Annotated in this window: 46 protein-coding genes, 1 tRNA gene and 1 rRNA gene; 30 read left to right on the plus strand and 18 right to left on the minus strand. The window is 70.8% G+C overall.

The genetic code is table 11. From position 1 onward, the window contains the following. The first annotated feature begins 153 nt into the window (after positions 1 to 153). Positions 154 to 270: ribosomal RNA gene (gene rrf / locus ACZ7LU_RS00005) — 5S ribosomal RNA — on the plus strand. 116 nt (positions 271 to 386) lie between these two features. Continuing rightward, positions 387 to 1,058 (plus strand): DegT/DnrJ/EryC1/StrS family aminotransferase, encoded by a 672-nt coding sequence (locus tag ACZ7LU_RS00010; protein ID WP_468562846.1) that lies wholly within the window; start codon positions 387 to 389, stop codon positions 1,056 to 1,058. Between the two features lie 18 nt (positions 1,059 to 1,076). On the opposite strand, the gene ACZ7LU_RS00015 is transcribed toward ACZ7LU_RS00010, so the two are convergent. Next, complete coding sequence (locus ACZ7LU_RS00015) at positions 1,077 to 1,949, minus strand: extracellular catalytic domain type 1 short-chain-length polyhydroxyalkanoate depolymerase (protein ID WP_471915160.1); 873 nt, start codon at positions 1,947 to 1,949, stop codon at positions 1,077 to 1,079. 158 nt (positions 1,950 to 2,107) lie between these two features. Between ACZ7LU_RS00015 and ACZ7LU_RS00020 the strand changes: the two genes are divergently transcribed. Next, positions 2,108 to 2,180, plus strand: a tRNA-Thr gene (locus ACZ7LU_RS00020). Between the two features lie 84 nt (positions 2,181 to 2,264). Here the strand turns inward: ACZ7LU_RS00020 and ACZ7LU_RS00025 are convergent. Further along, positions 2,265 to 4,886, minus strand: coding sequence for a SpoIIE family protein phosphatase (locus tag ACZ7LU_RS00025; RefSeq protein WP_468305693.1), 2,622 nt, complete (start codon positions 4,884 to 4,886; stop codon positions 2,265 to 2,267). Between the two features lie 446 nt (positions 4,887 to 5,332). On the opposite strand from ACZ7LU_RS00025, the gene ACZ7LU_RS00030 reads away from it, so the two are divergent. From ACZ7LU_RS00030 to ACZ7LU_RS00075, 10 genes are all read left to right on the plus strand, one after another. Continuing rightward, the gene (locus ACZ7LU_RS00030; protein WP_398304915.1) at positions 5,333 to 10,741 is read left to right on the plus strand and encodes a HAMP domain-containing protein; all 5,409 of its coding nucleotides are present in this window, start codon (positions 5,333 to 5,335) and stop codon (positions 10,739 to 10,741) included. A 244-nt stretch (positions 10,742 to 10,985) separates the two neighbouring features. After that, positions 10,986 to 11,669 carry a response regulator gene (locus tag ACZ7LU_RS00035; protein ID WP_069886868.1) on the plus strand — a complete coding sequence of 228 codons (684 nt, stop codon included), beginning with the start codon at positions 10,986 to 10,988 and terminating at the stop codon, positions 11,667 to 11,669. A gap of 146 nt (positions 11,670 to 11,815) precedes the next feature. Beyond that, complete coding sequence (locus tag ACZ7LU_RS00040) at positions 11,816 to 14,638, plus strand: DNA translocase FtsK (protein ID WP_471915161.1); 2,823 nt, start codon at positions 11,816 to 11,818, stop codon at positions 14,636 to 14,638. 212 nt (positions 14,639 to 14,850) lie between these two features. Next, positions 14,851 to 15,783: a helix-turn-helix domain-containing protein gene (locus ACZ7LU_RS00045; protein WP_468085047.1), complete on the plus strand. Its 933-nt coding sequence runs from the start codon at positions 14,851 to 14,853 to the stop codon at positions 15,781 to 15,783. Between the two features lie 149 nt (positions 15,784 to 15,932). Next, positions 15,933 to 17,405, plus strand: a complete 1,473-nt coding sequence (gene rimO, locus ACZ7LU_RS00050) for a 30S ribosomal protein S12 methylthiotransferase RimO (RefSeq protein ID WP_468085048.1) — start codon at positions 15,933 to 15,935, stop codon at positions 17,403 to 17,405. Beyond that, positions 17,402 to 18,100 carry a CDP-diacylglycerol--glycerol-3-phosphate 3-phosphatidyltransferase gene (gene pgsA, locus ACZ7LU_RS00055; RefSeq protein WP_471915162.1) on the plus strand — a complete coding sequence of 233 codons (699 nt, stop codon included), beginning with the start codon at positions 17,402 to 17,404 and terminating at the stop codon, positions 18,098 to 18,100. Before rimO ends, pgsA begins: the two co-directional genes overlap by 4 nt. Positions 18,101 to 18,183: 83 nt before the next feature. Beyond that, positions 18,184 to 18,762, plus strand: a complete 579-nt coding sequence (locus ACZ7LU_RS00060) for a CinA family protein (RefSeq protein WP_471916442.1) — start codon at positions 18,184 to 18,186, stop codon at positions 18,760 to 18,762. A gap of 109 nt (positions 18,763 to 18,871) precedes the next feature. Beyond that, on the plus strand, positions 18,872 to 19,249 hold the full coding sequence (locus ACZ7LU_RS00065) for a helix-turn-helix domain-containing protein (RefSeq protein ID WP_361166030.1): 378 nt from the start codon (positions 18,872 to 18,874) through the stop codon (positions 19,247 to 19,249). Between the two features lie 215 nt (positions 19,250 to 19,464). Continuing rightward, on the plus strand, positions 19,465 to 19,935 hold the full coding sequence (locus tag ACZ7LU_RS00070; protein ID WP_468305703.1) for a Dps family protein: 471 nt from the start codon (positions 19,465 to 19,467) through the stop codon (positions 19,933 to 19,935). 319 nt (positions 19,936 to 20,254) lie between these two features. After that, entirely contained in the window at positions 20,255 to 20,581 is a 327-nt protein-coding gene (locus tag ACZ7LU_RS00075) for a hypothetical protein (protein ID WP_471915163.1), read from the plus strand. On the opposite strand, the gene ACZ7LU_RS00080 is transcribed toward ACZ7LU_RS00075, so the two are convergent. The 3 genes from ACZ7LU_RS00080 to ACZ7LU_RS00090 all read right to left on the minus strand — a co-directional run bounded on the left by ACZ7LU_RS00080 (position 20,529) and on the right by ACZ7LU_RS00090 (position 27,071). Further along, positions 20,529 to 21,341, minus strand: coding sequence for an SDR family NAD(P)-dependent oxidoreductase (locus tag ACZ7LU_RS00080; protein ID WP_471915164.1), 813 nt, complete (start codon positions 21,339 to 21,341; stop codon positions 20,529 to 20,531). The genes ACZ7LU_RS00075 and ACZ7LU_RS00080 overlap by 53 nt on opposite strands. Before the next feature lie 75 nt (positions 21,342 to 21,416). Next, entirely contained in the window at positions 21,417 to 22,217 is an 801-nt protein-coding gene (locus ACZ7LU_RS00085; RefSeq protein WP_471915165.1) for a DNA-formamidopyrimidine glycosylase family protein, read from the minus strand. A gap of 168 nt (positions 22,218 to 22,385) precedes the next feature. After that, positions 22,386 to 27,071, minus strand: a complete 4,686-nt coding sequence (locus tag ACZ7LU_RS00090; protein WP_471915166.1) for an ATP-dependent helicase — start codon at positions 27,069 to 27,071, stop codon at positions 22,386 to 22,388. A gap of 79 nt (positions 27,072 to 27,150) precedes the next feature. Between ACZ7LU_RS00090 and ACZ7LU_RS00095 the strand changes: the two genes are divergently transcribed. From ACZ7LU_RS00095 to ACZ7LU_RS00105, 3 genes are all read left to right on the plus strand, one after another. Next, complete coding sequence (locus tag ACZ7LU_RS00095) at positions 27,151 to 28,152, plus strand: AraC family transcriptional regulator (protein WP_471915167.1); 1,002 nt, start codon at positions 27,151 to 27,153, stop codon at positions 28,150 to 28,152. Between the two features lie 74 nt (positions 28,153 to 28,226). Next, positions 28,227 to 28,958 (plus strand): AzlC family ABC transporter permease, encoded by a 732-nt coding sequence (locus ACZ7LU_RS00100; RefSeq protein ID WP_471915168.1) that lies wholly within the window; start codon positions 28,227 to 28,229, stop codon positions 28,956 to 28,958. After that, positions 28,955 to 29,263 carry an AzlD domain-containing protein gene (locus ACZ7LU_RS00105; protein ID WP_471915169.1) on the plus strand — a complete coding sequence of 103 codons (309 nt, stop codon included), beginning with the start codon at positions 28,955 to 28,957 and terminating at the stop codon, positions 29,261 to 29,263. The genes ACZ7LU_RS00100 and ACZ7LU_RS00105 overlap by 4 nt, the downstream gene beginning before the upstream one ends. A gap of 18 nt (positions 29,264 to 29,281) precedes the next feature. Here the strand turns inward: ACZ7LU_RS00105 and ACZ7LU_RS00110 are convergent, their stop codons facing one another. Beyond that, entirely contained in the window at positions 29,282 to 30,640 is a 1,359-nt protein-coding gene (locus tag ACZ7LU_RS00110) for an MFS transporter (protein WP_471915170.1), read from the minus strand. Positions 30,641 to 30,761: 121 nt separating this feature from the next. Further along, positions 30,762 to 31,724 carry a hypothetical protein gene (locus ACZ7LU_RS00115; protein WP_471915171.1) on the minus strand — a complete coding sequence of 321 codons (963 nt, stop codon included), beginning with the start codon at positions 31,722 to 31,724 and terminating at the stop codon, positions 30,762 to 30,764. Between the two features lie 79 nt (positions 31,725 to 31,803). Between ACZ7LU_RS00115 and ACZ7LU_RS00120 the strand changes: the two genes are divergently transcribed. The 6 genes from ACZ7LU_RS00120 (at position 31,804) to ACZ7LU_RS00145 (ending at position 39,032) form a co-directional block, all read left to right on the plus strand. Then, positions 31,804 to 31,998 (plus strand): DUF3046 domain-containing protein, encoded by a 195-nt coding sequence (locus tag ACZ7LU_RS00120; RefSeq protein ID WP_471915172.1) that lies wholly within the window; start codon positions 31,804 to 31,806, stop codon positions 31,996 to 31,998. Positions 31,999 to 32,102: 104 nt separating this feature from the next. Further along, positions 32,103 to 33,380 carry an AI-2E family transporter gene (locus tag ACZ7LU_RS00125; RefSeq protein WP_471915173.1) on the plus strand — a complete coding sequence of 426 codons (1,278 nt, stop codon included), beginning with the start codon at positions 32,103 to 32,105 and terminating at the stop codon, positions 33,378 to 33,380. Between the two features lie 328 nt (positions 33,381 to 33,708). Beyond that, positions 33,709 to 34,830, plus strand: a complete 1,122-nt coding sequence (gene recA / locus ACZ7LU_RS00130) for a recombinase RecA (RefSeq protein ID WP_471915174.1) — start codon at positions 33,709 to 33,711, stop codon at positions 34,828 to 34,830. A 3-nt stretch (positions 34,831 to 34,833) separates the two neighbouring features. Continuing rightward, positions 34,834 to 35,565, plus strand: coding sequence for a recombination regulator RecX (recX, locus tag ACZ7LU_RS00135; protein ID WP_471915175.1), 732 nt, complete (start codon positions 34,834 to 34,836; stop codon positions 35,563 to 35,565). Positions 35,566 to 35,709: 144 nt separating this feature from the next. Next, positions 35,710 to 36,447, plus strand: coding sequence for an ArsR/SmtB family transcription factor (locus ACZ7LU_RS00140; RefSeq protein ID WP_471915176.1), 738 nt, complete (start codon positions 35,710 to 35,712; stop codon positions 36,445 to 36,447). Beyond that, complete coding sequence (locus ACZ7LU_RS00145; protein WP_471916443.1) at positions 36,447 to 39,032, plus strand: FtsX-like permease family protein; 2,586 nt, start codon at positions 36,447 to 36,449, stop codon at positions 39,030 to 39,032. Before ACZ7LU_RS00140 ends, ACZ7LU_RS00145 begins: the two co-directional genes overlap by 1 nt. 69 nt (positions 39,033 to 39,101) lie before the next feature. Here ACZ7LU_RS00145 and ACZ7LU_RS00150 read toward each other — a convergent pair whose 3' ends face one another. From ACZ7LU_RS00150 to ACZ7LU_RS00185, 8 genes are all read right to left on the minus strand, one after another. Continuing rightward, the gene (locus ACZ7LU_RS00150) at positions 39,102 to 39,548 is read right to left on the minus strand and encodes a rhodanese-like domain-containing protein (RefSeq protein WP_471915177.1); all 447 of its coding nucleotides are present in this window, start codon (positions 39,546 to 39,548) and stop codon (positions 39,102 to 39,104) included. Then, complete coding sequence (locus ACZ7LU_RS00155; RefSeq protein WP_471915178.1) at positions 39,545 to 40,084, minus strand: cupin domain-containing protein; 540 nt, start codon at positions 40,082 to 40,084, stop codon at positions 39,545 to 39,547. Before ACZ7LU_RS00155 ends, ACZ7LU_RS00150 begins: the two co-directional genes overlap by 4 nt. 80 nt (positions 40,085 to 40,164) lie before the next feature. After that, entirely contained in the window at positions 40,165 to 40,332 is a 168-nt protein-coding gene (locus ACZ7LU_RS00160; protein WP_468085062.1) for a putative leader peptide, read from the minus strand. A gap of 80 nt (positions 40,333 to 40,412) precedes the next feature. Further along, complete coding sequence (locus ACZ7LU_RS00165; protein ID WP_471915179.1) at positions 40,413 to 42,086, minus strand: FAD-dependent monooxygenase; 1,674 nt, start codon at positions 42,084 to 42,086, stop codon at positions 40,413 to 40,415. A 211-nt stretch (positions 42,087 to 42,297) separates the two neighbouring features. Next, a complete protein-coding gene (locus ACZ7LU_RS00170; protein WP_471915180.1) occupies positions 42,298 to 43,284 on the minus strand; it encodes an amino acid ABC transporter permease in 987 nt (328 codons plus the stop codon). After that, positions 43,281 to 43,928, minus strand: coding sequence for an amino acid ABC transporter permease (locus ACZ7LU_RS00175; RefSeq protein ID WP_398304976.1), 648 nt, complete (start codon positions 43,926 to 43,928; stop codon positions 43,281 to 43,283). Before ACZ7LU_RS00175 ends, ACZ7LU_RS00170 begins: the two co-directional genes overlap by 4 nt. A gap of 95 nt (positions 43,929 to 44,023) precedes the next feature. Beyond that, complete coding sequence (locus ACZ7LU_RS00180; protein ID WP_398304979.1) at positions 44,024 to 44,944, minus strand: glutamate ABC transporter substrate-binding protein; 921 nt, start codon at positions 44,942 to 44,944, stop codon at positions 44,024 to 44,026. A gap of 46 nt (positions 44,945 to 44,990) precedes the next feature. Beyond that, positions 44,991 to 45,770 carry an amino acid ABC transporter ATP-binding protein gene (locus tag ACZ7LU_RS00185; protein ID WP_398304982.1) on the minus strand — a complete coding sequence of 260 codons (780 nt, stop codon included), beginning with the start codon at positions 45,768 to 45,770 and terminating at the stop codon, positions 44,991 to 44,993. A gap of 303 nt (positions 45,771 to 46,073) precedes the next feature. Between ACZ7LU_RS00185 and ACZ7LU_RS00190 the strand changes: the two genes are divergently transcribed. Next, entirely contained in the window at positions 46,074 to 46,763 is a 690-nt protein-coding gene (locus tag ACZ7LU_RS00190) for a response regulator transcription factor (protein ID WP_398304985.1), read from the plus strand. A gap of 16 nt (positions 46,764 to 46,779) precedes the next feature. Continuing rightward, positions 46,780 to 48,195 carry a sensor histidine kinase gene (locus ACZ7LU_RS00195; protein WP_468305763.1) on the plus strand — a complete coding sequence of 472 codons (1,416 nt, stop codon included), beginning with the start codon at positions 46,780 to 46,782 and terminating at the stop codon, positions 48,193 to 48,195. 36 nt (positions 48,196 to 48,231) lie between these two features. Here the strand turns inward: ACZ7LU_RS00195 and ACZ7LU_RS00200 are convergent, their stop codons facing one another. After that, positions 48,232 to 49,227 (minus strand): TAXI family TRAP transporter solute-binding subunit, encoded by a 996-nt coding sequence (locus ACZ7LU_RS00200; protein ID WP_471915181.1) that lies wholly within the window; start codon positions 49,225 to 49,227, stop codon positions 48,232 to 48,234. A 137-nt stretch (positions 49,228 to 49,364) separates the two neighbouring features. Between ACZ7LU_RS00200 and miaB the strand changes: the two genes are divergently transcribed. Further along, positions 49,365 to 50,855 (plus strand): tRNA (N6-isopentenyl adenosine(37)-C2)-methylthiotransferase MiaB, encoded by a 1,491-nt coding sequence (gene miaB / locus ACZ7LU_RS00205; protein WP_398304994.1) that lies wholly within the window; start codon positions 49,365 to 49,367, stop codon positions 50,853 to 50,855. Between the two features lie 47 nt (positions 50,856 to 50,902). Beyond that, positions 50,903 to 51,628: a class III extradiol dioxygenase subunit B-like domain-containing protein gene (locus ACZ7LU_RS00210; RefSeq protein WP_471915182.1), complete on the plus strand. Its 726-nt coding sequence runs from the start codon at positions 50,903 to 50,905 to the stop codon at positions 51,626 to 51,628. A 230-nt stretch (positions 51,629 to 51,858) separates the two neighbouring features. Here the strand turns inward: ACZ7LU_RS00210 and ACZ7LU_RS00215 are convergent, their stop codons facing one another. After that, complete coding sequence (locus ACZ7LU_RS00215; protein ID WP_471915183.1) at positions 51,859 to 52,134, minus strand: antitoxin; 276 nt, start codon at positions 52,132 to 52,134, stop codon at positions 51,859 to 51,861. Positions 52,135 to 52,158: 24 nt separating this feature from the next. Continuing rightward, positions 52,159 to 52,446 carry a hypothetical protein gene (locus ACZ7LU_RS00220; RefSeq protein ID WP_471915184.1) on the minus strand — a complete coding sequence of 96 codons (288 nt, stop codon included), beginning with the start codon at positions 52,444 to 52,446 and terminating at the stop codon, positions 52,159 to 52,161. Between the two features lie 182 nt (positions 52,447 to 52,628). Between ACZ7LU_RS00220 and miaA the strand changes: the two genes are divergently transcribed. From miaA to ACZ7LU_RS00240, 4 genes are all read left to right on the plus strand, one after another. After that, positions 52,629 to 53,567, plus strand: a complete 939-nt coding sequence (gene miaA, locus ACZ7LU_RS00225; RefSeq protein ID WP_398305005.1) for a tRNA (adenosine(37)-N6)-dimethylallyltransferase MiaA — start codon at positions 52,629 to 52,631, stop codon at positions 53,565 to 53,567. A 107-nt stretch (positions 53,568 to 53,674) separates the two neighbouring features. After that, positions 53,675 to 54,136: a hypothetical protein gene (locus ACZ7LU_RS00230; protein WP_398306013.1), complete on the plus strand. Its 462-nt coding sequence runs from the start codon at positions 53,675 to 53,677 to the stop codon at positions 54,134 to 54,136. Between the two features lie 73 nt (positions 54,137 to 54,209). Then, positions 54,210 to 55,088: a diaminopimelate epimerase gene (dapF, locus tag ACZ7LU_RS00235; RefSeq protein WP_398305008.1), complete on the plus strand. Its 879-nt coding sequence runs from the start codon at positions 54,210 to 54,212 to the stop codon at positions 55,086 to 55,088. A gap of 142 nt (positions 55,089 to 55,230) precedes the next feature. Beyond that, on the plus strand, positions 55,231 to 57,369 hold the full coding sequence (locus tag ACZ7LU_RS00240; protein WP_468085071.1) for a RelA/SpoT family protein: 2,139 nt from the start codon (positions 55,231 to 55,233) through the stop codon (positions 57,367 to 57,369). Positions 57,370 to 57,407: the final 38 nt, after the last annotated feature.

Consider the following 57,407-nt stretch of genomic DNA (forward strand, 5'->3'; position numbering starts at 1 on the left):
AGATCTGGAAGCCCGGTAACGGGTGGAGGTGACTGGTACTAATAGGCCGAGGGCTTGTCCTCAGTTGCTCGCGTCCACTGTGTTGGTTCTGAAACCACGAACAACCCCGTATGTCGGGCCACGACTGCGGTGCGGTTGTCAGTTTCATAGTGTTTCGGTGGTCATAGCGTGAGGGAAACGCCCGGTTACATTCCGAACCCGGAAGCTAAGCCTCATAGCGCCGATGGTACTGCAGGGGGGACCCTGTGGGAGAGTAGGACGCCGCCGAACTCATCTTGATAAGAGCTGGTCCCTGAACTTCGGTTCGGGGACCAGCTCTTTTTTGTTTTGCGTTACTTGCCGTTCACGTTGCGCAGCCAACCTCCGTAGGCATGGGGACAGTTGGAATGTTGCGCGCCGCGGGTGTCGGTACCGGCGACGAGGTCATCGTGCCGGCCTACGGGAACGCCGAGGTCGCCGAGGACGTGATCCTCGCCGGAGCGATGCCCGTCTTCGCTGACATAGAGCCGACCACGTACTGCCTTGACCCCGATGCCGTCGCCGCCGTGGTGACCCCGCGTACGGCCGCCGTCGTGGTCGTGCACCGCTTCGGTCACCGGGCCGACGTGCGGCGGTTGCGAGAGCTGGGGCAGCGGCAGGGGCTTCTCGTCCTGGAGCAGCTGGAGCAGGGCGAGTCGGAGACTCCGTCCGACGGGCTGGAGCTCCGGCGTGCGCATGCCGCGTACCTCAGCGGGCGGCTCAGCGGAGTCGTGACGCCCGACGAAGGCGAAGGGCACAGCTTTCAGGAGTACGTCGTGCGCGTGCCCGGGAACGGGCGGCCCGACCGGGACGCTTTCGCGCGTGCCGTCCGGGCCAAGGGCATCGACTGCCGGGTGCCGGTGAAGACGCCGGTGCACCGCACACCGCGGTTCTGGCGGGACATACAGCTGCCGGAGACCGAGCGGGCCGCCGACGAGACGCTGGCGCTGCCGGCCGGTGCGTCGATGACGCGGCGCGACCTCCAGCGCGTCGTGTCCGCGTGCAACGCGCTTGGTGGGCTTCTGCAGCCGGCCTTCTGAACCGCTAGGAGCCCGCCTTTAAGAGGCCGCCTTGCTGTGGGACTTGAAGAATTCCCACATCAGGTCCGTCGCGTCGACGCCCGCCGTCGGGTCGGACATTCCGCCGCCCGCGCCGTTCGGCCAGGAGTGGCCCATGTCCGGCAGCCGGTAGACGACCACGTCCGAGCCGTCACGGCACTTCGCCGTCGTCTTCCTGATGTTGTTCTTCAGTTTGTCCGGTCGGCCCGGCTTGCAGGACAGGCGTTGCTGCCAGGTCTTGATGCCCTCGTCCATTGCCGCATAGTGCTTGTCGAGTCCGCCCAGGAACGTCAGCACCGATACCGGGGTCTTCGGCATGTACGACGCGTCCTCCGCGTCGCTCCCGAGATAGCCGCCGCTGACCGGGGCGATGGCCGCGAAGGTGTCGGGGAGTTCGACGGCGAGTTTGTACGCCATGTCGCCGCCGTTGGAGATGCCGGTGGCGTACACGCGGTCCGGGTCGGCGTTCCACGTGCCGGTCAGCCGCTTCGTCATCGTACGGATGAAACCCACGTCGTCCTCGGAGCCGCAGCAGATCATGGCGTTGAAGCCTTTGTTGAGCCCGTCGGGATAGGCGACGAGGAAGTTCTCCCTGTCCGCCTTGGCGCTCAGGCCGCTGATCGCGGCAGCGGCTCTGCCGTCTCCCGGATAGGGGTGCATGGCGATGACGAGCGGGAGCTTCTCGGTGCGGCGGAAGCCGGGTGGCGCGTGGACGGTATAGACGCGCTTCTCGCCCTTCCAGGAGATCGTGACCTTCTGGGTGCCGGGACGCGGGGTTTCCGCGGCGGCCGGCTTCCTGGTGGACTTCGGGGCCGAGTTGTCGTCGTCGGACCCGCAGGCCGCGAGCGGCAGGAGCAGGGCGGCGAGAGCCATGGGCAAGGCGTGCCGCAAAGGTGTACCGGTTCGGGTCGGCATGCGCGCAGAGTGGCAGCGCAGGGAAGGGCGGTCCAGAGGAAGGGGCGGTTCGAGGCAGCTTCGATTTCAGGTATGATCTATTCCGTTGCCGAGGGAAAAACCCCGAAGCGCAGCAGGCCCCTATAGCTCAGTCGGTAGAGCGTCTCCATGGTAAGGAGAAGGTCAGCGGTTCGATTCCGCTTGGGGGCTCAAGTAATGAAGGCCTCCGCCCAGTTGGGCGGAGGCCTTCGTCATGTCCGGGGCACACCCTGCGGTCGGTGCGCCCCGGCGCGGTCAGTCCTTCTGGAGGCCGGGGACCCGCATCGCGAGGATCGCCATGTCGTCCGAGGGGGCGTCCGTCGCGAAGCGCTCCACTGCGCGCATGATGCGTGCCGCGACCGCGCCCGCCGTCAGGCCTGTGCAGGTCGTGAGGACGTCCGCCAGGCCGTCGTCGCCGAGCATGCGGGTGCCCTCGCGGCGCTCGGTGACGCCGTCCGTCACACAGAGCAGGACGTCGCCCGGGTCGAGCGTCATCGTCTGCTCGTACAGTTCGAGGTCGTCCATCACGCCGAGCAGCGGCTGCGGTTCTGCGTACGGCTCGACGGTGCCGTCCTGGCGGAGGCGGAGCGGCAGCGGATGGCCAGCGCAGACGATCTTCAGGACCGCCGAGCCGTCCTCTTGGGGCCACAACTCGCCGTAGAGGAGGGTGAGGAAGCGGCTGCGGGAGCCCTCGTCGAGGATCGCGGCGTTGAGGCGCTCCAGGACCGCGGGGCCGCCGAAGCCCTCGCGGGCGAGCAGGCGCAGGGCGTGCCGGGCGAGACCCGTGACGGCCGCTGCCTCCGGGCCCGTGCCGCAGACGTCGCCGATCGCGAAGCCGTACGCGCCGTCGCGGATGGGGAAGAGGTCGTAGAAGTCACCGCCGACCTCGTTGCCCTCGCCGGCCGCGCGGTAGATGACCTCGACCTCGACGCCCGGGACCTGCGGGAGCCCCGGCGGCAGCAGGCTGCGCTGGAGGGACTGGCTGATGGCCATGCGCTCGGAGTAGAGACGGGCGTTGTCGAGGGCGAGGGCCGCCCGGCGGGAGAGATCTTCGGCCAATTCGAGGATCTCTTGGCGGAAGTGTTCGTCGGCGGGCTTACCGAGGGTGAGCATGCCGATGACGCGGTTGCGGGCGACCAGCGGGAGGACCACCGTCTCGCCGCCCACCGCCGACGCGGTGGAGAGCGTCGTGCCGATGCCCGAGCCCAGCGTCATGGGCTCGCCGAGACCCACGCTGCGCATGGAGGTGCGCAGGGCCGCCTGGTGCGCGGCTTCGGAGGGGGCCGCCCAGACGCGGGCGCCCGGGGTCGGCACCGGATCCGGTGGGGCGATCTTGGAGAGCAGGGCCTTGAGGCCGTCGATGCGCTCCTCGTCCTCGTGCAGGACGTACGACAGATAGGGCTCGGCCGACTGGTCCGCGATGGTGTAGACGGCGCACCAGGTGGCGAGTGTCGGGACCGTCATCTGGGCCATGAGGGCCAGGGTCTGGTCGCGGTCGAGGGTGCCTGCGAGGAGGTCGGAGGCCTCGACGAGGAAGGAGAGCGAGCCGCGGCGGAGCCGCTCCAGCTCGCCGAGGCGCGCGGACTCCACGGCCAGGGCGATGCGGTCGGCGGCGAACTGGAGGCGCAGGGCCTCTTCGTTCGAGTACCGGCCGGAGGCCTCGGCTGCGACGCCCAGCGAACCGGTGAGGCGGCCCTCCACCTTCAGCGGGACGGTGACGACGGAGCGCATGCCCGTGCCTTCGAGCAGCGGGACCGCGCCCGGCACCACCGTCAGATCCTCGTGAACGGCCGGCATGCGGGCGGAGCCGTAGCGTCCGGGGGCCGACTCGACCTGGACGCGGGCGAAGCGCTGGCGGGCCGACGGCAGGCCCGTGGAGGCGCGGACCTCCAGCTCCGTCTCGTCGTCGGTGGCGAGGAGGAGGAAGGCCGCGTCGCCGTCGAGCATGTCGCGGGCGCGCTCCACGGTGCGCTGGAGCAGTCCGTCGAGGTCGTCGGGGGCGGGGGAGCCGATGAACACCTCGAAGGGGTCCGCGGTGTGCGACTCGCTGCGGGCGCCCGGCTCCGGGGCGGCGCCACGCAGCGGGGTCTGGAGCACGGCGCGCTCGTCGTCGCGCACGAGCAGGCAGACCGTGGACGGTTCGCCGTCGGCGTCGCGGACGCGCAGGTGCGAGGCGTAGACAGGGATGACGCGGCCGTGGGCGCCGCGGACGCCGTAGCTGCCCTCCCAGCGGGAGAGCCGCAGTGCCTCGGCGATGCCGGTGCTGGTGCCCGGCGTGTGCGGCCAGGCCGCGAGGTCCATGAGCGGCTTGCCCATGACCTGCTCGGCGGCGTACCCGAAGAGCTCTCCGGCGTCTTCGTTCCAGGCGGAGATCGCGCCGAGGCGGTCGATCTGGATGACGGCGACGCGGACCCTGCCGTCGGCGATGGGCAGCAGGTCGGCCGGGAGCGAGGGGCCCGCGGTGCGGGTGCCCACGGGGCGGTGGGGCAGGTCGAGCTGGAACCAGACCTGCTTGTGGGTGGGGCTGTAGTCGACGCCCCAGCGGGTGGCGAGTGCGGCGCAGAGCTGGAGGCCGCGGCCGCCCTCGCGGTCCGGGCTGCCCATGTTGACGGAGGACTGCTGAAGCGGGATCTCGCGTTCCGGATAGCGGTCGGAGACCTCGATGCGGACGGCGTCCTCGCTGCGCAGGCACTCGACGTCGGCGGCGGTGCCGGCGTGCACCACGGCGTTCGTGACGAGCTCGCTGGTGAGGACGACGGCGTCGTCGACGATGTCGGAGAACCCCCAGCCCTGGAGGGTGTCGCGCACGAAGGAGCGGGCCGTCGCGACGGAACGCCCGACGGGTTCGAAGGTGGCAGCCGCACGCGCGGTGATCACAGCACTCCTCGTACGAGTATCGACGGCGTCGACAGTGGCGATTGTCTCGACGCCCAGTTCTCCCGAACCCATGGTGCGGCCGCCCCTCCGATGCCCGCTTGTTTCGTGTACCACCGCCCTGGCCGGGCAGGACCGGGGTGGTTGGACAGCCGGATGCAAGGTTACTTACCTTCGCCGTCCATGCTGATGCCGGTCGTCAGTGTTTCCGCCCGGAGGGTGTGCGGACGGTGTGCGAAGCTGCCGAACTGTTATGGCCTGGTTCGGCCATGGTGAAACACTGGGCAAGCTTCATGGGACAGGTCAGAACAACCCGAGCAGTACCGGTCGACCCTTGCGGGAGGGACACAGTGGAGTCTGGCGCAGCGACGCGGGGCACAAACACGCGCGCGAAAGACGGACAGTCCCTGAACAAACAGCGCAAACCGCGCAACGGGACGACGGCTTCGGTGGACGCTGCGGCTCTGAACAGGCTGCTCGCGGCCCTGGTGGCGATGCGGGACGGCAACTTCCGCAAGCGGCTCACGGTCTCCGGTGACGACGTCATGTCGGAGATCGCGGCCGTTTTCAACGAGGTGGCCGACCGGAATCTGCACCTGACGGGCGAGCTTTCGAGGGTGCGGCGCACGGTTGGACGTGAGGGAAAACTCACGGAACGGCTCGAGACCGGAGCGAGCGAGGGCTCCTGGGCCGCCGCGATCGACGCGTCGAACGCGCTCGTCGACGATCTCGTACGACCGGTCTCCGAGGTGGGCCGGGTCCTCTCCGCGGTGGCGGAGGGTGACCTTGAGCAGCGCATGGAGTTGCGGGCGCAGGGTGCCGACGGAAACGGTCATCCGCTGCGCGGGGAGTTCCTGAAGGTCGGGCGGACGGTGAACAACCTCGTCGACCAGCTCTCCACGTTCACGGACGAGGTCACGCGGGTGGCCAGCGAGGTCGGCACCGAGGGCAAGCTCGGCGGGCAGGCCAGGGTGCGCGGGATGTCCGGGTCGTGGAAGGACCTCACGGACTCCGTGAACACCATGGCGTACCGGCTGACCGCCCAGGTGCGGGACATCGCGCTGGTGACGACGGCGGTGGCGAAGGGCGACCTGTCGCGGAAGGTCACCGTCCATGTCGCGGGCGAGATGCTGGAGCTGAAGAACACCGTCAACACGATGGTGGACCAGCTGTCGTCGTTCTCCTCCGAGGTGACGCGCGTCGCCCGGGAGGTCGGCACGGAGGGCGAGCTCGGCGGCCAGGCGCAGGTGCCGGGTGTGGCGGGTGTGTGGAAGGACCTCACCGACTCGGTGAACCTGATGGCCGGCAATCTCACCGCCCAGGTGCGCGGGATCGCCGAGGTCACCACGGCGGTCGCGAGCGGTGACCTGTCCCGGAAGGTGACGGTGAGCGCGCGCGGCGAGGTCGCCCAGCTCGCCGAGACGATCAACCAGATGACCGAGACGCTCCGTACATTCGCGGACGAGATCACCCGCGTGGCGAACGAGGTCGGGGCCGAGGGCCAGCTCGGCGGTCAGGCCAATGTGCCGGGCGCCGCGGGCACTTGGAAGGATTTGACCGACTCGGTCAACACGGTCTTCCGCAACCTCACCACGCAGGTGCGGGACATCGCGACGGTGACGACGGCGGTCGCGAACGGCGACCTGTCGCAGAAGGTCACCGTCGATGTCGCGGGCGAGATGCTCGAGCTGAAGAACACCGTCAACACGATGGTCGACCAGCTCTCGGCCTTCGGTTCCGAAGTGACGCGGGTGGCGCGGGAGATCGGTGTCGAGGGTGAGCTCGGCGGCCAGGCGCAGGTGCAGGGCGCGGCCGGTACGTGGAAGGACCTCACCGACTCGGTGAACACCGCCTTCCGCAACCTCACCGGACAGGTGCGGAACATCGCCCAGGTGACGACGGCGGTCGCGAACGGCGATCTGTCGCAGAAGGTCACGGTGGACGTCTCCGGAGAGATGCTCCAGCTGAAGAACACCGTGAACACGATGGTGGACCAGCTGTCGTCCTTCGCCGACCAGGTCACGCGGATGGCCCGTGACGTGGGCACCGAGGGCCGCCTCGGCGGTCAGGCCCGGGTTGACGGCGTGAGCGGTACGTGGAAGGACCTCACGGACTCCGTCAACTTCATGGCGGGGAACCTGACGTCGCAGGTGCGTCAGATCGCGCAGGTGACGACGGCCGTGGCGCGCGGTGACCTCTCGCAGAAGATCGAGGTCGACGCGCGCGGCGAGATCCTGGAGCTGAAGAACACCATCAACACGATGGTCGACCAGCTCTCCGCCTTCGCGGACCAGGTGACCCGGGTGGCCCGCGAGGTGGGTACCGAGGGGCGTCTCGGCGGTCAGGCGCAGGTGCCCGGCGTGGCCGGTGTGTGGCGCGATCTGACGGACTCCGTGAACGGCATGGCAGGGAACCTCACCGCGCAGGTGCGGAACATCGCGCAGGTCGCGACGGCGGTGGCCCGCGGTGACCTGTCGCAGAAGATCGACGTGGACGCGCGGGGCGAGATCCTCGAGCTGAAGAACACCCTGAACACGATGGTGGACCAGCTCTCCGCCTTCGCCGAGCAGGTCACGCGGGTCTCCCGCGAGGTGGGCACCGACGGCATCCTGGGCGGTCAGGCCGAGGTCCAGGGCGTCTCGGGCACCTGGAAGGACCTCACGCAGTCCGTGAACGGCATGGCGAACAACCTCACCTTGCAGGTGCGGAACATCGCCGAGGTCACGACGGCCGTCGCCATGGGCGACCTCTCCAAGAAGATCACCGTCGACGCGAAGGGCGAGATCCTCGAACTCGTCACGACCGTCAACACGATGGTCGACCAGCTGTCCTCGTTCGCCGAGCAGGTCACGCGTGTGGCCCGTGAGGTGGGCACGGAGGGCCAGTTGGGCGGGCAGGCGCGCGTGCCGGGTGTCACGGGCATCTGGAAGGACCTGAGCGACAACGTCAACCTGATGGCCAACAACCTGACCAGCCAGGTGCGGAACATCTCCCAGGTCTCGGCGGCGGTCGCCAACGGCGACCTCACCAAGAAGGTCACGGTCGAGGCGCGCGGCGAGGTCGCGCAGCTCGCCGACACGGTGAACACCATGGTGACGACGCTGAGTTCGTTCGCCGACGAGGTCACGCGCGTGGCCCGCGAGGTGGGCACGGACGGCATCCTGGGCGGCCAGGCGCGCGTGCCGGGCGTCTCCGGTACGTGGAAGGACCTCACCGAGTCCGTGAACTCGATGGCGTCCAACCTCACCGGCCAGGTCCGCAACATCGCGATGGTCACCACCGCGATCGCCAAGGGCGACCTGACCAAGAAGATCGACATCGACGCCCGGGGCGAGATCCTGGAGCTCAAGACCACCATCAACACGATGGTCGACCAGCTGTCGTCCTTCGCCGAGCAGGTGACCCGCGTGGCCCGCGAGGTGGGCACCGAGGGCCAGCTGGGCGGTCAGGCACGCGTGCGGGACGTCGACGGCACGTGGCGCGACCTCACCGAGTCCGTGAACGAGATGGCCGGAAACCTGACCCGTCAGGTGCGCGCCATCGCGAAGGTCGCCACCGCGGTGACCCGAGGCGACCTCAACCTGAAGATCGAGGTCGACGCGGCGGGTGAGATCCAGGCCCTCCAAGACAACATCAACACGATGATCGCGAACCTCCGCGACACGACCCTGGCCAACAAGGAGCAGGACTGGCTCAAGGGCAACCTCGCGCGGATCTCCGGCCTGATGCAGGGCCGCCGGGACCTGGAGGACGTCGCCTCGCTGATCATGAGCGAGCTGACGCCCGTCGTCTCCGCGCAGCACGGCGCGTTCTTCCTCGCGATGCCGACGGACGACGCCCAGGACCTCGGGGGCGACCAGGAGGACGCGTACGAACTGCGGATGCTCGGCAGTTACGGCTACTCCATGGGGTCCATGCCGACGTCCTTCCGGCCCGGCGAGACCCTCATCGGGACGGCCGCCAAGGAGCGGCGCACCATCCTCGTGGAGAACGCGCCCTCCGGCTATCTGCGGATCGCGTCCGGCCTCGGTGAGGCGCCGCCCGCGCAGGTCATCGTGTTGCCGGTGCTCTTCGAAGGGACCGTCCTCGGCGTGATCGAGCTGGCTGCCTTCCAGCCCTTCACGCAGATCCAGAAGGACTTCCTCAGCCAGATCGCCGAGATGATCGCGACGAGCGTCAACACGATCAGCGTCAATACGAAGACCGAGGTGCTGCTCAAGCAGTCGCAGAAGCTGACCGAGCAACTGCGGGAGCGCTCCGCGGAGTTGGAGAGCCGGCAGAAGGCGCTCCAGGACTCGAACGCGGAGCTGGAGGAGAAGGCCGAGCTGCTCGCCCAGCAGAACCGTGACATCGAGGTCAAGAACACCGAGATCGAAGAGGCCAGGCAGGTCCTGGAGGAGCGGGCCGAACAGCTCGCGGTCTCGATGCGCTACAAGTCCGAGTTCCTCGCGAACATGTCGCACGAGCTGCGCACACCGCTCAACTCCCTGTTGATCCTCGCCAAGTTGCTCGCGGACAACGCCGACGCGAACCTCACCCCGAAGCAGGTCGAGTTCGCCGAGACGATCCACGGGGCGGGCTCGGACCTGCTGCAGCTGATCAACGACATCCTCGACCTGTCGAAGGTCGAGGCGGGCAAGATGGACGTCTCCCCGACGCGCATCGCGCTCGTCCAACTCGTCGACTACGTAGAGGCCACTTTCCGGCCGCTGACCGCCGAGAAGGGCCTCGACTTCTCCGTACGGGTCTCTCCGGAGCTGCCCGCGACGCTGCACACGGACGAACAGCGCCTGCTGCAGGTGCTGCGCAACCTCCTGTCCAACGCGGTGAAGTTCACCGACTCCGGAGCGGTCGAGCTGGTGATCCGGCACGCCAGCAACGACGTGCCCAACGCGATCCGCGAACAGCTCCTGGAGGCCGGCTCGCTGCGTGACGCCGACGCCGACCTGATCGCCTTCTCGGTGACGGACACCGGCATCGGCATCGCGGCCAGCAAGATGCGGGTCATCTTCGAGGCGTTCAAGCAGGCCGACGGCACGACCAGCAGGAAGTACGGCGGCACCGGCCTCGGGCTCTCCATCAGCCGGGAGATCGCACGGCTGCTCGGTGGCGAGATCCACGCGCAGAGCGAGCCGGGCCGCGGTTCCACCTTCACGCTCTATTTGCCGCTGCACCCGAGCGAACTGCCGCCCCAGGGTTACGCCCAGCTGGCGCCCGCGCCGCAGTCGCGCGAGCTGCCCGCCCTGGAGGAGGCGCCGGCGGCCGAGGAAGCGGAGCGGCAGCCGGCGCCCCCGGCGCACCGCGAGGAGCCCACGAGCCCTGCCGCGCTGTTCCGGAGGAGGCGCCGTGCCGCGCCCGTCCAGGAGCCCTCGTCGCTGCCGGGACAGCCGGCCCCCGGCGCCCCGGAGGCCCAGCGGACGCAGGAGCCGTGGCCCAACGCGGGTCAGGAGACACCGGTCGCGCCGCGGACCGGTTTCCAGTTCGGCGGCGAGAAGGTCCTGATCGTCGACGACGACATCCGCAACGTCTTCGCGCTCACCAGCGTCCTGGAGCAGCACGGTCTGGCGGTGCTGTACGCGGAGAACGGCCGCGAGGGCATCGAGGTGCTGGAACAGCACGACGACGTGACGGTCGTTCTGATGGACATCATGATGCCGGAGATGGACGGGTACGCGACGACGACGGCGATCCGCAGGATGCCGCAGTTCGCCGGACTCCCGATCATCGCGCTCACAGCGAAGGCGATGAAGGGCGACCGGGAGAAGGCGATCGACTCCGGAGCTTCCGATTACGTCACGAAGCCGGTCGACCCGGATCATCTGTTGTCGGTGATGGAGCAGTGGATGCGCGCTCAGTGACCGAGAACCGGCGTCGTCACACGGAGTTGCTGACAGAGTGTGGCCGAGGTCGTGTAGAACCGCGGTATTCGGGGAACCTTCTGGTCTCCCACCGCGTTTCTGCTACGTGCACAGTGACATCGCGGTGACAGGGTGTGGCGACAAGCGGGGTGCGGCTACGATGACCGGCACAAGGACGGGCGGCGCAAGGGAGTCGTCCCCTGGGGCGGCGCCCGGTGTACCGCCGGGGCGAGGAGGGCGGGCCATGGTGCAGAAGGCCAAGATCCTCCTGGTCGATGACCGGCCGGAGAATCTGCTGGCGCTGGAGGCCATCCTCTCTGCGCTCGATCAGACACTGGTGCGGGCATCGTCCGGGGAGGAAGCGCTCAAAGCACTACTCACGGACGACTTCGCGGTCATTCTGCTGGACGTCCAGATGCCGGGAATGGACGGTTTCGAAACCGCGGCGCACATCAAGCGGCGGGAGCGGACCCGGGACATCCCGATCATCTTCCTCACCGCCATCAACCACGGGCCGCATCACACCTTCCGCGGCTATGCCGCCGGCGCGGTGGACTACATCTCCAAGCCGTTCGACCCGTGGGTGCTGCGCGCGAAGGTGTCGGTGTTCGTCGAGCTGTACATGAAGAACTGCCAACTGCGGGAGCAGGCGGCGCTGCTGCGTCTCCAGCTCGAGGGCGGCGGCAAGGCCGCGGCCGGGGACGCGAAGGAGCCCGCGGGTCTGCTCGCGGAGCTGTCGGCGCGGCTCGCCGCGGTCGAGGAGCAGGCCGAGGCGCTGTCCAAACAGCTCGACGACGAGTCGGCGGACGCGGCGGCGGTCGCCACCGCCGCCCATCTCGAACGCAAACTGACCGGTCTGCGGCGGGCTCTTGACGCCCTGGAGCCGGGCACCGGCAGCGGTGCCCCCTCGGTCCCCTCGCAGAACTGACGCGGCACGGAGCCTCACTGACGAGGTTTCGTGCCGGGTCCACCCGGTGAACCACCGTCAGTTCTCGGCCTCCGCAGGGACGACACGAACGGGTGAAGCAGTAGGCACACGTGTCCACAGTGGTCGGCAACGGTAACCTCACACCCATGGCCTCACGTCAGCCCGCAGCCAAGAAGACGCCCGCGAAGAAGGCGGCCGCGCCGACAAAGGCTCCGGCGAAGAAGGCCGCTGCCAGACCGCCCGCGAAGAAAGCCGCGGCGAAGAAGGCGCCCGCGAAGAAGGCACCGGCCAAGAAGATCGCCGCGAAGCCCGCGCCCAAAGCGGCGCCCAGCCCCACAGGGGGCGTGTACCGGCTCGTGCGCGCCGTCTGGCTGGGCCTGGCGCACGGGGTCGGCGCGATGTTCCGCGGCATAGGACGCGGCGCCAAGGGCCTCGACCCCGCCCACCGCAAGGACGGCCTCGCGCTCCTGCTGCTCGGCCTGGCGCTGATCGTCGCCGCGGGCACCTGGTCGAACCTCCGCGGCCCGGTCGGCGACCTCGTCGAGATCCTGGTGACCGGCGCCTTCGGCCGCCTGGACCTGCTCGTGCCGCTGCTGCTCGGCACCATCGCCGTCCGCCTCATCCGACACCCGGAGAAGCCCGAGGCGAACGGCCGCATCGTGATCGGCCTGTCCGCCCTCGTCATCGGCGTGCTCGGCCAGGTCCACGTCGCCTGCGGCTCACCGGCCCGCAGCGACGGCATGCAGGCGATAAGGGACGCCGGCGGCCTCATCGGCTGGGGCGCCTCCACCCCCCTGATCTTCACCATGGGCGAGATCCTCGCGGTGCCGCTCCTGGTGCTCCTCACCGTCTTCGGGCTGCTCGTCGTCACGGCGACGCCCGTCAACGCCATCCCGCAGCGGCTGAGGCTGCTCGGCGTCAGGCTCGGCGTGATCCAGCCGGCACCCGAGTCCGTCGAGGGCTACGAGGGCTACGAGGCCTACGAGTACACGGACGACGAGCGCTACGAGGAACAGTGGCGCGAGGCGCTGCCCGCCCGTCCCTCGCGCCGCCGCGGCCCCGCCCCCGGCCAGTACGACCCCGACCAGGCCGAGGAGCAGGCGCTCTCCACCCGTCGCAGGCCGCGCCGGGCCCCCGTACAGCCGGACATGGACCGGCCGATGGACGCCGTGGACGTGGCCGCCGCCGCGGCGGCCGCCCTGGACGGCGCGGTGATGCACGGCATGCCGCCGTCGCCGCTGGTCGCCGATCTGACGCAGGGCGTGTCGGGGGAGCGGGAACAGCGCGAGGAACGGGAGCACACGGCCCCTGTACCGACCGCGCGCGCCACGGACGCGCCGGTGCCCGGCAAGCTCAAGAAGAAGCCGCAGAAGCCCGCTGACGGCGCCGACAGGGCGGGCGGCGCCTCCGGGCCCGTACCGGACCTCACCAAGGCCGCGCCCGAGCCCGAGCGCGAGCTGCCGCCGCGCGCCGAGCAGCTGCAGCTCGCCGGGGACATCACCTACGCGCTTCCCTCGCTCGATCTCCTGGAGCGGGGTGGCCCGGGCAAGACCCGCAGCGCCGCCAACGACGCGGTCGTGCACTCGCTGACGAACGTCTTCACCGAGTTCAAGGTCGACGCGGCCGTCACCGGCTTCACGCGCGGCCCGACCGTCACGCGCTACGAGATCGAGCTCGGCCCCGCCGTGAAGGTCGAGAAGATCACGGCACTGGCCAAGAACATCGCGTACGCGGTCGCCTCCCCGGACGTCCGGATCATCTCGCCCATCCCCGGCAAGTCCGCGGTCGGCATCGAGATCCCGAACACCGACCGCGAGATGGTCAACGTCGGCGACGTGCTGCGCCTCGCGGACGCGGCCGAGGACGACCACCCCATGCTCGTCGCGCTCGGCAAGGACGTCGAGGGCGGCTACGTCATGGCGAACATGGCGAAGATGCCGCACATCCTGGTCGCCGGTGCCACGGGATCCGGCAAGTCGTCCTGCATCAACTGCCTGATCACGTCGATCATGATAAGAGCGACGCCCGAGGACGTCCGGATGGTCCTCGTCGACCCCAAGCGCGTCGAGCTCACCGCGTACGAGGGCATCCCGCACCTGATCACGCCGATCATCACCAACCCCAAGCGGGCCGCCGAGGCGCTCCAGTGGGTCGTACGCGAGATGGATCTGCGCTACGACGACCTCGCGGCGTTCGGCTACCGGCACATCGACGACTTCAACCAGGCCGTCCGCGAGGGCAAGCTCAAGACGCCCGAGGGCAGTGAGCGGGAGCTCCAGCCCTATCCGTACCTGCTGGTGATCGTCGACGAGCTCGCCGACCTGATGATGGTCGCGCCGCGCGACGTCGAGGACTCGATCGTCCGCATCACGCAGCTCGCGCGCGCGGCCGGCATCCACCTGGTGCTCGCCACCCAGCGGCCCTCCGTGGACGTCGTGACCGGCCTGATCAAGGCGAACGTGCCGTCGCGGCTCGCCTTCGCGACCTCCTCCCTCGCCGACAGCCGCGTCATTCTCGACCAGCCCGGTGCGGAGAAGCTCATCGGAAAGGGTGACGGCCTGTTCCTGCCGATGGGGGCGAACAAGCCCGTCCGTATGCAGGGCGCGTTCGTCACCGAGGACGAGATCCACGCGGTCGTGCAGCACTGCAAGGACCAGATGGCGCCCGTCTTCCGGGACGACGTCACCGTCGGCACCAAGCAGAAGAAGGAGATCGACGAGGACATCGGCGACGACCTCGACCTGCTGTGCCAGGCCGCTGAACTGGTGGTCTCCACCCAGTTCGGGTCCACGTCCATGCTGCAGCGCAAGCTGCGCGTCGGCTTCGCCAAGGCCGGCCGGCTGATGGACCTGATGGAGTCCCGCTCCATCGTCGGGCCCAGCGAGGGCTCCAAGGCGCGTGACGTTCTCGTGAAACCTGACGAACTGGACGGAGTGCTCGCCGTGATCCGCGGGGAGGCTCAGCCATAAGGGTGGGAGAGGCTCACCCATAAGGGATCGACAGGCAACCGTTTCCTCTCGACACACGTCAAGTTGAGGAAGAGAAGAGCACGATGTCCCACCATCAGGATGTCCGGCCATTCTGATGGCGTACAAAGTCCGTCCGTCCGGTTGCCCCACCCTTTCAAGACCCGCCTAAACTGAACCTCCGGCAGGTGGCTACACGCTCGAAAGGCGCCCCCGTGTCCATCGGTAACTCCCCTGAAGACGACCGACCTTCGGACGACCGCCTCGACCGCCCCGACCACGTCGCGGACGGCCCTGACCATGCCGCGGAGAACATCCCGGCAGACGAGACCCGGACCGGCGAACAGCAGGCGGCCGAGCGCCCCTCGATCGGCCGTGTCCTGCAGCAGGCCCGTGTCGCCGCCGGCCAGACCGTCGACGAAGTCAGCTCCTCCACGCGCGTGCGCATCCCGATCGTGCACGCGATCGAACAGGACGACTTCTCCCGGTGCGGCGGCGACGTGTACGCCCGCGGCCACATCAGGACCCTGGCGCGCGCCGTCGGACTCGATCCGGCCCCGCTGATCGCGCAGTACGACGAGGGGCACGGCGGCCGCCCGCCCGCGCCCACGCCGGCGGCGCCCCTCTTCGAGGCCGAGCGCATCCGCTCCGAGCCGCGCAGGCCGAACTGGACCGCCGCCATGGTCGCCGCGATCGTCGCGGTGATCGGCTTCGTCGGCTTCACCGCGTTCAGCGGCGACGACGGCGACGACGGTTCGAAGGCGGTCGCCGAGGGCTCCGCTCCCGCGAGCACCAAGCCCGCGGAGAAGCCGAAGCCCAGCAAGCCCGCCAAGCCCGCCGACCCCAAGCCCGACCCGTCGGACAGCGCCATCGCCGGTGTCCCGCGCGACAAGGTCACCGTCAAGGTCGACGCCGCGGACGGCCGCAGCTGGATCTCGGCCAAGGACCACAGCGGGCGCACCCTCTTCGACGGCGTCCTGGAGCAGGGCCAGGACAAGACGTTCCAGGACAAGCAGAAGATCGACCTCGTCCTCGGCGACGCGGGCGCGATCAACCTGTACGTGAACGGAAAGCCGGTCGAGAACGAATTCGAGCCCGGCACGGTGGAGCGTCTCAGCTACACGAAGGGCGATCCCCAAGCAGGCTGACCGGTCCCCTGAAGGGTGCTGACAAGCCGCCGACCTGCAGAGCTCCACGAGACACGGTGACGGGCGGGTGACGTACCGGCGGCCGGTGGCGGACCGGCCGGTAACCCTCGCGGCCGGTGCCGAGGCGCGGACGAAGTAGTCTTGAGACCATGCCTGAACGCCGCACCGTCGCCCTTGTCACTCTTGGCTGCGCCCGTAACGAGGTGGACTCGGAGGAGCTCGCAGGCCGCTTGGAGGCGGATGGCTGGCAGCTCGTCGAGGACGCCGAGGACGCGGATGTCGCCGTCGTCAACACCTGCGGCTTCGTCGAAGCCGCCAAGAAGGACTCCGTCGACGCCCTCCTCGAAGCCAATGACCTGAAGGGCCACGGCAAGACCCAGGCCGTCGTCGCGGTCGGCTGCATGGCCGAGCGGTACGGCAAGGAGCTCGCCGACGCGCTGCCCGAGGCCGACGGCGTGCTCGGTTTCGACGACTACTCCGACATCTCCAACCGCCTGAACACCATCCTCAGCGGTGGCAGTGTCGAGGCCCACACCCCGCGTGACCGGCGCAAGCTGCTGCCGATCAGCCCCGCCGAGCGACAGGCCGCCGGAGCCGGGGTCGCCCTGCCCGGGCACGCCCCCGCGGAGGCGCCGCAGGACCTGCCCGAGGGCGTCGCGCCCGCGTCGGGGCCGCGCGCCCCGCTGCGCCGCCGCCTCGGCACCAGCCCCGTCGCCTCGGTGAAGCTGGCCTCCGGCTGCGACCGGCGCTGCTCGTTCTGCGCCATTCCTTCCTTCCGCGGCTCCTTCATCTCGCGCCGCCCCTCCGACGTCCTCGGTGAGACCCGCTGGCTCGCCGAGCAGGGCGTCAAGGAGGTCATGCTCGTCTCCGAGAACAACACCTCGTACGGCAAGGACCTCGGCGACATCCGGCTCCTGGAGACGCTCCTGCCCGAGCTGGCCGCCGTCGACGGCATCGAGCGGGTGCGCGTCAGCTACCTGCAGCCTGCCGAGATGCGGCCCGGCCTCATCGACGTCCTCACGTCGACGGAGAAGGTCGCCCCGTACTTCGACCTGTCCTTCCAGCACTCCGCGCCCGGCGTGCTGCGCGCCATGCGCCGCTTCGGGGACACCGACCGCTTCCTGGAGCTCCTGGACACCATCAGGAGCAAGGCGCCGCAGGCCGGCGTGCGCTCCAACTTCATCGTGGGCTTCCCCGGCGAGAGCGAGTCGGACCTCGCGGAGCTGGAGCGGTTCCTGACCGGCGCACGCCTCGACGCCATCGGCGTCTTCGGGTACTCCGACGAGGAGGGCACCGAAGCGGCCACGTACGACCAGAAGCTCGACCAGGACGTCGTCGACGCGCGGCTCGCGCACATCGCGCGGCTCGCCGAGGAGCTCACCTCGCAGCGTGCCGACGAGCGGCTCGGCGAGACCGTCGAGGTCCTCGTCGAGTCCCTCGACGAGGAGGAGGGCCCGCTCGGCAGAGCCGCGCACCAGGCCCCCGAGACGGACGGCCAGATCCGCCTGACGGGCGCCGCGGCCGATGACGGGCTGCAGGTCGGCCGTATGGTCGTGGCAAAGGTCGTCGGCACGGAGGGCGTGGACTTGGTGGCTGAGTGTCTCGAGGAGGCCGGCAGATGACCGGTGTCCCGGCATCCGCGGGCGGCTCCGGCGCGCAGGGCGCTTCGAGCGCCAAGCCGGTGCGCGGCGGAAAGCTGGGCGCCGCGGCGGTCGATCAGGCCAGCCTGTGGAACGTCGCGAACCTGCTGACCATGCTGCGGCTGCTGCTCGTGCCCGGCTTCGTGATGCTGCTGCTCGGCAACGGAGGGTACGACCCGGCCTGGCGCTCGTTCGCCTGGGCCGCCTTCGCCGTCGCCATGATCACCGACCTCTTCGACGGCCACTTGGCGCGCACGTACAACCTGGTCACGGACTTCGGGAAGATCGCCGACCCCATCGCGGACAAAGCGATCATGGGGGCCGCGCTGATCTGTCTGTCCTGGCTCGGCGACCTGCCCTGGTGGGTGACGGGAGTGATTCTCGGGCGCGAGCTCGGGATCACGCTGCTGCGTTTCTGGGTGATCCGTTACGGGGTCATTCCGGCCAGCCGCGGCGGAAAGATGAAGACGCTGGCGCAGGGCACCGCCGTCGGGATGTACGTTCTCGCCCTGACCGGCCCACTCGCCAGCCTGCGGTTCTGGGTGATGGCGGTCGCCGTGGTGCTGACCGTGGTGACCGGGCTCGACTATGTGAAGCAGGCCGTCGTGCTGCGCAGGCAGGGCATGGCCGAGGCGCGTGCGGCGGCCGCTCAGTCCGCCCGGGAGGCCGCGAAGTGACGTTCCCCGGGGTCTCGGGCGCTGAGCTGTCGGTGCAGTCGGTGCCGTCGGTGCAGTCGGCCGGTGAGCTGCCGGCGAGCGCACTGGTGCGTCTGCTGGCCGCGCGCGGTGAGACGCTCGCGGTCGCCGAGTCGCTGACCGGGGGCCTGGTGGCCGCCGAGATCACGTCGGTGCCCGGGGCCTCGAAGGTCTTCCGGGGGTCCGTGACCGCGTACGCCACCGATCTGAAGCGGGACGTGCTCGGGGTCGACGGCACTCTGCTGGACGAGCGCGGGGCGGTGGATCCCGAGGTCGCGCGGCAGATGGCGGACGGTGTCCGCGAGGTGCTCGGCGCGGACTGGGGACTGGCGACCACCGGGGTCGCCGGGCCCGACCCGCAGGACGGACAGCCGGTCGGAACGGTGTATGTGGCGATTTCGGGGCCGGATATCGCGGTTTCGAGGCCGGAAACCGTGGTTACCGAGTCAGAAGTCGAAAGCATGCGCGGTTACGCCGATGGCGGACCGCGTGGGAAAGTTGCCGCCCTGCGGTTGAACGGTGACCGTTCGGAAATCCGTATGGAGAGTGTACGGAGCGTGCTCACGTTGCTTCTCGAGCAGCTATCCGGAGAACGTGCCGAGAATGGGCGGGCACAGGATACGGAACAGAACGGGGGGAATTGATGTTTGCAGCCCTGAGTGAACACGACATCGCTCCCCGCACGGCCGCCGCGCAAGGCGGTACGGTGGGGCGTGAAGGATGCGGCTACGCGGTCCGAGGAGGGAGCCACCGATGATTCTGCTCCGTCGCCTGCTGGGTGACGTGCTGCGTCGGCAGCGCCAGCGCCAGGGCCGTACTCTGCGCGAAGTCTCCTCGTCCGCCCGAGTCTCGCTCGGCTATCTCTCCGAGGTGGAGCGGGGGCAGAAGGAGGCTTCCTCCGAGCTGCTTTCCGCGATCTGCGACGCGCTTGACGTACGGATGTCCGAGCTCATGCGTGAAGTGAGCGACGAACTGTCGCTCGCCGAGCTGGCTGAGTCTGCAGCAGCAGTCCCCGAGCCGGTGCGCGCACCGGTTCGCTCGATGCTCAATTCCGTCTCCGTGGCCGGAGTGCCACCGGAACGGGTCACGATCAAGGCACCCGCGGAGGCGGTCGACGTCGTCGCCGCGTGACGCGGCGCTGCCCTGAGCAGCTCCGAAGTGTGTGGAAGCCCCTGCCGGGTACCCGGTAGGGGCTTCTGCGTCGTATGAGCAGAGGTTTTCGAGTTTTACGTGTTGTGCCGAGGTGGTACCCGAGGGGCTGGATGGCCCCGAATCGACCTATTTGCAGCTTTTATGCCATGGTTGGTGGGGATTTACCTCATTCGCTCGTGAGTTGGAGGAGACAGATGTACGACGTGAAGAGCCCGCTGTCCGAGGGAGATCTGAAGACGGTCTCCGAGGCCCTGCAGGGCGCACTCGTGGACCTCGTCGACCTGTCCCTGGTGGCCAAGCAGATCCACTGGAACGTGGTCGGCCCGCGCTTCCGCTCCGTGCACCTGCAGCTCGACGACGTCGTCGACACGGCCAGGCAGCACTCCGACACCGTCGCGGAGCGCGCCTCCACGCTCGGCGTCTCGCCCGACGGGCGCGCGGCGACCGTGTCGCAGAGCAGCGGGATCGGAAAGGTCCCCGAGGGCTGGGTCAAGGACGTGGACGCGGTCGGGACGCTCGTGGACGCGCTGGGTGCGGTCATCACCCGGATGCGGGAACGCATCGACGCGACCGGTGAGGCGGACCCGGTCACCCAGGACATCTTCATCCAGATCTCGGCCGATCTGGAGAAGCACCACTGGATGTTCCAGGCCGAGAACAGCTGACGCGTTCGGCACGCCCCGGCCGGGAATGCAATCGGCCGGGGCGTGCTGTGTGAGGGCGTCTGGTGGGCGAGGCGGCTGGTGGGTGAGGCGTTTGCTGAGCGAGACGTCTGCTGGGTGAGGCGTTTGCTGGGTGAGGCGGCTTCTGTGGGCGGTCCGCCGTTCGTGCGCTGTGTGCCGGTCTCGTGCTCGGTTTCGTGCTTCCGGCGCCGCGAGTACGCCCTCCCGGGGAGTGAACCCCTGCGTTTAGCGTCGACCTCGCGTTGGGCGGGAGGTGGCATCTGTGGCAGCCGTGAGCGGGAGGACCGTGACATGGCGGGCTGTGCGATGGGTGTCTGTCCTGGCGCTCGGCGCGTTGTGGTGGTGGGGCGTGCTGAGATTGGCCTTCGCGCCCGATGCCGGGGTGCTGGAGGGGGCGGTCGCGGCCGGCGGATGGGGATTGAGCGTGCTGCCCGTGCACTGTGTGCCGAAGGCGCGCGCCGAGGGCGAGGTGGCGGCGGCCAGGCATGGTGGCAGGCGGCAGGTTCCCTCCGTGGCCGCCGGGACGTCGGACGGAGGGCGGCGGTGGCCCTGTGGCACGAGGACGCGTGCCGGCGTTACCAAGGCATGGCGACGCCGCCGTTGGGGCGGAGGATCTGGCCCGTCGTGAAGGACGCGGCGTCGGACGCCAGGTGCAGCACGGCGTGAGCGATGTCGTCCGGTTCGCCGACGCGGCCGAGGGGTGACATGCGCTCCATGAGTCCCTCGGTGTGGCGCTGGGCCTCTGTGCCGTGCCGGGCAGTCATCGGTGTACGGATCCAGCCTGGCGCGACGGCGTTGACGCGGATGCCGTGCGGGCCGACCTCCGTGGCCAGGGTCTTGGTGAGCTGGACGACGGCCGCTTTGGACGCGCCGTAGCAGAGGAGGCCGGGGCCGCCGGTGTCGACGGCGCCCGAGGCCATGGTGACGATGCTGCCGCCGGATCCTGCCTCGATCATGACGCGGGCCGCGGCCCGGCAGGCGTACAGGACGCCCTTGAAGTTGATGTCCAGGACGCGGTCGAGGTCCTCGTCGCGGGTCTCCAGGACCGTGCTGTTGTGCATGACCCCGGCGATGGCGGCGAGGATGTCGAGGCGGGGGGTCTGGGGGGCGGCTGTGTCGGCCGGTGTGGCTGTGGAGGTCGTTGCCGCTGCCGTGATGGCCTGTTCGACCTGTGTTCTGTCGGCCACGTCCAAGGGGTGGGTGTGTGCGGTGCCGCCTGCCGTCTTGATGCGGGTGGCGGTCTCGTGGAGGCCCTGCTCGTCCCGGTCGGCGCAGTGGACGGTGGCGCCCGCCTCCGCGAGGAGCAGGGCCGTCGCGCGTCCGATGCCGCTGGCGGCGCCGGTGACGAAAGCGGTGCGTCCGGTGAGGTCGTACGCCTTGACGGGCATGGCGGGACGGTACGGCTATTTCTGACGGTGCGTCAACTGGGCGGTGTGGGTGTGGGGGCGGGGTTGTCGGGAGGGTTACTGGGTCGGGCCCCGCTGGCAGGTGGGGCACCAGTAGGTGGGGCGGCTGCGGGAGCCGTCGCCCTGCTCGCCGACGCGGATCGGGTTGCCGCAGCGCATGCAGGGACGGGGCGCGCGCCCGTACACGAAGAGGCGCTGGCCGTTGACGTCGCGGCCCGTGGTGGTGCGGGAGGGCCGGTCGCGATTGGCTTCCAGGAGCTTCTTGGAGAGGGCGGGGAGTCGGGCGGCCTTTTCCTCGGGTAGCTCGCCGATCGGGAGCCACGGGGTGACGCCCAGGATGAAGCAGATCTCGCTCTTGAAGACGTTTCCGATGCCCGCGAGATTGCGCTGGTCCAGAAGGGCCTCGCCGAGAGGGCGCTCAGGCGCGGCCAGGAGGTTGCTCAGGGCGCGCTCCGGGTCCCAGTCGGGGCCGAGGAGGTCGGGGCCCAGGTGGCCGACGGCCTTGTCCTCGTCGGTGGTGCGGAGCAGTTCGAGGACGGGCAGGCGGTAGCCGACGGCGGTGCGCTCGGCGGTGCCGAGGATCGCCCGGATCTGGTGCCCGGGGCCGCCGCGCCACCGCTCACCGGGGGCGAACAGCCGCCAGGAGCCGTCCATCCGGAGGTGCGAGTGCAGGGTGAGGCCGCCCTCGATGCGGGTGAGGAGGTGCTTTCCGCGCGGGGTGACGTCCAGGACGGTGCGCCCGGTGAGGTCGACCGTCGCGAGCTTGGGCACGCGGAGGTCGGAGCGCGTGAGGATGTGCCCGGCGAGGGCGGAGTCCAGGCGCCGGGCCGCCTGGTGGATGGTGTCACCTTCGGGCATGGGTCCAGGGTGGCATGGAGGGGGCGCGAGTGCCGGGGCTCGGGTGCCGGGGCGCGAGTGCGGGTGACGGTGCCCGCGCGGGTGCCGGTGCGTGCGTGGGTGCGGGTGAGGGTGCCCGCCTGGGTGCGGGTGAGGGTGCCCGCGCGGGTGCGCTCGTGATGTGCGTCGTCACGCGCGCAGGCGGAGGCCGCGCGGGGTGGCGTGGAAGCCGGCTCCTTCCAGGAGAGGGGCGAAGGGGGACGTCAGGGCGGCGGAGCCGTTCACCCGCTCCACGGTGACCGTGCCGAGGGAACCCGCTCGGGCGGCCGCGGCCAGTGCTTCGGCGGCGGCGTGCAGCCTGGGGTCGTCGGCGACCGGGCTCTCCGGAGCGGCGGGCCAGGCTAGCAGTGTCTTGCCGCCGCGCTCCATGTAGAGCGTCAGCTCGCCGTCGACGAGGATGACGAGGGAGCCCGCCTTGCGGCCGGGTTTGTGACTCGCGCCGTTCGGTGGCTCGGGCCAGGGCAGGGCGGCCCCGTACGCGTTGGCAGGGTCCGCGGCGGCCAGGACGACGGCGGCCTGGGCGTCGGAGGGGCGTGAACCGTCCGTACGATCCCGGGCGTTCGCCGTGGCGCGCAGGCGGTCCACCGCGCCGTCCATCGCGAACTGTGCTGCGCCGAGGCCCTCGACGACGTAACCGCGGCGCGCCTGCCCGCTGTCCTCGAAGGCCGACAGGACGCGGTACGTCGCCGAGAAGCCGCCCTCGACCCCTTCGGCCGCCACCGCGCCGCGGGTCACCACGCCGTGCCGGTCCAGGAGGGCGCGGGCCAGGGCGTGGGCGCGCAGGGTCGGGTCGGGCTCGCGGGAGGGGAGCAGCGACCAGCGGCCCGCGACGGTGGGAGGGCCGGTGCGGGAGGCGGTGCGGGCGGCCGCGGTGAGGCTTCCGTAGCGCCCGCGCGGGGTGCTGCGCTTGGCGCGGTGGGCCGTGGCTCCCGCGGTGCGGCCGGAGCCGAGGAGGGAGCGCATCGGGCCGAGTGTGTCGTTCGTGAGGAGGCCCGACCAGGCCAGCTCCCAGATGGCGTCGGCCAGCTGTGGATCCAGGGCGTCCGGGTGGGTGGTGGCGCGGACCTGGTCGGCGATCTGGCGGAAGAAGAGGCCGTATCCCCCGGAGAGGGTGTCCAGGACCGACTGGTGCAGGGCGGTGAGCTCCAAGGGGTGTGGGGGAGGCAGGAGCAGGGGCGCGGTGTCGGCCAGGTAGAGGGAGACCCAGCCGTCTTTGCCCGGCAGGGAGCCCGCGCCGGCCCAGATGACCTCGCCGGCCGCGGTCAGTTCGTCGAGCATGGCCGGGTGGTAGCCCGAGACGCGCGAGGGGAGCACGAGCTTCTCGAGCGCGGAGGCGGGGACGGTGGCGCCCTGGAGCTGTTCGACGGCGCGTGCCAGGCCGTCGATGCCGCGCAGGCCGTGTCCGCTCAGGTTCTGCCACTGGGGCAGGAACTGGGCGAGCGCGGCCGGCGGCACCGGCTCCAGCTCGTGCCGCAGGGCGGCCAGGGAGCGGCGGCGCAGTCGGCGCAGTACCGCGGCGTCGCACCACTCCTGGCCGATGCCCGCCGGGTGGAACTCCCCCTGCACCACGCGGCCGTTCGCCGCGAGGCGTTGCAGGGCGCCCTCCGTGACCGCCGCTCCCAGGCCGAAGCGGGCGGCGGCGGTGGCGGACGTGAACGGGCCGTGCGTCCGCGCGAAGCGGGCGAGGAGGTCGCCGAGAGGGTCCTTGACGGGCTCGGTGAACGCCTCGGGGACGCCTACGGGCAACGCCGTGCCGAGGGCGTCGCGCAGCCGGCCCGCGTCCTCGATCGCCGCCCAGTGGTCCGCGCCGGCGATGCGGACCCGGATCGCGCGGCGGGCGGCCGCGAGCTCCTCGGCCCAGCCCGGCTCGGCGCCGCGCTCGGCCAACTCGTCCCCGGTGAGCGGCCCGAGGAGCCGCAGCAGGTCGGCGACGCCTTCGGGGTCCTTGACGCGGCGGTCTTCGGTACGCCACTGAAGCTCCTGCTCCAGCTCCGTCAGGACGTCCGCGTCGAGCAACTCGCGCAGCTCCGCCTGGCCGAGCAGCTCCGCGAGCAGCCGGGAGTCCAGGGAGAGTGCCGCCGCGCGCCGCTCGGCGAGGGGGGAGTCGCCCTCGTACAGGAACTGGGCGACGTACCCGAACAGGAGGGAGCGGGCGAAGGGGGAGGGCTCGGGCGTGGTCACCTCGACGAGGCGGACGCTGCGGGACTCGATGTCGCCCATCAGCTCCGTCAGTCCCGGTACGTCGAAGACGTCCTGGAGGCACTCCCTGACCGCTTCGAGGACGATGGGGAACGAGCCGTACTCGCTGGCGACCTCCAGAAGCTGGGCGGCGCGCTGGCGCTGCTGCCACAGCGGGGTGCGCTTGCCGGGGCTGCGGCGCGGCAGCAGCAGCGCCCGGGCAGCGCATTCGCGGAAGCGCGAGGCGAACAGTGCCGAGCCGCCCACCTGGTCGGTGACGATCTGATTGACCTCGCCCTTGTCGAAGATCACGTCGCCGGCGCTGACCGGGGCCTTCTCCGCGTCGTACTCCACAGGGGGCGCGGTGGGCTCCTGGTCGAGCAGGTCGAAACCCATCAGGTCGGCGTCGGGCAGCCGCAGCACGATGCCGTCGTCGGCGTGCATGACCTGTGCGTCCATGCCGTACCGCTCGGTGAGGCGGGCGCCGAGGGCGAGGGCCCACGGGGCATGCACCTGGGCTCCGAAGGGGGAGTGCACGACGACCCGCCAGTCGCCCAGCTCGTCGCGGAACCGCTCGACGACGATCGTGCGGTCGTCCGGGATGTGCCCGCAGGCCTCGCGCTGCTCCGCGAGGTACGCCAGGACGTTGTCCGCCGCCCAGGAGTCCAGGCCCGTGGCGAGGAGCCGCCCGCGCGCGTCCTCGCGGGAGAGCGCGCCGACCTCTCGGAGGAACGCGCCCAGAGCGCGGCCCAATTCCAGCGGGCGGCCCAGCTGGTCGCCCTTCCAGAAGGGGAGGCGACCCGGGACGCCGGGGGCGGGGGAGACGAGCACCCGGTCGCGCGTGATGTCCTCGATGCGCCAGGAACTCGTGCCGAGCGTGAAGACGTCGCCCACCCGGGACTCGTACACCATCTCCTCGTCGAGCTCTCCGACCCGGCCGCCGCCCTTCTTGGGGTCGGCGCCCGCGAGGAAGACTCCGAAGAGGCCCCGGTCGGGGATGGTGCCTCCGGAGGTGACCGCCAGGCGCTGCGCCCCCGGCCGCCCGGTGACCGTGCCCGCGACGCGGTCCCAGACCACGCGCGGACGCAATTCGGCGAACGCGTCGGAGGGATAGCGCCCCGCGAGCATGTCCAGGACCGCCGTGAACGCGGACTCCGGAAGCGAGGCGAAGGACGCCGCCCGGCGGACCACCGCCAGCAGGTCGTCGACCTGCCAGGTGTCGAGCGCGACCATCGCCACCAGCTGCTGGGCCAGCACGTCCAGCGGGTTGGCCGGGATGCGGAGGGACTCGATGGAGCCGGTGCGCATCCGCTCCGTGACGACGGCGGCCTGGACCAGGTCTCCGCGGTACTTCGGGAAGACGACTCCCGTGGAGACAGCGCCCACTTGGTGTCCCGCCCGGCCCACGCGCTGCAGCCCGGAGGCCACCGACGGCGGCGACTCGACCTGCACGACCAGGTCGACCGCACCCATGTCGATGCCCAGCTCCAGGCTGGACGTGGCGACGACGGCCGGCAGCCTGCCCGCCTTCAGGTCCTCCTCGACCTGTGCGCGCTGCTCCTTGGAGACGGAGCCGTGGTGGGCGCGGGCCAGGAGCGGCGGGGCGCCCTTGGCGGCACCCGACTCGGCCATCAGCTCCGCCGGAGAGTGGTCTTCGGGGAGTGCCTCGCCGGTCGCTCTCTCGTACGCGATCTCGTTGAGCCGGTTGCAGAGGCGCTCGGCCAGGCGGCGGGAGTTGGCGAACACGATCGTCGAGCGATGGGCCTGCACGAGGTCGGTGATGCGCTCCTCGACATGCGGCCAGATCGACGGGCGCTCCGCCTCGGCCCCCGCGCCGTCCTTGGAGTCACTTGCCGGGGACCCGCCCAGCTCCCCCAGATCCTCCACAGGAACGACCACCGAGAGGTCGAACTCCTTGCCGGACGGCGGCTGGACGATCTCGACCTTGCGCTTGGGGGACAGATAGCGCGCTACCTCGTCGACCGGGCGCACCGTCGCCGACAGGCCGATGCGGCGCGCGGGCTTCGGAAGCACCTCGTCGAGCCGCTCCAGGGACAGGGCGAGATGGGCGCCGCGCTTGGTGCCCGCGACCGCGTGCACCTCGTCGAGGATCACTGTCTCGATGCCGGTCAGCGCGTCCCGCGCGGCCGACGTGAGCATCAGGAAGAGCGACTCGGGCGTGGTGATCAGGATGTCCGGCGGGCGGGTCGACAGGGCCCGGCGCTCGGCGGGCGGGGTGTCACCCGAGCGGATGCCGACCCGCACCTCGGGCTCGGGCAGGCCGAGCCGCACCGACTCCTGGCGGATGCCGGTCAGGGGGCTGCGCAGATTGCGCTCCACGTCGACCGCGAGGGCCTTCAGCGGTGACACGTACAGCACCCGGCAGCGCTTCTTCGGGTCGGCGGGCGGCGGTGTCGAGGTCAGCTGGTCGAGCGCGGCGAGGAACGCGGCCAGGGTCTTCCCGGAGCCCGTGGGCGCGACGACCAGCACGTCGGAACCCTCGGAGATGGCGTGCCACGCCCCGGCCTGCGCGGAGGTGGGCGCGGAGAAGGCCCCCGTGAACCAACCGCGGGTCGCGGGGGAGAATCCGGCTAGGGCGCTGGGGGCGCCGGGCGCACTGGACGCGGAGCTGACCATGCCCCCATCGTGCACCCCGCCACTGACATCGGCGCCGACCTGCGGAGAAGAGGTTGCGTGCCCGTCGCAGAATGGGTGCATGGCGGGTGCGGCGGGGCAGGCGCGGGGTGGGGGCGGGGCGGGTTCGGTGGAGCAGGCGCGGAGTGGGGAGGGGGCAGGCTCGGCGGGGCAGGCGCGGCATGGGGCCGAGAGGGGTTCGGCGGAGCAGGCGCGGCATTGGCGGTACGCGGAGCTGCCGGGCGTCGACCTCCTGCGGGCGCACTACATCCGCAGGACGTTCGTGCGGCACACCCACGAGCACTTCGTCATCGCCGGGATCGCCGAGGGCGTCGACGTCTTCCGGCACAGCGGGGCCGACCGGCACGCCGGCCCGGGAACCCTCGCCCTGATCAACCCCGACACCCCGCACACGGGCCGGGCCGGCGCGCCCGACGGCTGGCGCTACGGGGCTGTCTACCCCGCGCCGGAGGTGGTCGCCGCCATCGCGGCGGAGACCACGACCCTTCGGGGGGCGCCCGGATTCGTCCGCCCGGTGCTCTCCGACCCGTACTCCGTGGCGCTCGTGCACCGCGTGCTGCGCGCGGCGGAGGACGGCAACGCACTCGCTGCCGACACGCTGTTGCGGGTGGCGGTGACCCGGCTGCTGCGCCTCAACGGCGGGCCCCTGCCGCAGCGCACCGTGCGCACGGCGGGTGCGAGGACGGCGGCACGCGCGCGTGCCGTCCTGGAGGACAGCCTCGCGGATCCGCCGAGTCTGGAGCGGCTCGCCACCGACCTCGGCACCAGCCCCTTCGCTCTGCTGCGCGCGTTCCGGGACACGTACGGCATGCCGCCGCACGCCTGGCTCACCGACGCGCGGGTGCGCCGGGCCCGGCACCTTCTCGACGCGGGCACGGCGCCCGCCGACGCGGCCGTCGCCGTGGGCTTCACCGACCAGCCGCACCTCAACCGGCACTTCACCCGGATCGTGGGGGTGCCCCCAGGGGCGTATCAGCGCGAGCGCAAGAACGTACAAGACCCGGTAGTGGGGCCGCTCATAACGTCCGGGGCGTGGCAGAACAGACGCCCTCCGCGGGCCTAGATGCGTCAGACAGCGCATGCATACGCGCACAGGAACAGCTCAGCCCTCCGGAGGAGCGCGGCGCACTTCCAGAGATGCGGGGTGCACTTCCGGAGGAACAGGGGGCACCCCTGGAGAAGCCCGACGCAGCCGTCGTCCGTGACGCGCTCGGCGTCGGGGTCGCCGTCGGACTCTCCGGCTTCGCCTTCGGAGTGACCTCTGCGGGCAGCGGCCTCACCCTGCTCCAGACCTGCGCGCTGAGTCTTTTTGTGTTCACCGGTGCGTCGCAGTTCGCCCTGGTGGGGGCGCTCGCCGGCGGCGGGAACCCGTTCACGGCCGCCGCGGGCGCCTTCTTCCTCGGAGTGCGCAACGCGTTCTACGGGCTGCGCCTCTCGCAACTGCTCGCCCTGCCCCGCGCGGTCCGGCCGTTCGCCGCGCACTGGGTCATCGACGAGACCGCGGCCGTCTCCCTGGCCCAGCCCACGCGGCGCAGCGCCCGCATCGGCTTCACCGTCACCGGGCTCAGCCTCTACGCGCTCTGGAACCTCACCACGCTGCTCGGCGCGCTGGGTGCCGAGGCGATCGGCGACACCGACGCGTGGGGGCTCGACGCGGCCGGTCCCGCGGTCTTCCTCGCGCTGCTCGCACCGATGCTGCGTACCTCTACGGAGCGTGCCGCCGCGTGCGGCGCCGTGATTCTCGGGCTGGGCCTGCTGCCGGTACTGCCCGCGGGCGTGCCTGTCCTGGTTGCTGCTCTCGCCGTGCCGATCGTCCTCTACGTAGAGGGCCGACGGGCCCGCCACGACGCGCGGAGGGAGGACCGATGAACGTCTGGATCGCCATCGGAGCGACCATCGTCAGCTGCTACCTCGTCAAGCTCGCCGGGCTGCTGGTGCCCGCGGGCGTGTTGGAGCGACCGCTCGTCCGACGGATGGCAGCGCTGCTCCCGGTGGCCCTGCTCGCGGCTCTCACGGCCCAGCAGACCTTTGCCGAGGGACAGGCACCCGTCCTGGACGCCAAGGCGGCAGGGCTCGCCGCAGCGGCCTTGGCGTTGCTGCTGCGCGCGCCGTTCCTTGTCGTCATCGCGACGGCCGTCGTCGTCACGGCGGGACTTCGGGCGCTCATGGGCTGACGCGGGTGACACGTCGGTTCAGGGGACGAGCGGCACCCGCGCCGACGGGACCTCGGAAACCCCGAGCCGTTTCGCGGTCGCTTCCGGACGACAGAACAGCGCCGCCAGGGCGCCTGCCGCCAACAGCAGCCCCGAAGTCAGCAGCCAGCCCCGCTCATAGCCCACGGACACCGTCGCCGCCTGATCCACCACGCCGCCGAGAACCAGCGGGGACAGGATGCCGCCGAGCGCGTACACGAAGGTCAGTACGCCCAGGACGACGCCCCGTTGGGCGGGTGGGGCGATGCGGGCGCACGCCGTCATGGCCACCGTGACCATGGCCAGGGTGATGGGGCCCAGCAGCAGAGGCACCTTGCACCACATGGAGTCGAGCAGTCCGAACACCGCGACAGCGCAGCCCGAAACCACCATGAGCAGTCCGGCGCCTGCTCCCACCGGCAGTCGCCGGCCGGTCGGCTCCCGCCGGGCGGAGCGTTGTGAGATCAGGCCGTGGACGAGCAGCACCACGCCGTTGGCGAGGGCCCCGACACCTACCAGCGTGCCCGCTCGGTCGAGGTCCCAGCCGACGACGCTCTCCAAGTAGTCCGGTGTCCACGTCAGCAGGGTGCTCATCAGCCAGTACGCGGCGAAGGCGCCGAAGGCCGCCATCATGAAGGTGCCCGACAGCAGAACGGCACGCAAGGGGACGCTGTCCGACGCGGGTGCGTCGCCGCCGCCCGTGCTGTTCTCCGCGGCCCTGCTGCTCTCCGCAGCCCTTCCGACCTGTGGGGCGAGCGGCCCCTCGGTGCCCCAGATCTGCCAGGCCACGGCCCAGACGAGACCGACGAGCCCCACCACTCCGAACGACCAGCGCCAGCCCCAGTGGGTGATCACCCAACTCAGCACGGGCGCGGCCACGGCGACTCCGGCCGCCGCGCCGAACAGCAGGACCGCGGTGGGGAGGGCCCGCTCACGCTGCGGGAACCAGCCGTGGACGTGGTGGATGGCCACCGGTGCGGAAGGGCCCTCGGCCGCGCCCAGGAGCACCCGCGTGGCCACCAGCGTGCCGAACCCCGCAGCGCCCCACACCATCGGCAGCTGAGCGGCCGACCAGAGCAGCACGAGCACCAGGAGCAGCGGGGTCGTCCGTACGCGCCGGGTCAGCAGGGAGACCCCGAGGGCCGCTACGGAGAAGAGTGCGAAGAACGCCGACTGTGCCGCGCCGAACTCCTGCCGGGTGAGGTCGAAGTCCGCGCGGATCTCCGGCCCCGCGAGCCCGAGGACCGCCTTGTCGGCGAAGTTGACCACCATGAAGGCCAGCAACAACCACGTGGTGCGCCAGGCCCCGCTCACCAGCGGCGACCTTTCGGGGGTGCTGTGCGGCTCTGGCGGATGCACAGGCACGAGTGTCGGGCTCCGGAGCCGGATCGACCAGCGTTCGTACGAAAAGAATCGACCAGTGTTCGTACGGAGAGAGCGGAAGGAGTGCCGGCGGAGCGGGAGGGGAGGGCCGTCCCCGTCAGGTGATGGGCCGCCCGTATGCCTGGAGCGTGCGCAGTGCCTCGATGGTGACGATCGGGCGTGACTCCAGGGCCGTGCCCGGTGCCCACTGGCGCCAGCGCACGGGCCAGCCGCCGTCCGCCTGCTGTTCCCGGGCCAGGAAGTCGAGTGAGCGGTCCATCTCCGCGTCGGTGAACCACGCGCGCGCGAGCGACTCGGGGACCTTCGCGTAGTCGTGCGGGAAGTGGTGCTCGCCCGGCGCGTAACCGGGCGCCACCGGATACGCGTCCAGGTCGTCGGGGTCCAGCGCCGCGAGCCGCTGCTGCCGCACGAGGCGGCCGAGGCGGTCGGCGGCGGCACGCGCGCGTGAACGGTCGGGAACGCCGTCCAGGAAGGCGACGGCCGCCTGGATCTCGTACGGATGCGACTTCTCCAGCGATTCGACGGCCGCCCAGCAGAAGTCCGTGGCCCGGAAGAGCCAGGCGTGCCACACCTCGTTGCGGTGCAGCAGGCCCACCACGGGTCCGGTGGCGAGCACCTCGCCGGGCGGGTTGTCCACGACCGGCACGAACGGCGCCGAGGGGTAGCCGCGCTGGCTGGGATGGATCGCGGGAAGGGCGCCCTCCGGAGTCGACACCGAGGTCAGATAGCGGCACACGCGCTCCACCCGCTGCCCGCCGCAGCGGCGGATCGAGTCCAGCACGCGCAGTGCGTGCCCCGTGTGCAGCGGCTGACTGACGGGGCCGCGCAGATCCGGTTCGAGCGCGTAGCCGTACCCGCCGTCACCGGTGGCGTACGAGGTCAGAGCGGTCTCGACCGCGTCCGCGGCCGCGTCGCCGCCCGCGCCGTCGAGGAAGTGGTACGCGAACCGTCGCTGCTCGAGGACGCGTGCGGTGAGCCAGACGAAGTGCTCGGCGCGGGCCAGCGGGGAGAGCGCGCCGGGGGAGGGCACTGCGTCGGGGGATGCTCCGGTTTCGGCCATGCTCCGACGGTAGGGCGGAAAACGTTTCCGGCAAGCCCCCTGTGCCCGGCTGCACTCTCAGGGGCGCGATACTGGAGGCATGCGGTTGACGGTCTTCTGGCAGCGGATGGCGGCTCACTTCGGTGCGGCGTACGCCGACTCCTTCGCGCGCGATCACGTGATGACGAAACTGGGCGGCCGTACGGTCAACGAGGCGTTGGACGCGGGCTGGGAGGCGAAGGACGTCTGGCGTGCGGTGTGCGCGGCGATGGACGTACCGGCCGACAAGCGCTGACCACGGGCGGTTCACCGCCGCCGGAGGGCGCCACGCGCGCGTGGCGCCGTCCCAAGATGTGAGGGTGGCGGCCGATTGCCCGCGGCGTGAGTGAGACTTGCTCCGTGGCACCGACAGAAGAGACCGCGCAGGTCACCCAGGACACCGTTCCGCCCGGCACGACGCCGCCCGCACAGCCCCCCGCCGGGGCCGAGGCAGGGCACGGCGCCCGCATGCCGCGCTGGCTGCCGCGCGCCATGGTCCTCGCCCTCGCGCTCATCGCGTGCTTCCAGTTGGGCAGTTGGGCGTTCCACCAGCTGACCGGACTGTTGATCAACGTTCTGATCGCGTTCTTCCTGGCGCTCGCGGTCGAGCCGGCGGTCAGCTGGATGGCGGCGCGCGGGCTGCGCAGGGGCTTCGCCACCTTCCTCGTCTTCCTGAGCGTCGTGATCGCGAGCGCCGGCTTCGTCACGCTGATGGGGTCGATGCTCGCGGGCCAGATCGTCGACATGGTCGAGGACTTCCCCGACTACCTCGACAAGGTCATCAGCTGGGCCAACCAGACCTTCCACACGGACCTCTCCCGCGTCGAGGTCCAGGACAGCCTGGTCCACTCCGACTGGCTCCAGAAGTACGTGCAGAACAGCGCCAGCGGCGTCCTGGACGTCTCCGCGCAGGTCCTCGGCGGCCTCTTCCAGCTCCTGACGATCCTGCTGTTCTCGTTCTACTTCGCGGCGGACGGGCCGAGGCTGCGGCGCGCGCTGTGCTCGGTCCTGCCGCCCGCCAAGCAGGCCGAGGTGCTGCGGGCCTGGGAGATCGCGGTCGACAAGACCGGCGGCTACCTCTACTCGCGCGGCCTGATGGCGCTGATCTCCGGCATCGCGCACTACATCCTGCTCCAGGTGCTGGACGTCCCCTACGCCCCCGTGCTCGCCGTGTGGGTGGGCCTCGTGTCGCAGTTCATCCCCACCATCGGCACGTATCTGGCGGGCGCCCTGCCGATGCTGATCGCTTTCACGGTCGACCCCTGGTACGCGCTCTGGGTGCTGATCTTCGTAGTCGTCTACCAGCAGTTCGAGAACTACGTGCTGCAGCCCAAGCTCACCGCCAAGAGCGTCGACATCCACCCCGCGGTCGCGTTCGGCTCGGTCATCGCGGGCACGGCGCTCCTCGGCGCGGTCGGGGCGCTCATCGCCATCCCCGCCGTCGCGACGCTGCAGGCCTTCCTCGGGGCGTACGTGAAGAGGTACGACGTCACGGACGACCCCCGGGTCCACGGGCACCGGCGTCAGGTGGGAGCACCTCTCCTCGCGCGCATGCGGGGCGCCCTGCGGGGGCCGAACAGGCCGGAGGCGCCGCCGGAGTCGGACAGCGCGGAGCCGAAGCGGGACGGGCGCCGGTAGCGGTCGGGGGATGTCGCGGACGGGGGCTGCGGCCCGGGCTTCGGCCCCGGCTTCGGCCACCGCACCGCTGTGCGCCCGAGCGGCGTGCCACGCTTGACACTAAATTCGAACATCCATTCTCATGGGGTGGCCGGGCGGTGATTCTGCAAGGTGAGCGGGGGAACCAGCGGGGGGAACCCCGGCACGCTCCGGAGGATTTCGGCGAAGGAACGACGAGGGATCGCCGTGAGTTATCCACAGGCTGGACGGGCGTCGGGGCGGATTGTCAGTGGCAGGCGTTAGCGTCTTTGACGTGAAGCGATCGACTCAAGCAAATCGGGTGGAACCCATGGCAGGAACCGACCGCGAGAAGGCGCTCGACGCCGCGCTCGCACAGATTGAACGGCAATTCGGCAAGGGCGCAGTGATGCGCATGGGCGAGCGGCCGAATGAGCCCATCGAGGTCATCCCCACCGGGTCGACCGCGCTCGACGTCGCGCTCGGCGTCGGCGGCATCCCGCGCGGCCGCGTGGTGGAGGTGTACGGCCCGGAGTCCTCCGGCAAGACGACCCTCACCCTGCACGCCGTGGCCAATGCCCAGCGGGCGGGCGGCGCGGTGGCCTTCGTGGACGCCGAGCACGCCCTCGACCCCGAGTACGCGAAGAAGCTCGGCGTCGACATCGACAACCTCATCCTGTCCCAGCCGGACAACGGCGAGCAGGCCCTCGAGATCGTCGACATGCTGGTCCGCTCCGGCGCCCTCGACCTCATCGTGATCGACTCCGTCGCCGCCCTGGTGCCGCGCGCGGAGATCGAGGGCGAGATGGGCGACTCGCACGTGGGTCTTCAGGCCCGCCTGATGAGCCAGGCGCTCCGGAAGATCACCAGTGCGCTCAACCAGTCGAAGACCACCGCGATCTTCATCAACCAGCTCCGCGAGAAGATCGGTGTGATGTTCGGCTCCCCGGAGACCACGACCGGTGGCCGGGCGCTGAAGTTCTACGCCTCGGTGCGCATGGACATCCGCCGCATCGAGACCCTGAAGGACGGCACGGACGCGGTGGGCAACCGCACCCGCGTCAAGGTCGTCAAGAACAAGGTCGCGCCGCCCTTCAAGCAGGCCGAGTTCGACATCCTCTACGGCCAGGGCATCAGCCGCGAGGGCGGCCTGATCGACATGGGCGTCGAGCACGGCTTCGTCCGCAAGGCAGGCGCCTGGTACACGTACGAGGGCGACCAGCTCGGCCAGGGCAAGGAGAACGCCCGCAACTTCCTGAAGGACAACCCCGACCTCGCCAACGAGATCGAGAGGAAGATCAAGGAGAAGCTGGGCGTGGGCGTGAAGCCCGAGGCCCCGGTCGCCGAGCCGGCCCCGGACGCGGCAGGCGCGGCCCCGGCCGACGACGCCAAGACGGTGCCCGCGCCGGCGGTCAAGACGACCAAGTCCAAGGCCGCGGCGGCCAAGAGCTAGTCCGTGACGCGACGAACCGACTGGGCGGACCACACCGCCCCCGAAAGCCGCACCGGCCCCGCCGGGCGGGGCCACGGGGACGGTGTGGATCAGGACGGCACAGGCCGGGACGGCGGCCACCAGGACGGAGACGGCCGGAGCCGTGGGCGCCGACGGCGGCGCGGCGGGTTCGACGGCCAACAGGACAGCGGTTCCCCTTCCTCGTCGAGGGCCGAGAAGGGGGAGCCGCCGACGGGGGACCCGGCTGAGCGGGCGCGGGCCATCTGCCTGCGCCTGCTCACCGGTACGCCGCGCACGCGCAAGCAGCTCGCCGACGCGTTGCGCAAGCGGGAGATCCCCGATGACGTGGCGGAAGAGGTGCTCTCCCGCTTCGAAGAGGTCGGACTGATCAACGACAGCGCCTTCGCGGACGCCTGGGTGGAGTCCCGGCACCACGGCAGGGGCCTGGCCCGCCGTGCGCTCGCGCGGGAGCTGCGCACCAAGGGCGTGGAGTCCACGCTGATCGACGAGGCTGTGGGGCAGCTCGACTCGGAGCAGGAGGAGGCGACCGCACGCGAGCTCGTCGCCCGCAAGCTCCGCTCCACGCGAGGCCTCGATCGGGACAAGCGCCTGCGCCGCCTCGCGGGCATGCTCGCCCGCAAGGGGTACGGCGAGGGCATGGCCCTCAGGGTGGTGCGGCAGGCGCTCGAGGAAGAGGGCGATGACACCGAGGACTTGGGGTACGGGGCGTTCTGAGCGGGCCGCCCCCACGGGGGTGGGGCGGCAACCAGAGCGATCCAAGTATCCCAACCCGCGCTCCGCAGGGTGGGGTTAACCCCCCTGCGGAGACGCCGGGCCACCGCAGTGCACAGCGACCTGTGCACAGACGACTGTGTACGCATGGCACAGGAACCCGGCACGAACGACGCGGCACGCACCGCGCGACCCGACGCCCCGCCCCATGCCGAGGCGCAGCCGTCGCATGCCGACGCCTCGGTCCCGGTCGCGGAAGAGCTGAGTGACCTGCGCGTCCTCAAAGCGCTCGCGCAGCCGCGGCGGCAGCAGATGCTGCAGCACCTCACCGTGCACGGCCCGGCCACCTCCGCGACGCTCGCCCGCGCCCTGGGCCTCAACACGGGGGCGACCAGCTATCACCTGCGCGAGCTCGCCCGTTACGGCTTCGTCGAGGAGACCCGCGGCTCGGGGCGCGAAGGCGAGCGGGACGGAGGTGGGCGGCACGGACGTGAGCGCTGGTGGCGGGCCGTCCCGGGTGACCGGCGCTTTCCGCCGCGCAGTCGGCAGAGCCCCGAGGTGCGGCTCGTCATGGACGAGCTCAACCACCTCTCGTACGCCGCCGACCTGGAACTCTTCGCGAGACTGCAGCGGGAGCGGAGCCAGGAAGAACGCCGGTCGAACGCCGCTGAACCCGGCGAGTGGGCCGACGCGTTGCCCTACTCGCGCGGCACGATCCGGCTGACCCTCCCCGAACTCCACGCGTTCTTCGAGGAGTACATCGCGCTGCTCAACCGCTACAAGCGACCCGACGCGGACACCCCGGCAGACGCCCGCACCGTCCTCACGCGCTTCCTCGCCTTCCCCGCACCGAAGGCCTTCCCCGAGCCGGAGACCTCCTCATGATGATGCTGCGCTACGCACTGCAGACGGTCAGGGACCGCAAAGGCGGATTCCTCGGCGCCTTCCTCGCGCTGATGTGCGCCGCGGCCCTCATCACGGCCTGCGGAACCCTCCTGGAGACCGGCCTGCGCGGCACGATCAAGACCGAGCGCTACGCCGCGACACCCGTGATCGTCTCCGCGGACCAGAACGTCCACCAGACCACGGTCAAGCACAAGAAGGGCAAGACGAAGGTCAAGCACAAGGCGAAACCGATCGCCGAGAGGGCCTGGCTGCCGGCCGACGACATCGAGGACCGGCTCAAAAGGGTCCCGGGTGCCGCTTCCGTCGTGCCCGAACTCACCTTCCTTGCACAACCGTTGACACCCGACGGCGGCGCGAGCGGTGCCGGCAAACCCTCGTACGGGCATGCCTGGGAGTCCGCCGTGCTCACCCCCTTCCGCATCGTCGACGGAAGGGCCCCGCGCGCGGCCCACGATCTGGTCGTCGATCGCGACCTCGCCGAACGCGCGGGGCTGAAGCCGGGTGACCATCTCACCGTCCAGTCGACGCAGAGCCCGCGCGACTACCGCATCACCGGGGTCGCCGCACCCGCACCGCCCGCCGGGCCCGCAACGCCCGCCACCCCCGAGACCGGCGCCCTGGCGCACCAGACCTCGCTCTTCTTCTCCTCCGGGGAGGCCGAGCGGCTCGCCGCACACCCCGGAAAGGTGACCGCCTTCGGTGTCGTACCGGATGAGGGCACCGCCGTCGCCGACCTGAAAGAGGCGGTCGAACTCGCCCTCGACGGGACGACGGCGCAGGTCAGCGCGGGGGATGACCGTGGGCCAGTGGAGTTCCTCGATGCGGCGGGAGCGCGCGTCAAGCTCGTCAGCATGGGCGGCGCCATGGGCGGCACCTCTCTCCTGGTCGCCGTCCTCGTGGTCGTCGGCACCTTCGCCCTCTCCGTCCAACAGCGCCACCGCGAACTCGCCCTGCTGCGCGCCATCGCCGCGACCCCGAGGCAGATCCGCAGGCTGCTCGGCCGTGAGGCGTTGATCGTCGGCGCGGTCGCGGGGACCATCGGCGCGCTCGCCGGACTCCCGCTCGGCGGTTGGCTGCACGGCCAGTTCGTGGAATCGGGCGCCGTGCCCGCCACCCTCGAACGCGCCGTCAGCGCCTTCCCGCCTCTCGTGGCGGTGGCTGCCACCCTGCTGGGCGCCTGGGCCGCCGCCCGCGTCGCGGGGCGCAGGATCGCCGGGATCCGCCCTGCTCAAGCTCTCGCCGAGGCGCGGGTAGAGCGGCGTGGGCCCGCCTGGGGCCGCGTCGTCGCGGGTCTGGTGCTTCTCGCCGGAGGGGTCGTCCTGGTCGCCGTGCTGAACGTGCTGCACACCGAGGCGGCATCGACTCCCGTCACCTTCCTGGCCGTGGTGGTCTTCGCCTGTGCCATCGCGCTCCTGGGGCCGCTCGTGGTCCGGGCGGCTGCGGCACTTCTGCGGGGCCCTCTCCGGCTGACCGGTCCCGGCGGCAGGCTCGCCCACGCCAACCTGCGCGGCAACGCGGCCAGGATGGCGGCCGTCGTCACTCCGCTCGCCCTGCTCACCGGCATGACCTGCACGGTGCTCTTCGTCCAGCCCACCCTTGACGACGCCGCCCGCGCCCAGGCCCGCGAAGGCGTCCGCGCGAACTGGGTACTGGCCGCGCAAGGTCCCGGCGTCTCGGCGGAGGCCGCACGGAAGCTGCGTACGACTGAGGGCGTCGAGGCCGCCACCGAGATCGTCCGCACGACGGTCCGCGTCGGGCTCGACAAGTACCCCGCGCAGGGCGTCACCCCCGAGGGCCTCACCCGGACCTGGGACCCGGACGTCACCGCCGGTTCGCTCGAGGACTTCGACGAGGACGCCGTCGCCGTCAGCGAACTCGCCGCGGACCGGCTCGGCCTGAAGCCGGGCAGCACGCTCAAGTTCACCCTCGGGGACGGCACGAAGGCGGAACTCACCGTCCGCGCCGTGTACGCACGCGGCCTCGGATTCGGCGACCTGACCATGGCGCACGACCTGGTCGCCCGCCACGTGGACAACCCGCTCGCCGGCACGGTCCTCGTCAAGAGCGACCGTACGCAGGAACAACTCGCGGCAGGCGTCCAGAAGTTCCCCGGCGTACGCGTTCTCTCCCCGGCGGCCGTGGATGGCCTCCAGGCCGAGAGCCGACAGGCCAATGCCGAGGTGAACCTCCTCGCGATGGGTCTGGTGCTGGCCTTCACCGCCATAGCTGTCGTCAACACCCTCGCCATGTCCGTCTCCGAGCGCGTGCGCGAGTTCGCGATGCTGCGTCTCGCGGGTGCCACGCGCCGCCAGGTCCTGCGGATGCTGCGCGCCGAGACGCTGTCGGTCCTGCTCATCGGCGTCGCGCTGGGCAGCGGGGTGGCGCTCGCCGTCCTGACGGCGTTCAGCGTGGGCATGACCGGCAGCGCGGCACCGACGGTCGTCCCCTTGGTGTACGTCTCCGTAGTGGCCGTCGCCGGGCTGCTCGCCCTCGCCGCGACCACCCTGCCGGGCCGCGTCGCCCTGAGGCCTCTGCCTGTCACGGTGGCGACGGCCAAGGAGTAGAGCCTGTACGCGAAGGGTGCCCCCTCTTATGGAAAAGTTGAGGAAAAGGGGGCGCTCACGTGCGCGTGCTCACGCTCCGGCGGCCACCACCGGCAGCCCGGCCGCCCGCCACACCTGGAAGCCGCCGACGAGATCGGTGGCGTGGCGCAGCCCCAACTGCCGCAAGGAGGCGGCCGCGAGGCTGGACGCGTACCCCTCGTTGCAGACCACGACGACGCGCAGGTCGTGACCGGTGGCCTCCGGGGCGCGATGGCTGCCCTGCGGGTCGAGGCGCCACTCCAGTTCGTTGCGTTCGACGACGAGCGCTCCGGGGATCAGCCCGTCGCGCTCCCGCAGCGCCGCATAGCGGATGTCGACCAGCAGCCCTCCGCTCTCGGCGGTCTCGTACGCCTTCTCCGGAGAGAGTCGATCGAGGCCGAGGCGGACGCGCTCCAGCAACTCGTCGATGGAGACAGGCCCTTCAGTGACCGGCTGCCAACCGCTTCGCTCTCCGTCGCTTCGCTCTCGGTCACTCACTGCCAGTCCTCCGGGCGCTCCACGGACTCCAGGCGGAGCACGTCACCGGTGCGGCTGTAGCGGCGGATCCGTGGCAGCGGCGGGTAGTAGGCGTGTACGGAGACGGCGTGTTCGGTGCTGGACTCGTTCAGCACCTCGTGCACGTGGTTGCGGCCGAAGGCGCGGCCCTGGCCGGCCGTCAGTTCGCGTTCGCGGTCGACGTCGTCGGAGAGCTCCAGGGTCTTCCACCCGTCCGTGGGCAGACGGGCGGCGAGCGAGTTCTCCTTGAGGGTGCCCGTCGCGGTGAGGAAGGCGCCGACCGACTCCGCGTGGTCGTGCCATCCGGTCCCGGTGCCGGGCGGCCAGCCGATCAGCCAGGCCTCACTGCCGCCGGGCCCCTGCAGTCGCACCCAGGTCCGGCCCTCGGGGTCGAGCGGCAGGGAGGCGACGAGCTCGGGGTCGGACGCGGTGCGGCGGACGAAGTCGAGGAGATCGGCGGCGGTGGGCGCCGAGGAACGTGCGGTCGAGGGCGCGGGGGAGGAAGGGGCAACAGACACGGGTACCGTCCTGGAGATTCGCGGAAGCGCGCGCGAGACAGCCCGGAACGGGGCTCAGCGCGCGAGGGAGAGATGCGAGTTCAGCAGGACGGGTGACACACGCAGCCTGCGTAGCGGACGAGGTCCATGTGGACCCTCCGCCACAGGCGCACATCGGTGTCGGTCACGATCCGGAGTAGACCACGGGGTCGGAGACCGGTCAACCCTGGCTCAGCATGCGAGCCGGCGACCCACGTGGCGGCTCCCATCTCACGCCGTGGCGCCCGCCCACGCCGTGGCGCCCGCCCACGCCGTGGCGCCCGCCCACGCCGTGGCTCGCACCCACCGCCTAAGGCCGCGTGGCCCCCGCCGCGCGCTGCGCCTTGTCCGCTCGGTCTGCCCCCTTCGGCCCAGCCCCGACCCCGGCCCCACCCTCGCCCGCGTCCCCGGCCCCCGGCGTCACCGGCCCGCCCAGCGCCGCCTCGGCCGCGGCGTACAGCTCGGCGGGCCGCACTCCGGAGAGGGCGGTGACCAGATGGCCGTCGGGCCGTACGAGCAGAACCGAGTGGGCGGCGGCCCCGGGGTAGCTTTCCGCGACGAGCAGCTCGGCGGGGTGGGGCAGCGCCGTGACGGCCGCGGCGAGCCGCGGCATGATCCCGGCAGTCACCCAGTGCCGCCGTTCCCACACCACGGTGCCGGGCGCGACGAGGACGACGAGCAGGTGACCCGTCCCGAGCCGGTCCCGGAGCTGTACGAAAGAGCCGTCCGGTGCCGTCACCGGCACATCGGCGACCGGCGCCCCGGGCTCCGTCCCGACCACCGTGACGGACTCGGACGGAGCGGCCGCCAGAGGCGATTCGGCGTACGACGGGGGAGCTCCGAGCGGGCCGCGCCCCACGTGGCCGTCCGTGAGGAGCGTGTCGTGCCCGCGCGCGGAGCCGGGGACGTACGAGCGCAGGCCCTTGCCGCCGCGCAGCGCGGGCAGCGACTGGTCGGCGGCGCGCAGCCGCGCGGCCACGCCGGCCCGCCGCTCGACCTGATAGCTGTCGAGCAGGGATTCGCGGGCGCCGTGATGCCAGGAGAGCGCCAGTTTCCACGCGAGGTTGTCGGCGTCCCGCAGGCCTTCGTCGAGCCCCTGGCTGCCGAGCGCGCCGAGCAGGTGCGCGGCGTCCCCGGCGAGGAAGGCGCGGCCGACCCGCCACCGTCGGGCGAGCCGGTGGTGGACGGTGTGCACGCCCGTGTCGAGCAGTTCGTACGGCGGTGTCGAGCCCCCGCACCAGCCCGCGAGGGTCTCCCGGATGCGCACGACGAGGGCGTCGGGCGTCACGAGGTCACCGCGGGGCGGAAGCAGCCAGTCGATCCGCCACACTCCGTCGGCGAGGGGGCGGCCGGTCACCTCGGCGCCCCCGTGGCGCCACGGAGGCATCCGGTGCAACAACGCCTGACCCGGCCAAGGAAGTTCCGTGCGCAGCGCGGCCACGGCGTGTCGCTCGACGGCCGTACGCCCCGGGAAGCGGACGTCGAGGAGCTTGCGCACGGTGGAGCGGGATCCGTCGCAGCCCACCAGGTAACTGCCCCGCCACCACGTGCCCTTCGGCCCGCGTGTGTGCGCGGTCAGCCCGCCGGCGTCCTGTTCCAGGGAGTCGAGTTTGTTCTCGACCGCGACCTTGACGAGCGGTTCGTCGGCGATGGCGTCGCGCAGGGCGCCCGTCAGGACGTGCTGCGGCAGGTGCAGCGGAGCGGGGGCCTCGTCGTCGAACTCCAGCTCCCGCATCAACTGCTTGCGCCGCACGGAGCGCCAGCCGGACCAGCGTGCGCCCGACTCCGTGTCGCCGAACGGGTGACCCGCGAGGCGTTCCACGAACGCCGCCGTGTCCTCACGGAGCACGACGGTCCGCGCGAGCCGCTGCTCGTCCTTGCCCGGACCCTCGTCCAGGACGACGGTGGGCACCGACTGGCGGGCGAGAGCGAGAGCGAGGGCGAGCCCGACGGGGCCCGCGCCGACGACGATCACCGGGTCCACGGCGCACACCCTCCGGCCCGCCGGGCCCGGACTGCCCGGAAGCGCTGGACGTACGTACAGAAACTGGCAGTTGGAGCCCGGTGCACGATCACAGAACGTATGCAACCCATTGCCGGTGCTTGCGTCAAGTGACGATGGCACCGGTGTTCACCCGACAACGCGTGTGGGGGACGGTTCCATCACCGTCCCCCACAACTGTACCTACAGAGCGTCAGTTGGACTTTCCAACGGGGCCCTTGGGATCGCCCTCGGGCCCGTCTGCGCCGGCGTCGGCGGGCGCAGACGGAGCGGCCGGGGCGGGCTCCGCGGCGACCGACGGGCCGAGCGGCGTGGCCGCGTCGAGCACGCCGGGAGCCTCCGCGGGCTCGGCGGCCGCGGCCACCACGATGCCCGTCTTGGTGCGGCGCCCGCGCTTCTCGATCCAGGTGGCGAGCGAGGAGAGCGCGAGGCAGAGGGAGATGTAGATGACACCGAAGACGGTGACCGTCTGGACGTAGGGGTAGTTGCCGTTCACCGGCGTGTTGTTGGCGATCAGCCGGGCCGAGTACAGCAGCTCGGGGTAGAGGATCATGAAGCCGAGCGAGGTGTCCTTGAGGGTCACCACGAGCTGGCTGATGATCGTCGGCAGCATCGACCGCACGGCCTGCGGGAACAGGATGGTGGTCATCACCTGGGTCTTGCTCAGACCCAGAGCGTAGGCCGCTTCCTTCTGGCCCTTGGGCACGGCGTTGATGCCCGCGCGCAGCACCTCCGCCTGGACGCAGCCGTTGTAGATCGTCAGACCCAGGACGAGCGCCCACAGCGGGGTCATGTCGCCGAGGATGCCGACCCAGAGGGCGAAGATCGTGATCAGCAGCGGGATCGACCGGAACAGGTCGATGAAGATGACCGACAACCAGCGGATCGGGCGGTGGTCGGAGAGCCTGCCGACACACAGCACGACCGCGAACGCCAGCGACAGGACACCGGCGAGGGCGAAGGCCTTCAGTGTCGCCAGCAGCGCGTCGAAGATGTTCTCGCGGATGCCCGAGTAGTTGAAGATGTCCCACAGGGCGCCGTCGAACTCGCCCTTCTCGTTGAGCCGCAGCACCACCCAGGCGATGAGGCCGAGTACTGCCACGGTGCCGACGACGGAGTAGATCCTGTTGCGGAACTTGGCCTTGGGGCCCGGTGCGTCGAAGAGAACGCTGGCGCTCATCGGGCGACCTCCATTCGGTGCTCCAGCAGCCGGAAGGCGCCATTGATGGCATACGTGATGATCAGGTAGGCGACCGTGACCCACACGAAGATCATCGTGATGTCGTAACCGTCATTGCTGAGGGTCTTGGTGACGTTGAACAGGTCGACGTTGTCGAAGCCACCCGCGATCGCGGAGTTCTTCGTCAGCGCGATGAAGATCGAACCCATCGGGGCGATGACCGCGCGGGTGGCCTGCGGGAGCACCACGACCCGCATGACCTGGGTGAAGCTCATGCCGATCGCACGGGCCGCCTCGGCCTGGCCCATGGGCACGGTGTTGATGCCGGAGCGCAGCGCCTCGGCCACGAAGGACGACGTGTAGAAGCCCAGCGCCGTGACGCCGAGGGCGAAGGAGTCCATGTCCGGGAAAAGGATCTTCGGCAGGATGAAGAAGGCCACCAGGAACAGCAACGTCAGCGGGGTGTTCCGGAGGATGTTCACCCACAGGGTGCCGAAGACGCGCAGCGGCGGGACCGGGGAGACCCGGAAGGCAGCGATGATCACGCCGAGCACCATGGCTATGACGCCGCTGACCACGGTCAGCTCCACGGTGCCGATGAACCCCTCGCGGAACAGCGACAGGTTGTCGGTCAGTACGTTCATGAATTCTCCGCGAGAGGGCGGTCGGACGGCGATGTGCTCACAACACGCCCCGCCCCGCACGGCCCGTCAGACCGTACGAAGCGGGGCGCGGGGTGTCACTTGGGGTCGGTGAAGGCCGGCGGGTCCTTGTACTCGGAGCCGGACTTGCCGATGGTGGCGTCGAACGCCTTCTTGTAGTCGCCGTTCTCCTGGTGCGCCTTGATGGCGTCCGCGACGGCCTTCTGCAGCGCCTTGTCGCCCTTCTTCAGGCCGACGCCGTACGGCTCGTCGGAGAAGGGCTTGCCGACGACCTTGAGCTTGCCGGGGTTCTGCGCGGCGTAGCCCATCAGGATGGCGTCGTCGGTGGTGACGGCGTCGACCTGGTTGTTGAGCATCTGGGCCACGCACTCGGAGTACTTGGACAGCTCGGTGACCTTGGCGCCGTACTTCGGCTTCTTGATGTTCTGCAGCGGCGTGGAGCCGACGATCGAGCAGACCTTCTTGCCGCGGACGGTCTCGGGGCCCTTGATGTCCTTCTCATCCTTGCGGACGAGGAGGGAGGCACCGGCGTGGTAGTACGGGCCGGCGAAGTCGATCTGCTTCTTGCGCTCGTCGTTCATCGTGTACGTGCCGATCATCAGATCGACGTCGCCCTTGGAGACGGCGGTCTCACGCGCGCCGGAGTCGATCGTCTTCCACTCGATCTGCTTCGCCGAGAAGCCGAGATCGGCCGCGATCATCTTGGCGATCTCGATGTCGAAGCCGGAGTACTCCTTGGTCGACTGGTCCTGGAAGCCCAGGTACGGCTGGTCGGCCTTGGCGCCCACGATGAGCTTGCCGCGCTCCTTGGCGGCCTTGAACACGGACGAGTCGACCGAAGCGTCCTTCTTGACCGTGTAGCTGAGGGCCTTCGTGTCCTTGCCGTTCGGGCCTTCCGGCTTGTCGCCGGCCGAGCCCTCCTTGCCGCCGCAGGCGGTGGCGGTCAGCGCGATGGCAGCGACGGCTGCCACGGCGGCAGCGGACTTGCGGAGCTTCATGGGGAACATCCTCTGTTTCGACTGGTGTTGAGACGGCGTGGGAGCCTCAGTGCTTAAGGATCTTCGACAGGAAGTCCTTGGCCCGGTCGCTGCGCGGGTTGTTGAAGAACTGGTCGGGCACGGCCTCTTCGACGATCCGGCCGTCCGCCATGAAGACGACGCGGTTGGCCGCGGAGCGGGCGAAACCCATCTCGTGGGTGACGACGACCATCGTCATCCCCTCCCGGGCGAGCTGCTGCATCACCTCGAGGACCTCGTTGATCATCTCCGGGTCGAGCGCCGATGTCGGCTCGTCGAAGAGCATCACCTTGGGGTCCATCGCCAACGCGCGCGCAATGGCGACGCGTTGCTGCTGACCGCCGGAGAGCTGCGCGGGGTACTTGTCGGCCTGGGAGGCGACGCCCACGCGGTCCAGCAGACCGCGCGCCTTCTTCTCCGCCTCGGCCTTGCCGATCTTGCGCACCTTGGTCTGGCCCAGCGTCACGTTCTCGAGCACGGTCTTGTGCGCGAAAAGGTTGAAGGACTGGAAGACCATGCCCACGTCCGCGCGGAGCCTGGCCAGCTCCTTGCCCTCCTGGGGCAGCGGCTTGCCGTCGATCGAGATGTCTCCCGAATCGATCGTCTCCAGGCGGTTGATGGCGCGGCACAGAGTCGACTTGCCGGACCCCGAGGGGCCGATCACGACGACGACCTCACCGCGGGCGATGGTCAGGTCGATGTCCTGGAGGACGTGCAGAGCGCCGAAGTGCTTGTTGACGTTCTTCAGCACGACAAGGTCGTCCGCCCCAGGCGGTATGGCGTCCTTGGTCACCGATACTTCGGTCACGGCTTGTTGCTCCATCCTCCTCGGTTGGGAGGACAGTAATAACCCAGTGCGACCAGCGTCATTACATCTGAGGGGAAATTGAGCATAACGATCCGGCCGCAACCGGACACACCGTGTGAAGACGGTCCACGGCGTGCGTACCGGGTGGGTAACGGAACGTGCCGACGCCCTGAACCCTCTTGACGCGGTCCTTATCCATCGGCGTGGATGCCTTGGGGCGCTCGCGCCACCACCGGCCACGACTACCGGCCACACACGATTACCGGCCACAACGGAACGACCGATGAACTGGAGGGGGCCCTCATGCGACTGCTTCTCGTCGAGGATGACGATCATGTGGCCGCCGCCCTTTCCGCGATCCTGGCCCGGCACGGCTTCGACGTCGTGCACGCCCGCAGCGGCGAGGAGGCCCTGCAGGCCCTGCTGCCCGCGGAAACGCCTCCCTTCGGAGTGGTCCTTCTCGACCTGGGCCTACCCGACCAGGACGGCTACGAGGTGTGCGGCAAGATCCGCAAGCGCGGCTCGATTCCGGTGATCATGGTGACGGCGCGCTCCGACGTACGCTCCCGGATCCACGGCCTCAACCTCGGAGCCGATGACTACGTAGTGAAGCCGTACGACACCGGGGAGCTCATCGCCCGTATCCACGCGGTCATCCGGCGCCCCGCCCCCGCCGAGGCATCGACCCCCGGCGACAGCGACCTGCGGCTGGGACCCGTACGCATCGAACTTCCCACCCGGCAGGTAAGCGTGGACGGTTCGGTTGTCCAACTGACCCGCAAGGAGTTCGACTTGCTCGCTCTCCTCGCCCAGCGCCCCGGAGTGGTGTTCCGCCGGGAACAGATCATCAGCGAAGTGTGGCGCACCAGTTGGGAAGGGACGGGCCGCACTCTGGAGGTGCACGTGGCCTCCCTGCGCTCCAAGCTGCACATGCCGGCCCTGATCGAGACCGTGCGCGGCGTGGGCTACCGCCTCGTCGCCCCGGCCGCCTAGCCAAGAGCGAGGACAGGTGCGCTCTCGCCTCCTCCCGCTGCTGATCATCCTGATGGCGGGCGTCCTGCTCGCGCTCGGCTTTCCGCTCGCCGTCAGCGTCGCCGCAGCCCAGCAGCAGAAGGTGGTCGTCGACCGGATCGACGACACGGCCCGCTTCGCCTCACTCGCGCAGTTCGTCACCAAACGCCCCACAGGGCCGCTCGAAATGGGCAGCACGGACGAGCGCCGCGAGACCCTCCAGAAGGAACTCGACGACTACCACGACGTGTACGGCATCCGCGCGGGCGTCTTCTACCGCGACGACGGCGCCATGGCCCAGTCCCCGAACGACTGGTTCCTGCCCCGCCGCGGAGCCCTGCGGGACGCCTTCGAAGAAGCGCTCCGCTCCCGAGGCAGCCACGACCCCGAGCAGGTGTGGCCCTGGCAGCGGGGACGGCTGGCCGTCGCCTCCCCGGTGATCAAGGACGGCGACGTCATCGCCGTCGTCGTCACGGACTCGCCGACCGGACGCATGCGTTCGCAGACACTGCACGGCTGGCTGCTCATCGGCGCCGGCGAGTCGGCGGCCATGCTCCTCGCGGTCGGCGCGGCGCTGCGGCTCACCGGCTGGGTGCTGCGCCCGGTGCGCATCCTGGACGCGACCACGCACGACATAGCGACAGGGCGCCTCAAGTCCCGGGTCGCGCCGGCCGGCGGGCCGCCGGAACTCAGACGCCTCGCCCGGTCGTTCAACGAGATGGCCGACAACGTCCAGGACGTCCTGGAGCAGCAGCGCGCCTTCGTCGCCGACGCCTCCCACCAGCTGCGCAACCCGCTCTCGGCCCTCCTGCTCCGCATCGAGCTCCTCGCCCTCGAACTGCCCGAGGGCAATGAAGAGATCGCCTCGGTCCGCACCGAGGGCAAGCGCCTGGCCCAGGTCCTCGACGACCTGCTCGACCTGGCCCTCGCCGAACACGTCGCGGCCGACCTGAGCCTCACCGACATCGGGGAGCTGGCCGCCGAGCGCGTCGCCTCTTGGCGACCGCTCGCCGACCAGCGGGGCGTGCGGCTGACGGGCGACTGCCCGGCCACCACCGGCTGGGCCGACCCGGTCGCCCTCTCCAGTGCCCTGGACGCGGTGATCGACAACGCCCTGAAGTTCACACCCGAGGGCGGGCCGGTCCATGTGGCGGTCTCCGCCTGCGACGCGACGACGACCGTCGTGGTCACCGACGGCGGCCCCGGCCTCACGGAGGACGAGCTCGCCCGCGTCGGCGACCGCTTCTGGCGCAGCAACCGCCACCAGAACGTGAAGGGCTCGGGGCTCGGCCTGTCCATCTCACGGGCCCTGCTTTCGGCGGGCGGCGGCTCCATCTCGTACGCACACCACGAACCGCACGGACTGAAGGTGACGGTCAGCGTCCCGCGCGGCGAGCCCCTCCGGCAGCCGTAGGCCGCACATGACGGCGGGAACCCGCCTCACGACGGCTCAGGGCTTGACCGAGCGGTAGTAGCGGCGCGCCCCCTGGTGCAGCGGCAGCGGGTCCGTGAACAGGGCGGTGCGCAGATCCACCAGTTGTGCCGCGTGCACCTCGTCGCCGATGTGGTCGCGGCTGTCGATGACGGTGCGGGTCAGCCGCTCGGTCAGTTCGGAATCGGCCCGGTCCGTGGTCACCAGGAGGTTCGCCACGGCCAGCGTCGGCACGGCGGAACCCAGCTGCGCCTCGGGATAGGCGTCGGCCGGCATCGTCGCGGCCCGGTAGTAGCGCGAGGCGCCCCCCTGCTTGTGCAGCGAGTCGACGAGGTAGCCGAGCTTCACGAGCTTGATGTCCATCTCGTTCGAGAGCGCGCGCACGGAGCTGGTCGGGAGCCCGCCCGACCAGAAGAAGGCGTCGATGGAGCCGCTCTTCAGGAGGTCGGGCATCGTGTCGATCCCGGCGGACACCGGCTTGACGTCCCTCACCGGATCCAGACCGCCGGCGTCGAGCACCCGGTCGGCTATCAGCCGCACCCCGGAGTGCTCCTGTCCCACCGCCACACGCTTGTTCCGCAGGTCCGCGACCGTGTCGATCTTCGAGGACCGGGCCACCACGAGCTGCACATAGTCGTCGTACAGCCGTGCGCAGCCCCGCAGCCGGTACCAGCCCGGCTCGGCGTTCAGACGGTACGTCTCGACGGCGTCGGCAGCCGCGATGGTGAAGTCGGCCTTCCCGGTGGCCACCCGCGCGACGTTCTGCTGCGAACCCTCGCTGTTGAGGAGCTCCACGTCGACGTTCGGCATGTCCTCCGAGATCGCCGTCCGCAGGAGCTTGCCGTACCGCTCGTACACACCCTTCTTCACGCCCGTACTGAACGTCATCCGTCCGCTCGGGGAGTCCTCGCCCATGGGCACCAGCCACCACAACAGCAGCCCGAACACCACGAGGGCCGCGGCCGAACCTTGCAGGGCGCGGCGCCTGCTGATGTGGGGGAGTGCCTTGAGCATGCGCGCGATCCTGCCAGCCCGGTCACCGTGATGACCAGGGGCGAGGTCACACCGCACCACTCCGGAGCCCGCTTCCCGGCGCCCTGGTCGGAATCCGGGGCACGCGCGCGTGGCGACCCCGTACCCTGGGGGGCGAGATGAGCGCGAAGACTTACGAGGTGCGCACCTACGGGTGCCAGATGAACGTCCATGACTCCGAGCGGCTGTCGGGCCTCCTGGAGGACGCCGGCTACGAACGTGCGCCCGAAGGGGCGGACGGCGATGCCGACGTCGTCGTCTTCAACACGTGCGCCGTGCGCGAGAACGCCGACAACCGTCTGTACGGCAATCTCGGCCGCCTGGCGCCGATGAAGACCAAGCGTCCGGGGATGCAGATCGCCGTCGGCGGCTGCCTGGCCCAGAAGGACCGCGACACCATCGTCAAGAGGGCGCCCTGGGTCGACGTCGTCTTCGGCACGCACAACATCGGCAAGCTGCCGGTCCTCCTGGAGCGCGCCCGCGTCCAGGAAGAGGCGCAGGTCGAGATCGCCGAGTCCCTCGAAGCCTTTCCGTCGACGCTGCCGACCCGCCGCGAGAGCGCGTACGCGGCCTGGGTCTCCATCTCCGTCGGCTGCAACAACACCTGCACCTTCTGCATCGTGCCCGCGCTGCGCGGCAAGGAGAAGGACCGCAGGACCGGCGACATCCTCGCCGAGATCGAGGCCCTCGTCGCCGAGGGCGTCTCCGAGATCACCCTCCTCGGGCAGAACGTGAACGCGTACGGCTCGGACATCGGCGACCGCGAGGCCTTCAGCAAGCTGCTGCGCGCCTGCGGGAAGATCGAGGGCCTGGAGCGCGTGCGCTTCACCTCCCCGCACCCGCGCGACTTCACGGACGACGTGATCGCCGCCATGGCCGAGACGCCGAACGTGATGCCGCAGCTCCACATGCCGCTGCAGTCCGGCTCGGACCGGATCCTCAAGGCGATGCGCCGCTCGTACCGGCAGGATCGTTTCCTGGGCATCATCGAGAAGGTCCGCGCCGCCATGCCGGACGCGGCGATCTCCACCGACATCATCGTGGGCTTCCCGGGCGAGACCGAGGAGGACTTCGAGCAGACGATGCACGTGGTCCGCGAGGCCCGCTTCGGCAGCGCCTTCACCTTCCAGTACTCCAAGCGTCCCGGGACCCCGGCGGCGACCATGGAGGGGCAGATCCCCAAGGAGGTCGTCCAGTCGCGCTACGAGCGTCTGGTGGCCCTCCAGGAGGAGATCTCCTGGGAGGAGAACAAGAAGCAGGTCGGCCGCACCCTGGACCTGATGGTCGCCGAGGGCGAGGGCCGCAAGGACGGCGCCACGCACCGCCTGTCCGGCCGCGCCCCCGACAACCGCCTGGTCCACTTCACCAAGCCGGACACCGAGGTGCGCCCCGGTGACGTCGTGACCGTCGAGATCACCTACGCCGCGCCGCACCACCTGCTGGCGGAGGGCGCCGTGCTGAACGTGCGTCCCACGCGCGCGGGCGACGCCTGGGAGAAGCGGAACGCCGAGGCGGCCGCGAAGCCGGCCGGAGTGATGCTGGGTCTGCCGAAGATCGGTGCTCCCGAGCCACTCCCGGTCGCGACCGGCAGTGGCTGCGGCTGCGACTGACCGCTTCGGTATCTACTGCCTCCGAGAGGCGCGTTACGCTGCGGATCATGCTTGTCGCCGCAGCCGTCTGCCCTTCTCCGCCGCTGCTCGTACCCGAGGTCGCCGCGGGCGCCGCTCCCGAACTGGACGTCGCGCGCGCGGCGTGCTCGGACGCCATCGGAGTGCTCGCCGCCGCGCGGCCCGACCGGCTCCTCGTGGTCGGCCCGACCGGGCAGAGCGGGCGCGGGACGTATGCGCAGGGCGCGCGCGGGTCCTTCCGGGGGTTCGGGGTGGACGTCGACGTACGTCTCGGACCGGCGCCCCGGCAGACGCCGGACGAAGCCGGGCCGCGTGAGCTTCCGCCGTCGCTCGCCGTGGCCGCCTGGCTGCTCGAACGCACGTCGTGGTCGACCGCTCCGGTGGAAGGCCTCGGCGTGTGGGAACCACTTGCCGCCGAGCGGTGTATTCAACTCGGAGGGGAAATCGGGGCCCGGGCGGACCGGGTGGCACTGCTGGTGATGGGCGACGCGAGCGCGTGCCGCACCCTGAAGGCGCCGGGGTACCTCGACGAGCGTGCGGCCGGTTTCGACGCGGAGGTGGGGCGTGCGCTCGGCGCGGCCGACATCGCGGCGCTGAAGGCGCTGGACGCGGGTCTCGCGGCCGAGCTGAAGGCGGCGGGCCGTGCGCCGTGGCAGGTGCTCGCCGGTGCGGCGGACGGGGCGGCGCTGAGTGGTGAGCTGCTCTATGAGGACGCGCCGTACGGCGTGGGGTACGTGGTGGCTGCCTGGTCGTAGCGGGGCTTCCGGGGGCGCTCCCAGGGGCGCGTCGCCGGAACCGGGTGCGCAGCGGGGCCCGGCACGCGCGCCGTAGCAGTCACGCACGGCGTCGCCATCGTCATGGCGTGCGGGGGCCTCAGGGTCTGCGGAGGCCTCAGGGCGGGCGGAGGCGTCAGGGCGCGCGGGGGCGTCAGGACGTGCGGAGGCGGCCGCGAAGCGGGTGCTCCGCGGCCGTCCGCCGCTGCGGTTCAGGAAGCCGGAGGGGGTGACGGAGGCGTCGGCGGGGTGGTGCCGCCGCCCGCGTCCCTGCCCTGGTCCGGCCCGACGAGGCGGTCGACGGCGTCCTTGGCCTTTCCCGTACCCGTCCGGATCTTGTCGCTGTACTTGCCCTTGGTCTTCTCGTCGACCACCTTCGCGGCCTTGTCCAGGCCCTGGTCGATCTTGTCCCCGTGCTGCTGCGCGAGGTGCGAGACCTTGTCCTTCGCAGGGGCGAGCTTGTCTTTCAGTCGGTCCAGGAAGCCCATGGGTCCACCTTCCCTCGCCGGGAGCTACTTGCGGGCGCTCTCACCGGCCTCGTTGTCGGCGGCCTTCTCCGCGGACTGCTGCTTCGGGATGTCCACGCCGTCCGCGTCGGCCCCATCGGCGGCGTCGGACTTGTCCTCGGCAACGCCCTCGGCGTCCTTGTCGGCCTCGGCAGCGGGCTTCGCATCGGCTTCGGCCTCGGAGGGCTCCGCGGCCGCCTCCGGCTCAGCCGACACCGTTCCGGCAGCCGCCTCGGCCGTCGAGGCCTCTTCGCCGTCCTTGGCCTTCCGACGGAACCGTGCAAAAACGCCCATATCTACTCCATACGTTACTCGTGTGGGCGAAATCCCGCCCCGCCCGGTGCGTCTCATTGCGTCGCCCGGGTGATCGGTCCTCGAAACCGGCGGCCGGAACCTCGCAACAGGCAACGACCTCGGAGCCGTGCCGTCACGTCGCTCGTTCGGGAAGGAGGCCCGGCGTTTGCGAGACTGGGGCGGTGAGTAGTGCAGCCCCCGCCCCGCGGGTCATCGCCGTCGTCGGTCCGACCGCGGCAGGAAAGTCCGATCTGGGCGTTTTCCTCGCCCAGCGTCTCGGCGGCGAAATCGTCAACGCCGACTCGATGCAGCTCTACCGAGGGATGGATATCGGCACCGCCAAGCTGACGCCCGACGAGCGCGGCGGTGTGCCCCACCACCTCCTCGACATCTGGGACGTCACCGAGGCGGCCAGTGTCGCCGAGTACCAGAAGCTGGCCCGTGCCGAGATCGACCGTCTCCTCGCCGAAGGGCGCTGGCCGATCCTCGTCGGCGGCTCCGGCCTCTACGTCAGGGGAGCGGTGGACCACCTGGAGTTCCCCGGCACCGACCCCGCCGTGCGGGCCCGCCTGGAGGAGGAGCTCACGCTGCGCGGCTCCGGAGCGCTGCACGCCCGCCTCGCCGCCGCCGACCCCGAGGCGGCCCGGGCGATCCTGCCCAGCAACGGCCGCCGGATCGTCCGCGCCCTGGAGGTCATAGAGATCACGGGCAAGCCCTTCACCGCCAACCTCCCCGGCCACGACTCCGTGTACGACACCGTCCAGATCGGCGTCGACGTGGCACGCCCCGAACTCGACGAACGCATCGCCACGCGCGTGGACCGCATGTGGGACCGGGGCCTGGTCGACGAGGTGCGCGCGCTGGAGACCGAAGGGCTGCGGGAGGGGCGTACGGCGTCCCGCGCGCTCGGTTACCAGCAGGTGCTCGCGGCGCTCGCGGGAGAGTGCACGGAGGACGAGGCGCGCGCCGAAACGGTCCGCGCCACCAAGCGCTTCGCGCGCCGCCAGGACTCGTGGTTCCGCCGCGACCCGCGGGTGCATTGGCTCAGTGGGGCGGTGGCCGACCGCGAGGAACTCCCGGCCCGCGCACTGGCGTTGGTCGAACGACCGGTCACAGCCTGATCACGTGATGGCATCGGGACGCTCCGGCGGTCATCCCGGCACCTGACGCCGTGCCATCATCGACCATCGATCGACCGGTGAAGTCCGAAGTGGGAGGGCGCGTGGCGATGGAGGCCGGCCCTCGTGACACCGCACATGACGGCGGGGAGCAGTTGAGTCCCGACGGTCCCGACGAGACCCGGGACAGCGTGACGGACGACGGCCCCGACCCGGACGAGATGTCCCAGGAACCCGAGGTCGAGGTCGAGCTGCGCCCGCAGCCCCGGCTGCGCGTCTGGCAGCTCGCGCCCATCGTGATCCTGGCCGCGGTCGGCTCCCTGATGTTCGCGTTCCCGCTCGCCTTCGAGTTCGGCGACGGCGGCGCCGTCGTCGCCATGCTCGGGCTGCTGCTCAGCTGCTGCGCCGCCGGCTGGGGCATGATGGCCGCCCGCCGCGTGGGGCACACCTGGCCCGGGCTGCCCGAGCGCGGCTCCGGACGCCGCCCGGACTGGCGGGTCGTCTCCGGGTACGCCCTGCTGTTCCTCGGCGCCGTGGTCCTCGCTGTGTGGCGGGTGGCCAGACTCCGCTGAGGTCGCTCCCTGTGGGGCCCACCCGTACCGCACCGCGTGATCGGGTGTCGTACCCACCCCGTACGATCGAGGAATGAGCACGCGGATCGCCTTCCTCAAGGGGCACGGGACCGAGAACGACTTCGTGATCATCCCCGACCCCGACAACACCGTCGACCTGCCCCCCACCGCAGTGGCCGCCCTCTGCGACCGCCGCGCGGGCATCGGCGGGGACGGCCTCCTGCACGTCGTGCGCTCCGCCGCCCACCCCGAGGCGCGCCACCTGGCGGACCGCGCCGAGTGGTTCATGGACTACCGCAACGGCGACGGGTCCATCGCCGAGATGTGCGGCAATGGAGTGCGCGTCTTCGCCCGGTACCTGCAGCACGCGGGGTATGTCGGCGAGGGTGACCTCGCGGTGGCCACCCGCGGCGGCGTGAAGACCGTGCACATCGCCAAGGCCGAGTCCGGCGGCGACATCACCGTCGGGATGGGCAAGGCGCTGCTCCCCGAAGGGGACGTCACCGTCTCGGCCGGCGACCACCGCTGGCCCGCTCTCAACGTGAACATGGGCAACCCGCACGCGGTCGCCTTCATCGACGACCTCTCCGAAGCGGGCAACCTCTACGACCCGCCGCCCCTCAGCCCCGCCTCCGCCTACCCGGACGGGGCGAACGTGGAATTCGTCGTCCCCCGCGGCCCGCGCCACGTCGCCATGCGGGTGCACGAGCGCGGCGCGGGCGAGACCCGCTCCTGCGGCACGGGCGCCTGCGCCGTGGCCGTCGCCGCGGCCCGCAAGGACGGCCTGGACCCCGCCGTGACCGGCGCCCCGGTCACGTACACCGTCGACCTGCCCGGCGGGCGCCTGGTGATCACCGAGCGGCCCGACGGCGAGATCGAGATGACGGGCGGCGCCGTGATCCTCGCCGAGGGCGAGATCATGCCCGAATGGATCGAAACGGCAACCTCATGAAGTGTCGCTCGAATGGGTGATCCGTTTCACGCTCGGCGAGAGGCGGTCAGCACCGCGTGATGGGCTCGGTAGCATCAAGCACCGGCCCGGACGGAGTACGCCACCGTCCGATCACCGCCGGTCGAAGCAGCCGGAGGTGCTCATGAGTGCGGAGGCCACGAATCCGGCCACGCCCGGCCCCGTCGCGTCAGGGGTCCAGCGCAGGCGCGGCCGCGCCCGTCTTGACCTGCGCAGGCTCGGTCGCGCCGCCCTCCTCGGATCCGGCACCCGGGACCGTCTCCCCGACGCGATCGGCCATGTGGCGGAGGCCCACCGCGGCCACTACCCGGACGCGGACCTGGAGCCCCTCCGCCGCGCCTACGTCCTCGCCGAGTCCTCGCACCGCGGCCAGACCCGCAAGAGCGGCGAGCCGTACATCACCCACCCGCTCGCGGTGACCCTGATCCTCGCCCAGCTCGGCGCGGAGATCACGACCCTGACCGCCTCCCTGCTCCACGACACGGTCGAGGACACGGACGTGACGCTCGACCAGGTGCGCGCCGAGTTCGGCGACGACGTCTGCTATCTGGTCGACGGCGTCACGAAGCTGGAAAAGGTCGACTACGGAGCGGCGGCCGAGCCCGAGACGTTCCGCAAGATGCTCGTCGCCACTGGCAACGACGTACGCGTCATGTCGATCAAGCTCGCCGACCGGCTGCACAACATGCGCACCCTCGGTGTCATGCGCCCCGAGAAACAGGCCCGCATCGCCAAGGTCACCCGGGACGTGCTCATCCCGCTCGCCGAGCGCCTCGGTGTGCAGGCACTCAAGACGGAGCTGGAGGACCTCGTCTTCGCGATCCTCCATCCGGAGGAGTGCGCGCAGGTCAAGGCCATGATCGCCGCCAATGAGGCGAGCGCGGACGACCCCCTCGGGGACATCGCGGGCGAGGTGCGCGGCGTGCTGCGCGACGCGGGCATCACGGCCGAAGTGCTCATCAGGCCCCGGCACTCCGTCTCCGTGCACCGCGTGCACCGCAAGCGCGGCGAACTGCGCGCCTCCGACTTCGGCCGTCTCCTCGTCCTCGTGAACGAGGACGCCGACTGCTACGGAGTCCTGGGAGAGCTGCACACCTGCTTCACACCGGTCGTCTCGGAGTTCAAGGACTTCATCGCCGTACCGAAGTTCAACCTCTACCAATCACTGCACACCGCCGTGACCCGGGCCGACGGAGAGGTCGCCGAAGTCCTCATCCGCACCCATCAGATGCACCAGGTCGCCGAAGCGGGCGTCGTCGCCCTCCGCAATCCCTACGCTCCTCCTTCGGAGGAGCCGTCCGACGGCGCCGACGACGAGCGCGTGGACCCGACCAGGCCCGGCTGGCTCTCCCGGCTCCTCGACTGGCAGCAGGCCGCCCCCGACCCCGACACGTTCTGGTCGACGCTGCGCGAGGACCTCGCCCAAGACCGCGAGATCGCCGTCTTCCGGCCCGACGGCGGCACGCTCGGCCTGCCCGCGGGCGCCAGCTGCGTGGACGCCGCGTACGCCCAGTACGGCGAGGACGCGCACGCCTGCATCGGCGCCCGCGTCAACGGCCGTCTGGCGACGCTCAGCACCGTCCTGCGGGACGGCGACACCGTGCAGCTGCTCATGGGCCAGGACCTCACCTCCGGGCCGTCCCGCGAGTGGCTGGACCACGCGCGCACGCCCGCCGCGCGGATCGCCATCAGGCGCTGGCTCACCACACACCCGGCGCCCGCGCCCACCCCCTCGGTGCAGCGACCGCCCCAGCAGGCCCCGGCACCCGTGCCCAAGCCGGAGCCGGCCGGAGTCCTGCGGCCGGCCGCCGCGAACGCCGTCGTGGACCGCGAGGGCGCCAGCGTGCGCCTCGCCGGCTGTTGTACGCCGGTGCCGCCCGACGACATCACCGCCTTCGCCGTCCGCGGGGGAGTCGTGACCGTCCACCGCACCGGCTGCCCCGGAGTGGAGCGCATGAAGGAAGCGGGGCGCGCGGAGGTCGGCGTGCGCTGGGGAGACACCGCCGAGTGCCGCGTCACCCTGATCGCCGAATCGTTCGGCCGGGCGCACCTCCTCGCCGACCTCACCGAAGCGATCGCCCTCGAAGGAGTGGCGATCATCTCGGCGACCGTGGAGCCGCCGACCCAACAGCGCGTGCGCCACACGTACACCCTGCAACTCCCCGACGCCGCCCACCTGCCAGGGCTGATGCGCGCGATGCGCGCGGTACCCGGGGTGTACGACGTGAGCCGCGCCCAGCATCCGGCGGCCGCCGCTCACTGAAGAGCCCGCCCTCACGGTGTCCTGGTCGGAGGGGCGCA

This window comes from Streptomyces sp. NPDC039462 (assembly GCF_055639375.1).

Bases quoted from the DNA above. Each gene is read 5' to 3' on its own strand.
- ACZ7LU_RS00120 (WP_471915172.1), top strand. From the start codon at position 31,804: ATGCGGTTGACGGTCTTCTGGCAGCGGATGGCGGCTCACTTCGGTGCG.
- ACZ7LU_RS00070 (WP_468305703.1), top strand. From the start codon at position 19,465: ATGTACGACGTGAAGAGCCCGCTGTCCGAGGGAGATCTGAAGACGGTC.
- ACZ7LU_RS00180 (WP_398304979.1), bottom strand. From the start codon at position 44,944: ATGAAGCTCCGCAAGTCCGCTGCCGCCGTGGCAGCCGTCGCTGCCATC.
- ACZ7LU_RS00040 (WP_471915161.1), top strand. From the start codon at position 11,816: ATGGCCTCACGTCAGCCCGCAGCCAAGAAGACGCCCGCGAAGAAGGCG.
- ACZ7LU_RS00175 (WP_398304976.1), bottom strand. From the start codon at position 43,928: ATGAACGTACTGACCGACAACCTGTCGCTGTTCCGCGAGGGGTTCATC.
- ACZ7LU_RS00090 (WP_471915166.1), bottom strand. From the start codon at position 27,071: ATGGTCAGCTCCGCGTCCAGTGCGCCCGGCGCCCCCAGCGCCCTAGCC.
- ACZ7LU_RS00035 (WP_069886868.1), top strand. From the start codon at position 10,986: ATGGTGCAGAAGGCCAAGATCCTCCTGGTCGATGACCGGCCGGAGAAT.
- ACZ7LU_RS00230 (WP_398306013.1), top strand. From the start codon at position 53,675: ATGGAGGCCGGCCCTCGTGACACCGCACATGACGGCGGGGAGCAGTTG.
- ACZ7LU_RS00140 (WP_471915176.1), top strand. From the start codon at position 35,710: ATGGCACAGGAACCCGGCACGAACGACGCGGCACGCACCGCGCGACCC.
- ACZ7LU_RS00085 (WP_471915165.1), bottom strand. From the start codon at position 22,217: ATGCCCGAAGGTGACACCATCCACCAGGCGGCCCGGCGCCTGGACTCC.
- ACZ7LU_RS00170 (WP_471915180.1), bottom strand. From the start codon at position 43,284: ATGAGCGCCAGCGTTCTCTTCGACGCACCGGGCCCCAAGGCCAAGTTC.
- pgsA (WP_471915162.1), top strand. From the start codon at position 17,402: ATGACCGGTGTCCCGGCATCCGCGGGCGGCTCCGGCGCGCAGGGCGCT.
- ACZ7LU_RS00200 (WP_471915181.1), bottom strand. From the start codon at position 49,227: ATGCTCAAGGCACTCCCCCACATCAGCAGGCGCCGCGCCCTGCAAGGT.
- dapF (WP_398305008.1), top strand. From the start codon at position 54,210: ATGAGCACGCGGATCGCCTTCCTCAAGGGGCACGGGACCGAGAACGAC.
- ACZ7LU_RS00240 (WP_468085071.1), top strand. From the start codon at position 55,231: ATGAGTGCGGAGGCCACGAATCCGGCCACGCCCGGCCCCGTCGCGTCA.
- ACZ7LU_RS00080 (WP_471915164.1), bottom strand. From the start codon at position 21,341: ATGCCCGTCAAGGCGTACGACCTCACCGGACGCACCGCTTTCGTCACC.
- ACZ7LU_RS00115 (WP_471915171.1), bottom strand. From the start codon at position 31,724: ATGGCCGAAACCGGAGCATCCCCCGACGCAGTGCCCTCCCCCGGCGCG.
- ACZ7LU_RS00010 (WP_468562846.1), top strand. From the start codon at position 387: ATGTTGCGCGCCGCGGGTGTCGGTACCGGCGACGAGGTCATCGTGCCG.
- miaB (WP_398304994.1), top strand. From the start codon at position 49,365: ATGAGCGCGAAGACTTACGAGGTGCGCACCTACGGGTGCCAGATGAAC.
- rimO (WP_468085048.1), top strand. From the start codon at position 15,933: ATGCCTGAACGCCGCACCGTCGCCCTTGTCACTCTTGGCTGCGCCCGT.
- ACZ7LU_RS00160 (WP_468085062.1), bottom strand. From the start codon at position 40,332: ATGGGAGCCGCCACGTGGGTCGCCGGCTCGCATGCTGAGCCAGGGTTG.
- ACZ7LU_RS00145 (WP_471916443.1), top strand. From the start codon at position 36,447: ATGATGCTGCGCTACGCACTGCAGACGGTCAGGGACCGCAAAGGCGGA.
- recA (WP_471915174.1), top strand. From the start codon at position 33,709: ATGGCAGGAACCGACCGCGAGAAGGCGCTCGACGCCGCGCTCGCACAG.
- ACZ7LU_RS00065 (WP_361166030.1), top strand. From the start codon at position 18,872: ATGATTCTGCTCCGTCGCCTGCTGGGTGACGTGCTGCGTCGGCAGCGC.
- ACZ7LU_RS00105 (WP_471915169.1), top strand. From the start codon at position 28,955: ATGAACGTCTGGATCGCCATCGGAGCGACCATCGTCAGCTGCTACCTC.
- ACZ7LU_RS00215 (WP_471915183.1), bottom strand. From the start codon at position 52,134: ATGGGCTTCCTGGACCGACTGAAAGACAAGCTCGCCCCTGCGAAGGAC.
- ACZ7LU_RS00210 (WP_471915182.1), top strand. From the start codon at position 50,903: ATGCTTGTCGCCGCAGCCGTCTGCCCTTCTCCGCCGCTGCTCGTACCC.
- ACZ7LU_RS00220 (WP_471915184.1), bottom strand. From the start codon at position 52,446: ATGGGCGTTTTTGCACGGTTCCGTCGGAAGGCCAAGGACGGCGAAGAG.
- ACZ7LU_RS00015 (WP_471915160.1), bottom strand. From the start codon at position 1,949: ATGGCTCTCGCCGCCCTGCTCCTGCCGCTCGCGGCCTGCGGGTCCGAC.
- ACZ7LU_RS00095 (WP_471915167.1), top strand. From the start codon at position 27,151: ATGGCGGGTGCGGCGGGGCAGGCGCGGGGTGGGGGCGGGGCGGGTTCG.
- ACZ7LU_RS00190 (WP_398304985.1), top strand. From the start codon at position 46,074: ATGCGACTGCTTCTCGTCGAGGATGACGATCATGTGGCCGCCGCCCTT.
- ACZ7LU_RS00100 (WP_471915168.1), top strand. From the start codon at position 28,227: ATGCGGGGTGCACTTCCGGAGGAACAGGGGGCACCCCTGGAGAAGCCC.